Source organism: Pseudomonas sp. PDM25 (genome assembly GCF_019219045.1).
Classification (GTDB): Bacteria; Pseudomonadota; Gammaproteobacteria; order Pseudomonadales; family Pseudomonadaceae; genus Aquipseudomonas.
The window spans coordinates 1-56219 of sequence record NZ_JAHUWL010000019.1 but is presented as its reverse complement, the minus strand read 5'-3'; the positions used below and the strand labels follow the sequence as shown (position 1 = coordinate 56219).

At 60.4% G+C, this 56219-nt stretch carries 54 protein-coding genes and 1 pseudogene (1 of these 55 running past the window's edge); 23 read left to right on the top strand and 32 right to left on the bottom strand.

Annotation, left to right across the window (positions count from 1 at the left end; genetic code table 11):
* Together KW848_RS27210 and KW848_RS27205 are read right to left on the bottom strand one after the other, a co-directional pair.
* A protein-coding gene (locus KW848_RS27210; protein ID WP_218538633.1) for an MATE family efflux transporter crosses the window boundary here: on the bottom strand, nt 1-1033 show its 5' portion. Its footprint begins 317 nt before the window's first position; 1033 of the gene's 1350 nt are visible here — the first part of the coding sequence; its start codon is at nt 1031-1033; its stop codon lies beyond the left edge, outside the window.
* Between the two features lie 163 nt (nt 1034-1196).
* Nucleotides 1197-1490 (bottom strand): hypothetical protein, encoded by a 294-nt coding sequence (locus KW848_RS27205; RefSeq protein ID WP_008153736.1) that lies wholly within the window; start codon nt 1488-1490, stop codon nt 1197-1199.
* Nucleotides 1491-1685: 195 nt separating this feature from the next.
* On the opposite strand from KW848_RS27205, the gene KW848_RS27200 reads away from it, so the two are divergent.
* The 5 genes from KW848_RS27200 to KW848_RS27180 all read left to right on the top strand — a co-directional run bounded on the left by KW848_RS27200 (nt 1686) and on the right by KW848_RS27180 (nt 6195).
* Complete coding sequence (locus KW848_RS27200) at nt 1686-1988, top strand: MazG-like family protein (RefSeq protein ID WP_008011269.1); 303 nt, start codon at nt 1686-1688, stop codon at nt 1986-1988.
* The gene (locus tag KW848_RS27195; protein WP_218538632.1) at nt 1988-2737 is read left to right on the top strand and encodes a methyltransferase domain-containing protein; all 750 of its coding nucleotides are present in this window, start codon (nt 1988-1990) and stop codon (nt 2735-2737) included. The genes KW848_RS27200 and KW848_RS27195 overlap by 1 nt, the downstream gene beginning before the upstream one ends.
* Before the next feature lie 12 nt (nt 2738-2749).
* Complete coding sequence (locus KW848_RS27190) at nt 2750-3364, top strand: DUF4136 domain-containing protein (protein ID WP_111449173.1); 615 nt, start codon at nt 2750-2752, stop codon at nt 3362-3364.
* 54 nt (nt 3365-3418) lie between these two features.
* Complete coding sequence (locus KW848_RS27185) at nt 3419-3976, top strand: DUF4136 domain-containing protein (RefSeq protein ID WP_111449172.1); 558 nt, start codon at nt 3419-3421, stop codon at nt 3974-3976.
* A gap of 236 nt (nt 3977-4212) precedes the next feature.
* The gene (locus tag KW848_RS27180) at nt 4213-6195 is read left to right on the top strand and encodes a pilus assembly protein TadG-related protein (protein WP_218538631.1); all 1983 of its coding nucleotides are present in this window, start codon (nt 4213-4215) and stop codon (nt 6193-6195) included.
* Here the strand turns inward: KW848_RS27180 and KW848_RS27175 are convergent.
* Entirely contained in the window at nt 6165-8918 is a 2754-nt protein-coding gene (locus KW848_RS27175; RefSeq protein WP_218538630.1) for an ATP-binding protein, read from the bottom strand. The two genes, KW848_RS27180 and KW848_RS27175, sit on opposite strands and share 31 nt — an antisense overlap.
* Nucleotides 8915-9355, bottom strand: coding sequence for a TadE/TadG family type IV pilus assembly protein (locus KW848_RS27170; protein WP_218538629.1), 441 nt, complete (start codon nt 9353-9355; stop codon nt 8915-8917). The genes KW848_RS27175 and KW848_RS27170 overlap by 4 nt, the downstream gene beginning before the upstream one ends.
* Nucleotides 9356-9430: 75 nt before the next feature.
* Between KW848_RS27170 and KW848_RS27165 the strand changes: the two genes are divergently transcribed.
* Both KW848_RS27165 and KW848_RS27160 read left to right on the top strand, forming a co-directional pair.
* Nucleotides 9431-9901, top strand: coding sequence for a prepilin peptidase (locus tag KW848_RS27165; RefSeq protein ID WP_111449168.1), 471 nt, complete (start codon nt 9431-9433; stop codon nt 9899-9901).
* Between the two features lie 113 nt (nt 9902-10014).
* Nucleotides 10015-10794: a response regulator transcription factor gene (locus tag KW848_RS27160; protein ID WP_218538628.1), complete on the top strand. Its 780-nt coding sequence runs from the start codon at nt 10015-10017 to the stop codon at nt 10792-10794.
* 98 nt (nt 10795-10892) lie between these two features.
* Here KW848_RS27160 and KW848_RS27155 read toward each other — a convergent pair whose 3' ends face one another.
* The 5 genes from KW848_RS27155 to cpaB form a co-directional block, all read right to left on the bottom strand.
* Nucleotides 10893-11783, bottom strand: a complete 891-nt coding sequence (locus KW848_RS27155; protein ID WP_218538627.1) for a type II secretion system F family protein — start codon at nt 11781-11783, stop codon at nt 10893-10895.
* Nucleotides 11780-12664 carry a type II secretion system F family protein gene (locus KW848_RS27150; RefSeq protein WP_218538673.1) on the bottom strand — a complete coding sequence of 295 codons (885 nt, stop codon included), beginning with the start codon at nt 12662-12664 and terminating at the stop codon, nt 11780-11782. The genes KW848_RS27155 and KW848_RS27150 overlap by 4 nt, the downstream gene beginning before the upstream one ends.
* A 10-nt stretch (nt 12665-12674) precedes the next feature.
* Nucleotides 12675-13955: a CpaF family protein gene (locus KW848_RS27145; protein ID WP_218538626.1), complete on the bottom strand. Its 1281-nt coding sequence runs from the start codon at nt 13953-13955 to the stop codon at nt 12675-12677.
* Nucleotides 13952-15148 (bottom strand): pilus assembly protein, encoded by a 1197-nt coding sequence (locus KW848_RS27140; protein WP_111449163.1) that lies wholly within the window; start codon nt 15146-15148, stop codon nt 13952-13954. Before KW848_RS27140 ends, KW848_RS27145 begins: the two co-directional genes overlap by 4 nt.
* Nucleotides 15149-15277: 129 nt before the next feature.
* Entirely contained in the window at nt 15278-16225 is a 948-nt protein-coding gene (gene cpaB / locus KW848_RS27135; RefSeq protein WP_218538625.1) for a Flp pilus assembly protein CpaB, read from the bottom strand.
* Between the two features lie 324 nt (nt 16226-16549).
* On the opposite strand from cpaB, the gene KW848_RS27130 reads away from it, so the two are divergent.
* On the top strand, nt 16550-16747 hold the full coding sequence (locus KW848_RS27130; protein ID WP_123369227.1) for a Flp family type IVb pilin: 198 nt from the start codon (nt 16550-16552) through the stop codon (nt 16745-16747).
* Nucleotides 16748-16831: 84 nt separating this feature from the next.
* Entirely contained in the window at nt 16832-17245 is a 414-nt protein-coding gene (locus KW848_RS27125) for a response regulator (protein ID WP_192410049.1), read from the top strand.
* Between the two features lie 64 nt (nt 17246-17309).
* Here the strand turns inward: KW848_RS27125 and KW848_RS27120 are convergent, their stop codons facing one another.
* Nucleotides 17310-18164, bottom strand: a complete 855-nt coding sequence (locus KW848_RS27120) for a MaoC family dehydratase (RefSeq protein ID WP_218538624.1) — start codon at nt 18162-18164, stop codon at nt 17310-17312.
* 2 nt (nt 18165-18166) lie between these two features.
* Entirely contained in the window at nt 18167-19519 is a 1353-nt protein-coding gene (locus tag KW848_RS27115; protein ID WP_111449158.1) for a 3-oxoacyl-ACP reductase, read from the bottom strand.
* 220 nt (nt 19520-19739) lie between these two features.
* On the opposite strand from KW848_RS27115, the gene KW848_RS27110 reads away from it, so the two are divergent.
* Nucleotides 19740-21017, top strand: coding sequence for an acetyl-CoA C-acetyltransferase (locus KW848_RS27110; protein ID WP_218538623.1), 1278 nt, complete (start codon nt 19740-19742; stop codon nt 21015-21017).
* Here KW848_RS27110 and KW848_RS27105 read toward each other — a convergent pair.
* Complete coding sequence (locus KW848_RS27105) at nt 21004-22032, bottom strand: bile acid:sodium symporter family protein (RefSeq protein WP_256365297.1); 1029 nt, start codon at nt 22030-22032, stop codon at nt 21004-21006. The two genes, KW848_RS27110 and KW848_RS27105, sit on opposite strands and share 14 nt — an antisense overlap.
* Nucleotides 22033-22116: 84 nt before the next feature.
* Between KW848_RS27105 and KW848_RS27100 the strand changes: the two genes are divergently transcribed.
* On the top strand, nt 22117-22908 hold the full coding sequence (locus tag KW848_RS27100; protein WP_218538621.1) for a helix-turn-helix transcriptional regulator: 792 nt from the start codon (nt 22117-22119) through the stop codon (nt 22906-22908).
* 126 nt (nt 22909-23034) lie between these two features.
* Here the strand turns inward: KW848_RS27100 and KW848_RS32545 are convergent, their stop codons facing one another.
* A complete protein-coding gene (locus KW848_RS32545; RefSeq protein ID WP_371917828.1) occupies nt 23035-23763 on the bottom strand; it encodes a methyl-accepting chemotaxis protein in 729 nt (242 codons plus the stop codon).
* Between the two features lie 129 nt (nt 23764-23892).
* Nucleotides 23893-24825, bottom strand: a pseudogene (locus tag KW848_RS32540) (cache domain-containing protein); the annotation flags it as partial.
* Between the two features lie 615 nt (nt 24826-25440).
* On the opposite strand from KW848_RS32540, the gene KW848_RS27090 reads away from it, so the two are divergent.
* Complete coding sequence (locus KW848_RS27090) at nt 25441-26334, top strand: PA4780 family RIO1-like protein kinase (protein WP_008156543.1); 894 nt, start codon at nt 25441-25443, stop codon at nt 26332-26334.
* Nucleotides 26335-26564: 230 nt separating this feature from the next.
* Nucleotides 26565-27779 (top strand): MFS transporter, encoded by a 1215-nt coding sequence (locus tag KW848_RS27085; protein WP_218538619.1) that lies wholly within the window; start codon nt 26565-26567, stop codon nt 27777-27779.
* Here the strand turns inward: KW848_RS27085 and cueR are convergent.
* From cueR to KW848_RS27070, 3 genes are all read right to left on the bottom strand, one after another.
* Nucleotides 27733-28146, bottom strand: a complete 414-nt coding sequence (gene cueR / locus KW848_RS27080; RefSeq protein WP_218538618.1) for a Cu(I)-responsive transcriptional regulator — start codon at nt 28144-28146, stop codon at nt 27733-27735. The two genes, KW848_RS27085 and cueR, sit on opposite strands and share 47 nt — an antisense overlap.
* On the bottom strand, nt 28143-30536 hold the full coding sequence (locus tag KW848_RS27075; protein WP_218538617.1) for a heavy metal translocating P-type ATPase: 2394 nt from the start codon (nt 30534-30536) through the stop codon (nt 28143-28145). Before KW848_RS27075 ends, cueR begins: the two co-directional genes overlap by 4 nt.
* Before the next feature lie 235 nt (nt 30537-30771).
* The gene (locus tag KW848_RS27070) at nt 30772-31155 is read right to left on the bottom strand and encodes a hypothetical protein (protein WP_076028759.1); all 384 of its coding nucleotides are present in this window, start codon (nt 31153-31155) and stop codon (nt 30772-30774) included.
* Between the two features lie 147 nt (nt 31156-31302).
* On the opposite strand from KW848_RS27070, the gene KW848_RS27065 reads away from it, so the two are divergent.
* A complete protein-coding gene (locus tag KW848_RS27065) occupies nt 31303-31500 on the top strand; it encodes a heavy-metal-associated domain-containing protein (RefSeq protein WP_111449151.1) in 198 nt (65 codons plus the stop codon).
* 232 nt (nt 31501-31732) lie between these two features.
* Nucleotides 31733-32929, top strand: coding sequence for a multidrug effflux MFS transporter (locus KW848_RS27060; RefSeq protein WP_111449150.1), 1197 nt, complete (start codon nt 31733-31735; stop codon nt 32927-32929).
* 8 nt (nt 32930-32937) lie between these two features.
* Here the strand turns inward: KW848_RS27060 and KW848_RS27055 are convergent, their stop codons facing one another.
* From KW848_RS27055 to KW848_RS27045, 3 genes are all read right to left on the bottom strand, one after another.
* Nucleotides 32938-33108, bottom strand: coding sequence for a hypothetical protein (locus KW848_RS27055; protein ID WP_165353242.1), 171 nt, complete (start codon nt 33106-33108; stop codon nt 32938-32940).
* Nucleotides 33109-33257: 149 nt separating this feature from the next.
* The gene (locus tag KW848_RS27050; RefSeq protein ID WP_218538616.1) at nt 33258-34271 is read right to left on the bottom strand and encodes a zinc-binding alcohol dehydrogenase family protein; all 1014 of its coding nucleotides are present in this window, start codon (nt 34269-34271) and stop codon (nt 33258-33260) included.
* A 34-nt stretch (nt 34272-34305) separates the two neighbouring features.
* Nucleotides 34306-34599, bottom strand: coding sequence for a putative quinol monooxygenase (locus KW848_RS27045; RefSeq protein WP_008156523.1), 294 nt, complete (start codon nt 34597-34599; stop codon nt 34306-34308).
* Nucleotides 34600-34718: 119 nt separating this feature from the next.
* On the opposite strand from KW848_RS27045, the gene KW848_RS27040 reads away from it, so the two are divergent.
* The 3 genes from KW848_RS27040 (at nt 34719) to KW848_RS27030 (ending at nt 38202) form a co-directional block, all read left to right on the top strand.
* Nucleotides 34719-35648 (top strand): LysR family transcriptional regulator, encoded by a 930-nt coding sequence (locus tag KW848_RS27040; protein WP_008156521.1) that lies wholly within the window; start codon nt 34719-34721, stop codon nt 35646-35648.
* A 315-nt stretch (nt 35649-35963) separates the two neighbouring features.
* Nucleotides 35964-36698, top strand: coding sequence for a helix-turn-helix transcriptional regulator (locus KW848_RS27035; protein WP_111449147.1), 735 nt, complete (start codon nt 35964-35966; stop codon nt 36696-36698).
* A gap of 127 nt (nt 36699-36825) precedes the next feature.
* Complete coding sequence (locus KW848_RS27030; protein WP_218538615.1) at nt 36826-38202, top strand: MFS transporter; 1377 nt, start codon at nt 36826-36828, stop codon at nt 38200-38202.
* Nucleotides 38203-38315: 113 nt separating this feature from the next.
* Here the strand turns inward: KW848_RS27030 and KW848_RS27025 are convergent, their stop codons facing one another.
* The 3 genes from KW848_RS27025 to KW848_RS27015 all read right to left on the bottom strand — a co-directional run bounded on the left by KW848_RS27025 (nt 38316) and on the right by KW848_RS27015 (nt 41559).
* Nucleotides 38316-39269, bottom strand: a complete 954-nt coding sequence (locus KW848_RS27025; RefSeq protein WP_056746142.1) for an adenosine deaminase — start codon at nt 39267-39269, stop codon at nt 38316-38318.
* Between the two features lie 82 nt (nt 39270-39351).
* The gene (locus KW848_RS27020; RefSeq protein ID WP_218538614.1) at nt 39352-40317 is read right to left on the bottom strand and encodes a 2-oxoglutarate and iron-dependent oxygenase domain-containing protein; all 966 of its coding nucleotides are present in this window, start codon (nt 40315-40317) and stop codon (nt 39352-39354) included.
* Between the two features lie 159 nt (nt 40318-40476).
* A complete protein-coding gene (locus KW848_RS27015; protein ID WP_192410063.1) occupies nt 40477-41559 on the bottom strand; it encodes a BMP family ABC transporter substrate-binding protein in 1083 nt (360 codons plus the stop codon).
* Nucleotides 41560-41856: 297 nt separating this feature from the next.
* Here KW848_RS27015 and KW848_RS27010 point away from each other — a divergent pair, with 297 nt between their 5' ends.
* Nucleotides 41857-42945 carry a calcium:proton antiporter gene (locus KW848_RS27010; RefSeq protein WP_218538613.1) on the top strand — a complete coding sequence of 363 codons (1089 nt, stop codon included), beginning with the start codon at nt 41857-41859 and terminating at the stop codon, nt 42943-42945.
* Between the two features lie 126 nt (nt 42946-43071).
* Here the strand turns inward: KW848_RS27010 and KW848_RS27005 are convergent, their stop codons facing one another.
* The 3 genes from KW848_RS27005 to KW848_RS26995 all read right to left on the bottom strand — a co-directional run bounded on the left by KW848_RS27005 (nt 43072) and on the right by KW848_RS26995 (nt 45748).
* The gene (locus tag KW848_RS27005; RefSeq protein WP_218538612.1) at nt 43072-44430 is read right to left on the bottom strand and encodes an 8-oxoguanine deaminase; all 1359 of its coding nucleotides are present in this window, start codon (nt 44428-44430) and stop codon (nt 43072-43074) included.
* Between the two features lie 255 nt (nt 44431-44685).
* Complete coding sequence (locus KW848_RS27000) at nt 44686-45372, bottom strand: SDR family oxidoreductase (RefSeq protein ID WP_218538611.1); 687 nt, start codon at nt 45370-45372, stop codon at nt 44686-44688.
* 25 nt (nt 45373-45397) lie between these two features.
* The gene (locus KW848_RS26995; RefSeq protein ID WP_218538672.1) at nt 45398-45748 is read right to left on the bottom strand and encodes a MerR family transcriptional regulator; all 351 of its coding nucleotides are present in this window, start codon (nt 45746-45748) and stop codon (nt 45398-45400) included.
* A gap of 82 nt (nt 45749-45830) precedes the next feature.
* Between KW848_RS26995 and KW848_RS26990 the strand changes: the two genes are divergently transcribed.
* Nucleotides 45831-46253, top strand: coding sequence for a hypothetical protein (locus KW848_RS26990; RefSeq protein ID WP_218538610.1), 423 nt, complete (start codon nt 45831-45833; stop codon nt 46251-46253).
* A gap of 82 nt (nt 46254-46335) precedes the next feature.
* On the opposite strand, the gene KW848_RS26985 is transcribed toward KW848_RS26990, so the two are convergent.
* From KW848_RS26985 to KW848_RS26975, 3 genes are read right to left on the bottom strand one after another with little or no spacing between them, the layout of a single operon-like run.
* A complete protein-coding gene (locus KW848_RS26985; protein ID WP_218538609.1) occupies nt 46336-47262 on the bottom strand; it encodes an ABC transporter permease in 927 nt (308 codons plus the stop codon).
* The gene (locus tag KW848_RS26980) at nt 47262-48368 is read right to left on the bottom strand and encodes an ABC transporter permease (RefSeq protein WP_218538608.1); all 1107 of its coding nucleotides are present in this window, start codon (nt 48366-48368) and stop codon (nt 47262-47264) included. Before KW848_RS26980 ends, KW848_RS26985 begins: the two co-directional genes overlap by 1 nt.
* An 11-nt stretch (nt 48369-48379) precedes the next feature.
* Entirely contained in the window at nt 48380-49945 is a 1566-nt protein-coding gene (locus tag KW848_RS26975) for an ABC transporter ATP-binding protein (protein WP_218538607.1), read from the bottom strand.
* Nucleotides 49946-49975: 30 nt separating this feature from the next.
* Here KW848_RS26975 and KW848_RS26970 point away from each other — a divergent pair, with 30 nt between their 5' ends.
* Nucleotides 49976-50191 (top strand): hypothetical protein, encoded by a 216-nt coding sequence (locus tag KW848_RS26970; protein ID WP_218538606.1) that lies wholly within the window; start codon nt 49976-49978, stop codon nt 50189-50191.
* A gap of 285 nt (nt 50192-50476) precedes the next feature.
* Here KW848_RS26970 and KW848_RS26965 read toward each other — a convergent pair whose 3' ends face one another.
* The 3 genes from KW848_RS26965 to KW848_RS26955 all read right to left on the bottom strand — a co-directional run bounded on the left by KW848_RS26965 (nt 50477) and on the right by KW848_RS26955 (nt 52854).
* Complete coding sequence (locus tag KW848_RS26965) at nt 50477-51058, bottom strand: YigZ family protein (RefSeq protein ID WP_111449135.1); 582 nt, start codon at nt 51056-51058, stop codon at nt 50477-50479.
* Between the two features lie 7 nt (nt 51059-51065).
* The gene (locus KW848_RS26960; RefSeq protein ID WP_102615727.1) at nt 51066-51716 is read right to left on the bottom strand and encodes a TetR/AcrR family transcriptional regulator; all 651 of its coding nucleotides are present in this window, start codon (nt 51714-51716) and stop codon (nt 51066-51068) included.
* Nucleotides 51717-51933: 217 nt separating this feature from the next.
* Nucleotides 51934-52854, bottom strand: coding sequence for a LysR family transcriptional regulator (locus KW848_RS26955; RefSeq protein WP_192410073.1), 921 nt, complete (start codon nt 52852-52854; stop codon nt 51934-51936).
* A 139-nt stretch (nt 52855-52993) separates the two neighbouring features.
* Here KW848_RS26955 and KW848_RS26950 point away from each other — a divergent pair, with 139 nt between their 5' ends.
* Both KW848_RS26950 and KW848_RS26945 read left to right on the top strand, forming a co-directional pair.
* A complete protein-coding gene (locus tag KW848_RS26950) occupies nt 52994-54343 on the top strand; it encodes an aspartate aminotransferase family protein (protein WP_008156489.1) in 1350 nt (449 codons plus the stop codon).
* 65 nt (nt 54344-54408) lie between these two features.
* Nucleotides 54409-55902, top strand: coding sequence for a CoA-acylating methylmalonate-semialdehyde dehydrogenase (locus KW848_RS26945; RefSeq protein ID WP_218538605.1), 1494 nt, complete (start codon nt 54409-54411; stop codon nt 55900-55902).
* Nucleotides 55903-56219: the final 317 nt, after the last annotated feature.

Genomic DNA, 56219 nt, shown 5'->3' with positions numbered 1-56219 from the left:
TCTCGATAAACAGATGCCCGGCGAACAGGAACAGCACGGCAAAGCCCAGGCTCGCCAGCAACGACCAACCGCAGGCCACCACCAATGAGCGGCGCAGGGCCTCTCGATCACGGGCACCAATGGCGTGGCCACAAAGGGCTTCCACCGCGTGGGCCAGGCCGTCCAGCGCATGGGCGGTCAGCAGCAAACCGTTGAGCAGCAGCGCGTTGGCGGCGACGGTGGCATCACCCAGTCGCGCGCCTTGCACGGTGATCAGGAAAAATACCGATTGCAGCGCCAGGCTGCGGATGAAAATGTCGCGGTTGACCGCCAATAGCGGCCGCCAGCTCTGCCACAGCGCCAGCGCGGCCCAGGCGATGTGGCCGGGATAGGCGCGCAGGGCGTTGCGGGTCATCAGCAGGCCGATCAGCGCACCGGTCCATTCGGCGATCACCGATGCGCGAGCCGCACCAACCACCCCCCACTCCAGCCCGAGAACGAACCACAGGTTCAGCGCGATGTTCACCAGGTTGGTGCTCAGCAGAATGGCCAGCGGCGCCCGGGCGTTCTGAGTGCCGAGGAACCAGCCGACCAGCGCATAACTGGCCAGTGCTGCCGGCAGACCGAACAGGCGCGTGTGGAAAAACTCGCGGGTCAGCTGATCCAGCTCCGCCGATGGCTGCATGAAGTGCAGCGCAACCCCGCTCAACGGCACGCCCAGTGCTCCCAGGACAATGGCCAGGCCCATTGCCAACAACAAACCCTGCAGCAAGATCTGCCGCAAGGCCGCGCCGTCCCCCCGTCCGGCGGCCTGTGCGGCGAAACCGGTGGTGCCCATGCGCAGAAAACCCATGGCCCAGGCGAGAAAGGTATACAGGCTGGCCCCGACCGCCACGGCGCCCAATTGATGGGCGTGGGGCAAGTGGCCGATGACGGTACTGTCGACCAGCGCCACCAGCGGTACGGAAATGTTCGAGAGAATCATCGGTGCGGCGAGCGCCCAGACTCGACGATGGGTGGGGCGGTCGCGCCAGTCGGCGATCAGGTTGGACATGCAGGCTCCTTGGGGGAGCGGGCATTGTAGCGACACATTGGGAGTCTGCAGCGATCCATTGTGGGAGCGGGCTTGCTCGCGAAGGCGGCAGTACATTCAACATTGATGTTGGCTGACACACCGCTTTCGCGAGCAAGCCCGCTCCCACAATGGATTTGTGGTGTTAGTGGATTATCCAGCTCAACAACCACAACCCCAGCAGCAACCAGATAATCCCCATGATGATCGACGCATTCATGAACGCCCGAATCGCCGACCACAACAGCATCAACCCCAGAATCAGCGCAATGATGCTGATGATCGACGCGTCCATGCCCAGCGCACGGGACAGCCCTTCGACAAAGTTGCTGCCCGCATGGCTCAGCAGATTGAACAAGCCGCTGAGGCTGTCAACGATGAAACGGATAACCGAACCGAGTGCCTGGCCGAGCCATTCGAAAAAACTTTCTACCTGCATATCGTGAGCGTCCTTGATGAAAGTGGTGGCGTGGTTGCCGGACTTGAGCCTTGGGCTATCGAGCAGGGTGCCGAGTTCCCGTAGGAGATGCCGCAGGCTGCGATCTTTTGATTATGGTGCAAAGATCCGCGTCACACCGAGACGCTTGCCTTCCCCCGTCATCCCCCCGAAGCTATACGCCTTCAGGAGAGCCCGATGAACCTTGTTGAACTGACCGAACGCCTGCACGCCATCCGTGACCGCAATGACTGGCGGCAATTTCACAGCCCGAAGAACCTGGCCATGGCCGCGAGCGTGGAAATGTCCGAGTTGGTGGAGATTTTCCAGTGGCTGACCGAAGACCAGTCGCGCCAGTTGCCGGCGGACAAGCTCGCCCATGCCGGGCAGGAAATCGGCGACATCGTGCTCTATCTACTGCTGCTGTGCAGCGAGTTGGGGTTGGACATGAATGAAGTGGTGCGCAGCAAACTCGCCGACAGCGAACGGAGGTTCAGCTGATGAGCGACCGTCATTTCGATCAACTGGCGACCCGCTTTGCCGAAAAAATCTACGGGGGTGCCAAAGGCGCGATCCGTCTGGCGGTGCTTCAGGCCGACCTGGCCGAGACTCTGCCGGACCGACCTTTGCGTGTACTGGACATCGGCGCCGGCCTGGGCCACATGTCATTGTGGCTGGCCCAGCGTGGTCATGAGGTCACGCTGGCCGAGCCCGCCGAGCCGATGCTCGAAGGCGCCCGTCAGCGCTTTGCCGACGCCGGGCAAACAGCGACGTTCATTCAGGCGCCGTGGCAGGACCTGCTCGGCCAACTCACCGAACCCTACGATCTGGTGCTGTGTCACGCCGTGCTGGAATGGCTGGCCGAACCCCACGCGATTCTGCCTGTGCTGCATCAATTGACCAAACCAGCTGGCTGGTTGTCCCTGGCCTTCTACAACCGCGATGCGTTGATCTATCGCAACCTGCTCAAAGGCCACTTCCGCAAGATGCGCAAGAACGACATGGCCGGCGAAAAGCAAAGCCTGACCCCGCAGCAGCCCCTTGATCCACGGGAACTGGCGGCGCAACTTGAAGGAATGTGGCAGGTCGAAACCCAGAGCGGGGTGCGGGTTTTTCACGACTACATGCCTGTGGAATTCCAGGCCCGTGCCGAACTGGTGGACTTGCTGGAAATGGAACTGGCCCACCGTCGTCACCCAAGCTTTGCCGGGCTTGGGCGCTACTTGCACTGGATCTGTCGGCCGGTCTGATCGGAGCACGAAATGAACAGTCGTTCGGGGTTACTGGTGATCTGTCTCGGGTTGGCGGCCTGCCAGGGCAGCAACCCTTATGTGGCGTCATCCAACCCCTTGCCACCCGCGCCGCCTCAGGCGGCCAACACCTTCGACCATAGCGCCTACCCGGCACCGCCGCGGGACTACGGGCGTTACCGCAGTTGGGCCTGGCTCAACGGGCAGCTGCCGTCGGGCACCGCCTGGGCGGATTCGGCGCAGGTCGCCGAAGCCGTCAGCAATGCGCTCGATCAACGTGGCTTGCGCCCGCTGCACGATAACCGCCCGGCCGACCTGTTTGTCAGCGCCGAGCTGCACCTGGAAACCCGTCTGCGCCAGGTTCGGGATGACTATGGTTATTACGGCGGCGGCTATGGCGGTTACAACCGCTACGGCAGCGGTTACGGCATGTACAACACCGTGCCGATCGTGCGGACTTATCAGGAACAGGTCGTGGTGGTGCGGGTTGATTTGTTTGACGCTCAGAACGGTCAACCGGTATGGAGTGCCAGCGCCGAAACCAGCAATCGCGGCAGCGAGAGGGAGCGTGCCGATGCGATACGTGAAGCTGTAGAAAAGGCGATGTCGGCGTATCCTCCTAGTTAGCTTCTGTAGTCAAGAAGCAGTACGCAGGTTCGTGTCTTCAACCGGAGAACTATCATGTTCCGCCGTCTCGCTTTACTGGCTGTGGCCGGGCTGCTCAGTGCCTGCGCCGGCAACCAGGTCAATCATGACTTCGATGCCAGCCGCGACTTCGCCGCCTATCGCAGCTGGAGCTGGAAAGAGCCCGCCCTGCAATATCGGCCCGATGACCCACGCATCAAGAGCGACCTGACTGAACAACGCATCCGCCAATCGGTGAGCGATCAGCTCGATCAACGTGGCCTGCGTCCGGCTGCCGGTGGCCAAAAGGGCGATTTGAACGTGCAGACCTATCTGATCGTCGAACAGCGCCAGCAACAAGTAACCACCAACTACGGCGGCGCGTGGGGTAATCCATGGAACGGCTACTGGGGCGGGCCGATGTACACCGAAACCCGTAACGTCAGTTACAACGTGGCGATCATCCAGATCGACCTGCTCGACGGCAAGGACGGCAAACTGGTATGGCGCGGCAGTGACGAGCAGATACTTAGCCGCACACCGAACCCGTCGGATCGCAGCACTGCCATCCAGGAAACGGTCGGGCGAATTCTCGCCAACTACCCACCCAAATAAACTCAACAACCAAAAAACCTGTGGGAGCGGGCTTGCTCCGGGCGGCGTTCCGACGAATGCGGTGTATCAGTCAGCATCAATGTCGACTGACACTCCCTCTTCGCGAGCAAGCCCGCTCCCACAGTGGTTTTTGTTGTCTGCGCTGGCATGTTGCCAGCAGTTCAGCCAAGTCTTGTCTACACTGCTGTTCACCCATGGAGGTAGCCCTCGGTTGTGCACCGGCAAAGGAGTGTGCGATGTCTCCGCGTTTGCAGTTTCGCAGCCCGTCCCGGCAACGGGGGGCGATCGGTTTGATGGCGGCGCTGACATTGGGCATGGCCCTGATGTTCTTGCTGGTCGTGGTCGACAGCGGTCGTTTGTACCTGGAAAAGCGTGACCTGCAGCGCGTGGCGGACATGGCCGCACTTGAAGCTTCCACCCGAGGGGGGGATTGCGCCGCTGGCAACACAGCCACCGTCTATGCCACCGCCAGCGCAAACCGTAACGGCTTTACCCTTCCTGACCCCAATCGCAATCTGTTGGTCGCTTGCGGCGCCTTGACCCTGGATGCCAATAACCTGCGAGTGTTTGGCGCCGACCCGAGCAAGAGCGAAGCCATTCGGGTGATCGCCAGCCATTGGGTCCAGCAGAGTTTCGCCGGCGGTGTCGGCGCGCTGTTCGGTGGCGCTCCACGCGCAGCGACAATCAACCTGACGGCCAGCGCTGTCGCCGCATTACCGCCACCGCAGGCTTCGCTGACCCTGCGCAGCACGACGTTGAGCGTCGATACCAGCAAATCGGCCACGCTCAACGCGCTGTTCGGTGGTTTGCTCGGAGGCAATCTGAACATCAGCGCGGCGGGCTGGAACGGCCTGGTGAACACCGACATCAGCCTGCTCGGCTACCTCGATCGATTGAAGGTCGACCTTAACCTCAGCGCTGCCGGGTATGACCAGGTATTGGGCAATACGATTGCCGTCAGCCAGTTGATTCAGACCGCCGTCAATGTACTGGACCCCGGCGGCACACTCGGCGCGACCGCAACCATTGCCAGTCTTCAAGCGCTGAAGGTCGCGGCAGGCGCAACCACCGTCGTACTCGGCAATGTGTTGCACGTCGAGGCTGGCAGCACCGTGACGGCGCTGGGGACCAACCTGAAAGTGTTCGACCTGATCGAAGCCTTCGTGCAACTGGCCAACAAGAAAAACGGCCTGGTGGCAACCTTGCCGATCAACCTCGCGGGGCTCGCGCAAATCACTGCTCGGGTGCAGATACTGGAGCCGCCACAGCTCTCGGCCATCGGCAATCCGAAAAACGCCGCGCTCGCGCCGTTGGGACCTAACCGGATCTATGTGAAAACCGCTCAGGTGCGTACATTGCTGTCGATCGACTTGCCCATTCTGAGTGCGATTCAACCTTTGGTCGATGCGGCGGCTGATCTTGCCGGACCGTTGACCAATACCTTGAACGCCTTGCTCAATCTTGATTTGGTCGGTGTCATTAACTCACTGACCTGCGCGCTCGGCGCGGCGTGTGAAACACCCTCGATCGTGCCGCTTTCCAGTACCGTGAGCCTCGATGTCGCACTGGACGTTGCGAGCGCCTCCAGTTACGTCACCGCCTACAGCTGCGTCAGCACTACCAACAAATCCCTGACCACCAATACCAGCACTTCACTGGTGACGCTGAAAATCGGCAAGATCGACCCGAGCACGACTTTTGGCAACAACACCACGCCGCCCGCCGTGGTGGTGCAGCCGTTGAAGGTGATCGATATCGGGGTGAAAACCTGTCGCCGGTTCCTGTTCCTTCCTGTCAGTTGCGACCCGCGGATTCCAGGCGTCGGCGGCGGTATCGATATCATGGCCGACACCAGCGTGGCATCCAGCGCCAACATGCCGCACGTCTATTCCGCACCGCCGGCCACCAGCCTGCCGGAGATCAACCAGACACCGTTCTACTATTCCTATTCCACCAGCAATATCGTCAGCAGCCTTACCGACACGGCGACCAATATCAAAGTCGACATGTACGGCCCGACGGGCAGTCTGGTCGGTGGTCTGGGGGCGATCCTCAGCACTGTCACCACATTGCTGATCAACACGATCAACAGCGTGCTCAGCCCGTTACTCGACACCTTGATCAACACACTGCTGCTCAGCCTGGGAATCGATCTGAACAAGGTCGATGTCGGCGCCAACCTCAGTTGTCACTCAGGACGAGCGACGCTGGTGATCTGATCATCGGCAATAATCGGCAGTTCGATACAAAACCGTGCGCCCTCGACCGAGTTTCTAACGCTCAGTTTTCCGCCCATGTTCTCGACGATGCCGTAACTCACCGACAACCCGAGCCCGGTGCCGACACCCACGGGTTTGGTGGTGAAGAACGGCTCGAAGATCCGCTCCAGCAACCGCGGATCGATACCGCCGCCGTTGTCCTCGACCCACAGCCGCACCGAATACGCATCACGTTCGGCGTACACCGAGATCCACGGTTTGAACTCGCGGTTGGCCTCGCGTTTGCCGAGCAACGCATCCCGAGCGTTGACCATCAAATTGATCAACACCTGTTCGAGCTGATCGACATAACCGCGCACTTGCACTTCAAACCCGGTCTCGTTGACCCGCAGCTCGACCCCTTTGCCGCGCATCCCTTCAGCCAGCAGCGACATTGTGCCTTCGATGGCTTGCGCCGGATTGAACGGATGCTGCTCGATCTCCGAGCGGCGGCCAAACACCCGCATGTGATCCACCACCCGCGCGGCGCGTTGGACCTGTGCATCGATACGGTTGAGCTTGTCGGTCAGGTAATCGATTTGCGCATCGCCGTTGCTCAGACGCTTGAGTACGTTGACGATGGCCATGCGCATCACATTCAACGGCTGATTGATTTCATGGGCCAGCCCTGTGGCCATTTCACCGAGGGTGGCCATTTTTGCACTTTGGGTGAGCTGCTGCTGGGCGCGGCGGACCTCGGTGTTGTCGCGCCCCACGGCCTGAATCTCCAGCAAATGGCCGTGCTCATCGAACACCCCGCGATCCGACCACACCCACCAGGCATGTTCCCGTCCCGGCAGTTGCAGGTTGATTTCCGCGGTGCTGACCGGGAATTCCGGGCTGAGTCGGCTGAGCCGCAGGAGAAACGCTTCGCGCTGTTCCTGCGACATCCAGCTACCCAGATTCACCCCGGGCAGTTGCTCGGGCTGGCACTCCAGGTAAGTCGCCAGCGGGCGGTTGCCGAAGCTCAGGGTCAGGTCCGGGCGGTAGCGGCAGATCATCGCCGGAGAGTCTTCCACCAGGATCCGGTAACGTTCTTCACTCTGCTTCACCTGTTCGGCGGCCTGGGTCGCTTCGGTGACGTCCAGCCACAGGCCGACGGCTTCCACCGGCAAGCCAAGGTCGTCGCGCAGGAGCTTGGCTTCATCGAGTAGCCAGTGGTATTCGCCGCGACTGTCGCGCAGCCGATAGCGGGCGCGCACCGAACCTTCACGCAGCAAATGTCGGGTACGTTCGAAGTACCGATCGCGGTCATCCGGGTGGACCTTTTCAACCAAGGTCCCCGCCGCGCAATCAGCCAGTGTCCAGCCGAGTAGCGGCATCAGGCTGTCACTGAAAAACGTCGGTTGCAGCGCACCTTCGACATAGCGTTGCACGTAGATCACCGCCGGCGAGCTGGCGATCAGATTGTCCAGTCGGGCATGGGCCGCCGCGGCGTTTTGCTCCTGGTTTTTGATGTCGCTGATGTCGAGCATGAAGCCCACCAACCGCCGGTTTTTACCGATGCCCAGGACCTGGCCTTGCAGGCGATACCAGTTCGGCGTTTGTGCCAAACGCACGCACAGCAGCAGCGGGGTGCCGTCGTCTTGCAAGGCTTGCAGACGACTGCTCAACTCTTCACGGTCGGCGGGGTGCACCCGATCAAGCCAGTCGTGCAGGGGCAAACGATCGATCGTAAGGTTCAGGTTGCTGGCCAGCGACGGCGCCAATTGCACTTCGCGACTGTCGCTGAACACCTCCCACCATCCGGTGCCGAGCAGGGCTTGCAGCGACTCCAGCCGTTCCAGTTGCAGATGGTGCCGGTGCTCGCGCAAGCGCTCAAGCAACGGGCCTGCCAGCGCGGCGGTCAGTTGTAACCAGTCGCGATCATTCAGGTCGGGCGCCTGTTGCTGCACCGGATAAAGGCCACACAGCAACCAGGCGGCCACACCCTGAGCATCGTGATAGGGCACCGCGAACCCTTCGGCATTGCCGAAGATGCCTTGTAAACGGGGATGTTCAGCGGGCGTCAGGCATTGCGGCGCAGAGCCGTTCAGGCTGTCGAGCCCCGTGCCCAGGCGCTGCGCGTTTTGCCACAGGAGGGGCGCATCGACGGCCGTGTAATGCTGGTGAATCTGCCAGCCTTCTTCCTGTTCATCGAGTAACGCCACCGCAATGCAGGGCATGTGAAAACGCTGGGCCAGGCCTTGCAGTTGTTCCTCCAACACCTCGGGCAGGCGCGTCAGGTTGCACCGGCGCAACTGTTCGCCGATCTGCGCTGCGAGTAATTGGCATTGCTCGCGGCTGCGTGATTGCCGGCGTTCGAGCAACAAGTCGCCGATGTCCAGCAACTGCAACAACCAGGCATCGGCCAATGGCTGGACCCAGCCACGCAAGTGCAGGGGTTGTCCGTTGAGGCTGTAAAAGTCCAGGTCCAGATTCTGGCCCTGCCAGTCGACGGGCGAGCCTTCAACGGCGAGGCCGCTGTGGGGCATGAGGAAATCGAGCAGGTGCGGTGCTTGCGCTGCGGGCGTCTGCTGGGCCAGCACATGCCGCAGCGGGCCGGTCAGGTGAATCACTCGACCTTCGGCATCCAGGTGCATCTGCAAACCGACACTTTGCACGCTCAGGGTGTCTGGCATGTCCACTGGCGGAGGCGGATGGCGATTGAGCAGGCGCCCGAAGAGTTTGTCTGCGGAACTCAAAATTGCAGGCTCGAACTGGCGGAGAGGTTGGCCGGCAGATTGGGCACTTGGCCAATTCCCGGCACGTTCAGAAACGGGATGACCTGCTGCAGTTTGCTGGTGGGGTAGTTGATGCTGACCTTCAACACCCCGCCCACGTAGGTGGCGCTGGCGTCGGTGGCGATATTGAAATTCAGTGCGGCAGGAATCCAGGCCAACTGTCGGCTCAGTTCTGTCGTGGCAACGGTTTTTATCGCGGTGGTGTACCCGGGGGTGCTCGGGTCCAGCGCCACGCTTCGGCGCACCGCTTCGGCGGTCGACTGGGTGAACGATTGCATCAGCAACAGCGGCAAGCTGTACGTGACGATTCCATAGAACACGGCGAAAAAGATGAGAAACACCAACGCGAATTCAATCGCTACAGCGCCTTTTTGCTTACGGGGGAGGCCTGTTTTCATGACTGCGTCTACCCTGATATTCACGACGTGATATCAGCATAGAATCATTCAGCCAAAACGGACGTTTTTTACCGGATGCAGAGCTTTGTATTACTGATCTGGCTGACGCTATGCGCAGCACAGGATGCTCGAGAACGACACATCGCCAATGGCCTGACCCTTGGCGCAGCGGCGTTGGCGCTGGCGTATCTCCTGTGGACGGGCACGACCTGGCTGGGGGCCGAAGCGGTGCAGGGCGGTTGGGCTTTTTTGCTGGCGCTGGCTTTCACCTTGCCCGGTTATGCGCTGAGACGCTTGGGCGCAGGCGATGTGAAATTAATGACTGGCCTGGGTCTGGCGACGGACGGCATGCACCTGCTCGGCGTGTTCATCGGTGCCGGATTGGCCAGTGTGCTGTGGCTGCTGCTGGCGCCAAGAGTCTGGCTTCATATGGGCCAAGGGCTTAGAAATCATCTTCGATATCTGGGGCCTGGAATGTCAAAGAAACAGCCCTTTGCACCCTTCGTATTGGTGGGCCTGTTGCTCACACTCGCCTGGTTTCACTAGTCGCCCGTTCTATGTACAGAGTCGGAAAGTACGTCTACTTTCAACTCAGCATTTGTACTGTCTGTGGCTGTTTGTAGAGGAACGGTCAATTTTGACCTTGCAGGGAGTCGCACGTGAACAAGCTTTCATCGGCAGTAAAAATCCTTGTGGTCGATGCCCAGCCGTTGATTGCCGCAGAGCTCTGCGAGCTTCTTGACGGCCGCGGTTACCGTTGCGTTTCTTGCGAGACAGGCCATCAGGCCGTCGAACGTTTCAATGAAGACGAAGCGATCAGCCTGGTGCTTTGCGATTTGCACATGCCCGGTCTGGACGGGATTCAACTGGTTCAGGAGCTGCAACGGTTATCCGGCAAGCACCGAGTGTTTGAAGCCATCATGCTCACTGGACGTGCGGACAAGCAGGATGTGATCAAGGCGTTGCGGGCCGGGTTTGCCGATTACTACCAGAAGCCGATTAATCCGGGTGAGTTGCTCGAGGGGATTGCGCGTCAGGCAGTGGTTTTGCAGGAGCGGCAGAAGAGTCTGCAGCTGGGGCATCTGGATCAGAAGCTGCAGTACCTTGCCGAGTCGATCGATGATCTGTATCAGGATCTGGATAAGGTTCGGCGGGGGCCGCGGTTATCGGTTTCCACTGATGAGGCTGTCATCGCTGTGGATCGGGTTGAGATTCCGGCGATTTTCAATCACCTGTCGCCTAGGCAGTTGGAGGTGGCGCGGTTGGTGGGGAAGGGGCAGACGAATTATCAGATTGCCTGTGAGCTGGGGATTACCGAGAACACGGTGAAGCTTTATGTGTCGCAGGTTTTGCGGTTGACCCGTATGCATAACCGGACGCAGCTGGCGCTGGCGTTGTTACCCGGTCATGGATTACGTCAGGGGGTGACGGCGCATTAGGTTTTTGTCTTTTTTTACCAAGTGCCCGCACCATGCTCGCGCAACGGCCTGACAACAGCCGATTCAAACCGGCAATTATTGCTTTCATCACGATCCCTCTAATGACCAAAGGCACGGGACAGGGCGGTGAAGCCCGGGCCGGCCAGTACGATCAATAACGCCGGGAAGAGAAACAGCATCATCACGATGGACATTTTGGCGGACAGCTTGGAGATGTATTCCTGCAGGCGCGTCAGGCGCCGGTCATCGAGCAATTGCTTGAGGGTCAGCAGGGATTTCATTGCACCGCCCCCCTGATGGATCAACTGCTCAAGGATGACGCAGGTGTCGGTGAACTCGTCGACGGCCAGCAATAGGGTGGTTTTGTGCAGTTCTTCGCCCAGTTCCAGGCCGGAATCGACCCGGGCCAATACCAGGCGCAATTCATGGGTCAGGGCCGGCAATAATTGTTTGCCTTCATTGCTCAACACTCGCAGCGACTGCTCCACCGCCATGCCCGATTCGAACAGGATGCGCAGCAGCGGAATGAAGGTGGAAATCTCGAACGCCAGTTGTTTTTGCCGACGCTGCGCGGCAGCGGCCAGCAACCGTTTGGGCAATAGATAGCCGAGGCAGGTGGCGAACGCCGGGGCCATCCAGTGATTGTTTGTGTGAGGGAAGAACACGGCCTGGATCAGCAAGGTCAGGGCCAGCGCCAGCACCGGAGCGCCTACCTGGAACGCCGCGAACAGTGAACGTCGCCGGGCACTGCGCCAGCCGAGACGGTTAAGCAATGCCTGGGTTTCGTTATCCAGGTTGACCGAGCGCTGACCGATCCGGCTACTGCCCAGCAGCTCAAGCCACTGATTTACCCGGTTGTCGCTCGCCAGTTTGCCGTCGAGCCGTTGCGCCACCTGGCGAACCCGCCGACGGTGTTCCAGCAAACCGCTGAGCAGCAACAATGTTGCCCCCAGAAACAGCAATGCGCAGATCAGCAAAGGCACTTTCATACGCTGCGCAACATATGCCAGAGCGTCAGGCTGCCGACCACCTGCAAGCCGAACGCGGACGCGAGCATGATTTGCCCCGAGCCGTCGTGCCACATGGCGAGCAAGTAATGAGGGTTGGTCGCGAGGAAATAGCCGGCCAGGCCAATCGGCAAACAGCCCAGGACCCACGCGGTCACCCGGGTTTCACCGGTCATGGCCCTGAGCTGGCGCGCAGCCTGCTCGCGCTCGCGGATCATCTTGATCAGGTTTTCCAGCAGTTCGCTGGCGTTGCCGCCATAGCGGTGATTGACCTTCAACCCGAGCGCGAACAGGCGAAGTTCGTCTTTCTCATACAACTCGGCAAAGTCCGCCGCGGCATCCGGCAGGCTGACCCCCAACACCACGTTGCGCTGAATCCGCCCCATGGCGTTTTTCAGCGGGTCTTCAGCGGTGTCGATGGCGCCCAGCACCGCATCGGCCAGGGTGCGCCCGGACTTCAGACTGCGCACGGTGTGATCGAGCATTTGTGGCAGTTGTTCGATCATGCGCTGGAGTCGGCGCTGATAACGCCAATTGACATACAGACGCAGAATCAGCGGCGGCAGCAGTAACAGAACCAACAAGCCGAACCAGCCACCGGTAGCAAATCCGAGCGAGATGCCAAAGCCCCAGAGCAGCAGCCACCCCCTCAGACGCTTGGAGGGACGCCCAAGGCCGGCCCGCAGAAAGGCCCGATCCAGACCGACCCAGGAGGTTTTCGTTGGCACCGGCTGCAGTTGCCCCTCGGTCAGGCGTCCCAGTACCCGCTCGGCGCCGGTCTGGCGCAAACCGCGATAAAACAGGCGGATCGACAGTCCGAGCAAGACCAGGGAAACGAGGATGAGCAGCACCGGTTTGAGCATGCCGTGGCCTTCAGTACGCAGAGGGAGAGAGCGCCAACTCACGGCGCAGTTTGTCGCCAGCGGGGTTGGCCGCCTCACGCATGAATCCGAACCCGCTGCGCCGGTCGAACCGGAACAACGTGTTGGTGACATACACGTCCTCACGCAAGCCAACCACCTCCACCACTTCACTGACGCAGCGGCGGCCGTCGGGCAGGCGCGTGAGCTGGATCACGACGTCCAGTGCGGCGCAGATCATTTGCCGCAAGGTCCGTTCGGCGATGGTACGGCCCGTCAGGCCCACCAAGGTCTCCAGGCGCAACAGCGCATCCTGGGCGTTGTTGGCGTGCACGGTACTCATGGAACCGTCGTGGCCAGTGTTCATGGCGGTGAGTACGTCCAGCACTTCGACGCCACGAATCTCGCCGAGGATGATTCGGTCCGGGCGCATCCGCAGGGCGTTGCGAATCAGGTCACTGGCCTTCACTTCGCCGTGGCCTTCGGCATTCGGCGGTCGGGTTTCCAGGCGCACCACGTGAGGGTGGCCCAGTTGCAGTTCGGCGACGTCTTCGATGGTGACGAGTCGCTCGTGAGGGTTGATCAACTGGCTGAGAATGTTCAGCAGCGTGGTTTTGCCGGTGCCGGTGCCGCCGCTGATCAGGATGTTGCAGCGCTTGCCCACGGCCTCCTGAATAAAGTCGAAGATCGGCTGATCGATGGTTTGCATCGCCATCAAGTCCGAGCTTTTGAACATGTCCTTGCGAAATTTACGTATCGACAGGCAGGGGCCATCGAGCGCAATCGGTGGAATGATCGCGTTGACCCGGCTACCGTCGGGCAGTCGTGCGTCGACCATTGGCGACGACTCGTCGAGCCGTCGGCCGAGGGGCGCGAGGATCCGTTGCATAACCCGTTCGACGTGATGCGCATCGATGAAGCGCAGGTCGCTTAGATGCAGTATGCCGTCGCGTTCAATGAACACCCGGTGCGGGCCGTTGACCAGAATCTCCGTCACCGCCGGGTCCCGCAGCAGCACTTCCAAGGGGCCGAAACCGGTGAGTTCGTCGACGATTTCTTCGGCCAGACGCTCCATTTCATAGCGGGAAATTGCCAGGTGCAGCCGGGCGATGTACTCGGCAACCTTGTCGATGACGAACTGTGAGAGCACCTGCCGCGAACCCTCCAGCAGGTTTTTGCCGGACTCCTCGATGGCGTCGATGATGTAGCGGTGCAGCACCAGTTTCAGACCTTCGTGGTCAGTGTTGCCAGTGGTGGTGCGTACAGGGGCACCGAAGAGTTTTTCACCGCTCATTGCGCACCCCTCAACCGGTTGAACCAGCCAGACTTGGGCTTGGCCAGGCCCTCGGAACGCTTGGCCAACTGATCGCCGAGGGCGCGCAGGCTTTGAGTCAGGCCTTCGCGGGGGGCCAGTTCAAACAGCGTCACACCTTGGTTCTTGGCGTTGAGCCGCACTTCCGGACTGTAGACGAGGGTCGCGATGATCTCCATGCCGAAGCTTTTGCTCAGGGTTTCGGAGTCCGGAGCGACGTTGCGCAGGTAGCGATCCACCAGCAGTCTGGCGTGATCGAGCTTCATGCCTTTTTCACGCCACAGGTTGAGTACCGCCAGGTTACGGCGGCAGTCGAGTACGTTCTGATCGGTGTACCACAGCAACTTGTCGCAATGGGTGACAAAGGTGCGTAGCGCTTCGCTGTCCGGCTGGCCAGTCAGGTTCACCACGATGTGCTGGAAGTGTTGGCGCAGGGCGCTGAGCAGCATGTACAACTCGGCGGTGCTGGTGTGTTCCAGCGCCATATCGTGGCTGGCGTAGGCGAGGATCCGCAACCCGGCGGCGCAGGTGGTGAACGCGCTGTCGATCAGCGTCGCGTCGAGGCGCCGCAAGTGCCTGAGTGCATCGCCGAAGTGGAACGAACTCTCCAGCCCGAGCAAGGCCAGGCTGTCACCGCGTGGCAGGCCCAGGTCCAGCAACAACGTTTGCTGCCCGCTCTTTTGCACCACTTGCGCCAGGTGCGTGGCGAGCAGCGCACCGTCGGCGTTGATCTGCACACCGTAGAGCACCGTCAGGCTGCCCAGTTGGGTATTCGGGGCCACGGGCGGCAGGCGTTTGCCCAGCCGTCGTACCAACCCCGCGACTTCACTGGAACGCGAACCATAGGCCACGAAATCCCGTGCACCGGCGCGCATGGCATTGAGCACGAGTTGGTTGTCCATGCCATCGCCCAGCGCGACGATCGCCAGCATCGGTTTGGCTTCCAGGGCACCTTCGATCAGTGCGCTTTGGGCCACCACGTGTTCGCGGTCCAGGCCGATGAACACCAGGCTGGCGAAGGTCACGTCCACCAGCGCCAGCAATTCGTCGAGGCTGCCACTGCCGGCGCTGACCACTTGGCCCAACGGGGCGAGGGCACCTTGCAGCCACTCAAGGTCGGTGCTGTTGCGCGTGATCGCGAGGAAGGTCTGGCTCAGGTTCTGGCTCTGGCTCATTGCGATAATCCGCCGCGTTTATCGAAGTTGCAGTTTTCGAGGAAGTTCAGGTGATACCAGTTCGGGTCGTCGTTGCGCTTGAAATAAGGGCATGCAACGACTGGGCATTTAGATTCGTCCTTGCTCGATTCAGGGGGTTTGTTGGGTGATTTCGTTGCCGCGGATGACTTCCACGCTCGGCTTGCGCGGTGCTGTGTCGCCGTGGGTGATGACAGGTTTGGGTGGGGGCGTCATGGCCAGTTGGCTGAACTGGATCAAGTCGCGGTTGGTACTGGCAAGGTTGGCCGCTGAATAGCTTTCGCCGGCCCAGTAACGAGCCAGACGTTTTTCATCGGCGCTGCGTACGGCCAGGCGCAACACGCCGGCCTGGGCCGCGAGCATCAACCGACTCAGTAGTTGTTCGGGGACGGCAAGCAAGACGCTGTGGGCGCTGGTGCGCGTTTGTTCCTGCCTGAGTTTTTCTTCGTTACTGCGGGCCGGGCTTGCAGGTTGACCGTCGTTGGTCAACCCCATCTGTTCGCCCACCCCGAGCACCCGCAAGGCCGGCACCACCAGTTGCGCCGACGACTGAAGGTTGTTGTTGTCCATGCGCAGAAACAGCAGCACATCGACGTAGTCCCCCGGTGTCAGTTGCCCGCCGGCATTGATCACTTCATCCACCGCGACGGCGAGGGCGCGTTCATCGGGACGAATCATCCGCGCCAGTCTGCCGCCGGCTTCGAAACTTTCATCATTGAGCCAGGTGCCGGCACTGAGGGCGCGCCAGGGTGTTCGGCCAATGGCTTGATCGAGGCGACTCAGGCTGCCGGCCGGGGCGGTACGGAGTTTTTCCAGGGTCACGTCGGCGGCGCTGATCGGTACGAACGGTGGCACATCATGCAGCAGCACCACTACCGGTTGGCGGGTGGGGTCGTCCACGGGGGCAGGTGTCTGGGCGATGGGGGCCGGCGTAACATTCCCGGCTTGCACGGCCGCCTCGGGAACGGGTTGGCGGCTCAGCGTGAGGCCCCAGTAACCGGCAATAATGGCGCCCACCAGAAACAAGCCAGCCAAGCCTAGAGTGACACGACTGTTCATGACGGCTCTCCCTTTCCTGCTGCTTGAGACCTCGTCGCACCCAACGAGAAAACTTCGCAATCAGGCAGCTATGAACATGGAACTATTTCGCTATTTGACGGTAGCTCAGCTAGAGCAAAAAGCCATTACGGGACTGAAAATAACTAACAAAAGTAAGTAGCTAGGGCGAAAACGTGACTTTTTTGGCGTCAACGACGCGATTAATACTTTAGTGATAATTCGTTCTTACAGTTGTGGGTACGGGGAATGCCGACAATGCTGATGCTGGCATAGGGGAATCATGTTGCGACCGTGCAACACCCGTCGTCTTTCAGGAGAGCTGCCATGTCCTTTTCCAAGATTGCTCAGAAGATCAAATCCGAAATCGCTTTTTACAAGGGCCTGGCTAAAGATACCGAGGGGGCTTCGGGTATTGAGTACGCCATTATTGCGGGCATGGTGGCAGTCGCTCTAGCGGCGTTTGTGACGCCGATCTCCACCGCTGTCACCACCATGTTTACCACTATCCAAAACGCGCTTTGACCTGCCTGCTGTCAAGGGTCAGCGACTTGCCAATCCCGCAAAGGGCTTCTAACGTCAGCGCTTAGTCCATTGCAGGTGTTGCCCATGAACGCTTCCTCACTTCCGCGCCAACAGCTTCTTCTGGTCGATGATGAGGAGGATGCCTTACTGGAATTGGCGGAGTTGCTGGAGGGCGAGGGCTTCAATTGCTTTACCGCCACGTCGGTCAAGCTCGCGCTGAATCATCTGACGCGCCACCCTGATATTGCGTTGGTGATTACTGATCTGCGGATGCCGGAGGAAAGCGGCATGTCGTTGATCAAGCGATTGCGCGAGCATACGTCCCGCCAGCATTTGCCGGTGATTGTGACGTCGGGGCATGCGGACATGGAGGATGTCAGCGACATGTTGCGGTTGCAGGTGCTCGACCTGTTTCGCAAGCCGATTTATCACGTGCGGTTGTTGGAGACTTTGAATAATTTGTTCCCGCAGCCTCGCCTGGATTTAGTGAGTCAGTGATTGATCGTTCCCACGCTCTGAACTGCCCCCCAAGAGTCGAACACAGAGCGTAGGAGCGTCCGGGTCAGGCAACCGGCCGCCAATGCCCCGCCATATGCTCAAGATCCCCCGCACCGACCAACAGCAAATCCCCGCTCGACCCTGCCGCACTGGCCAGCAATGTCACCTCACTGGGCAATCGCACCGGTTTGCGAAATTGCACCGCAATCTCGACATTCGCCGCCGGCAGATGATCGGCAAGCGCCGCCAGGGTTCGCGCCTTGATCCACAAGCCATGGGCGATGGCCCTCGGGAAACCGAAGAGTTTGGCGCTGATGGCACTCAGGTGAATCGGGTTGTAGTCGCCGGACACCTTGGCGTACTGCCGCCCAATGTCCGACGGCGCTTTCCAGCGGGCCACTTGCGACATTTCCAGTGTCGATGCCAACACGTCTTCGACGGGCTCGCCTGCGAGTTTGACCCCGCGACACAACATCTGGCTTTCAGCTTCCCACAACGCCCCCAGCTGATCGTTGAGTGTCGTCACCAGGTCGAACGTCGCGCCTTTTTCATGGGGCTGGAGGTTTTGCACCTGAACGCTGACCCGCACACGATTCACGCCGCCCATTGGGCGAAAGATGCGAATGCGGTTGCTCAGGTGAATCAACCCCAGCAGCGGGAACGGAAACTCCTTGGCCGTCAGCAATTGCATCTGCAAGGCGAACGCGAGGATGTGTGGGTAGGTGGGCGGCAACAAACCGTTCTCGGCAAAACCGCAGACTTTGCGATAGTCCGCCAGGTGCTCCGGGTCGACATTGATCCAGCAGCGCAAACCCGAATCGGGCAGGGTGATGCCGGTGATTTTGCGCCGCGTCGCAGCTCGCACGTACAGTCCCGACAGGCTTGGTTCGCGGTTGAGTGTGTGCCAATCGATGATCATGCCTAAGCCCCCAAAACACTTTGTCCGCACACTCGCAGCGCTTGCCCGGTGAACGCGCCGGTGCCCGGTTGAGCCAGCCACGCCACCGCTTCGGCGACGTCTTGCGGCAGGCCGCCCTGGCCCAGCGAACTCATGCGCCGCCCGGCCTCACGCACGCCGAACGGAAGATGCGCGGTCATCTGGGTTTCGATGAAACCGGGTGCTACCGCATTGATGCTGATGCCGCGTTCATTGAGCGTCGGCGCCCAGGCCTGGGCCAGACCGATCAGCCCGGCCTTGCTCGCGGCGTAATTGGTTTGCCCGCGATTGCCGGCGATGCCGCTGATGGACGCCAGCAGGATCACCCGGCCGTTGTCGTGCAGGGTGCCGCTGTCGAGCAATGCCTTGGTCAGCACTTGCGGCGCATTGAGGTTGACCGCCAGCACCGCGTCCCAGAATTCCGGGGTCATGTTGGCCAGGGTTTTATCCCGGGTGATGCCGGCGTTGTGGACCACGATGTCGATGCCGTCGGGCAGATGCTCGACCAACTGCGCGGCGGCATCGTCGGCGCAAATGTCCAGGGTGATGCTGCGCCCGCCGAGGCGTGCGGCGAGGGCTTCGAGGTCAGTCTTGGCCGGTGCTACGTCGAGCAGGATCACGTCCGCCCCGTCGCGGGCCAGGGTTTCGGCGATGGAGGCGCCGATGCCGCGTGCCGCGCCAGTGACCAACGCCTTGCGGCCGGCCAATGGGCGAGTCCAGTCCGTCACCTGCGCGTCGCAGGCATTCAAGCGAATCACTTGCCCGGAAACGAACGCACTTTTGGGCGAGAGAAAAAACCTCAGTGGGCCTTCCAGTTGATCCTCTGCACCTGCGCCGACATAAATCAGCTGCAAGGTGCCGCCGCTGCGCAGCTCCTTGGCCAGCGAACGGCTGAAGCCTTCCAGCGCGCGCTGGGCACTGGCGGCGAACGGATCGCTCAAAGTCTCCGGCGCGCGCCCCAGAATCACCAGGTGCGCGCTGTGATCGAGGTTTTTTATCAGTGGCTGGAAAAATTCGCGCAACTGTTTGAGTTGATCGGTCTGCACCAGGTCGCTGGCGTCGAACACCACGGCTTTGAGTTTGGGGCCGTGGCCGGGAATCCACGCGGTGGCCAGCGAAGGCTCGGTGCCGTAGCTGTAAATCGCGTCGGTGAGGCGGTTGGCAAAGGTGCTGATTTTCTCCGTCAACGGGCCACCGCCTATCAACAGCGCCCCCTCGACAGGCCGCAGCCGGCCGGCTTGCCAGCGCTCCAGCCGAACCGGCGACGGCAGACCCAGGGCACCGACCACACGATGGCCGATGGACGAATTGGCGAAGTCGATATAACGGTCAGACATGGACGCGCTCCAGCAGCTGGGGTTCAAAGTGTGGACCATGAATGGCAATCAGTCGTTCGATCCACGAGATAAGGCCTACGCTTGGCTATTGTAGGAGCTGAGCTTGCTAGCGATGGCAGTGTGTCAGTTGACATCAATGTAGCTGACCCACCGCCATCGCGAGCGAGCTCAGCGCCTACAGGGGGGTTGGTTCTCAATTTGGATATATCAGGAGCTTTTCATGACTCAACTGCGCCGCGTTGCAATTATTGGTGGTAACCGTATCCCCTTTGCCCGGTCCAACGGGCCGTACGCCACTGCCAGTAACCAGGCGATGTTCACCGCAGCGCTGGAAGGCCTGATCGAGCGCTATAACCTTCACGGTGTGCGCATGGGCGAAGTGGCAGCGGGTGCGCTGGTCAAGTATTTGCGCGATTCCGGCCTGATCCGCGAATGCGTGTTGGGCTCGCGGTTGTCGCCGATGACGCCGGCCTTCGACATCCAGCAAGCCTGCGGCACGGGGCTGGAGGCAACATTGTTGGTGGCGAACAAAATCGCCTTGGGTCAGATCGAATGTGGCATCGCCGGTGGCGTCGACACCGCCTCGGACGTGCCGATCGGTGTTAACGAAGGCCTGCGCAAGATCCTCCTGCAGGCCAACCGGGCCCGAAGCACCGCCGACAAACTGAAAACCTTCCTGCAACTGCGTCCCCGCCATTTGGTGCCCTACTTTCCAAGTATCGGCGAGCCGCGCACCGGCCGGTCGATGGGCGAACACTGTGAACTGATGGCCCAGACCTGGAACATCCCGCGTGACGAACAGGATCGGCTGACCCAGGAAAGTCATCAGAAACTGGCTGCGTCCTACGCCGAAGGCTGGCACAACGATTTGATGACCCCGTTCCTCGGCCTGACAAGGGACAACAACCTGCGCCCGGACCTGACCCTGGAAAAACTGGCCTCACTGAAACCGGCCTTCGAGAAAAGCGCCAAAGGTACCCTGACCGCGGGCAATTCCACGCCACTCACCGATGGTGCGTCGGTGGTGCTGCTGGGCAGTGAAGAATGGGCCAAGGAGCGCGGCTTGCCGATCCTCGCCTATTGGCGTGACGGCGAGACGGCGGCGGTGGATTTCGTCAACGGTGCGGAAGGATTGTTGATGGCGCCGGTGTACGCGGTGCCGCGTTTGCTGGCGCGCAACGGCCTGACCTTGCAGGACTTCGATTACTACGAAATCCACGAAGCCTTCGCCGCGCAGGTGCTCTGCACGCTGAAGGCCTGGGAGGATCCGGAGTATTGCAAAACCCGCCTCGGTCTCGATGCGCCACTGGGCTCGATCGACCGCAGCCGCCTCAACGTCAAAGGCAGTTCATTGGCGGTGGGGCATCCGTTTGCCGCGACTGGCGCACGCATCGTCGCGAGCCTGGCGAAATTGCTGGATGCGGCGGGCAAGGGCCGAGGGTTGATCTCGATCTGCGCCGCCGGTGGCCAGGGTGTGACAGCGATTATCGAGCGCTGAGGGCTGGGGCGCTTTGCTGTTGGGCCAACTGCCGATTGCGGTTGGCGTAACCCTCGGCCATCACTGAGCAGACGATCAGCTGCAACGGGTGGTAGATCATGATCGGCAGCAGGATCAGCCCAAGCCCCGGGTTGGCGCCGAAGATCAGCGCTGCCATCGGCGCACCGGCGGCCAGGGATTTCTTGCTGGCGCAAAAGACCGCGGCGATTTCATCGGCCGGGCTGAATTTCAATGCGCGAGCGGTGCGGGTGGTCATCCACAGGATAATCGCCAGCAGGATCGCACTGCCGATCAGCGCCGTGAGGATTACGCTGTTGCCCTGCTTTTGCCACATCCCCGAGACCATCGAATTGCAGAACGCCGCGTAGACCAGCAACAGAATCACCAGTTTGTCGGCGATATTGGTGTAGCGCTTGTGGCGGGCGAAGAACGTGCCCAGCAATGGCCGAACCAATTGGCCAAGCACCAGTGGCAACAGCAACATGGCGCAAAGGTCGAGCAGGGTTGAGCCCAGATCGATGCCGCCCGCGCCGCTGCCGACCACAAAACTCACCAGCAACGGCGTCAGGAAAATCCCCAGCACGCTGGACAGGCTCGCGTTGAGAATCGCCGCCGGTACGTTGCCGCCCGCGCTGCCGGTCAGGGCCACGGACGAGGAGATGGTCGAGGGCAGGGCACAGAGGTACAGGAAACCCAGCATCAGCAGCGACGGAATGTGCGAACCCAACAGCGTGTCGCTGAGCAGCCAGATCAGCGGAAACACCGCGAAGGTGAAACCCTGAACCATCACGTGCAGCTTCCAGTTTTTCAGACCGTGAGTGATCTGCTCGCTGGACAGGTTGACTCCGTGCAGGAAGAACACCAGGAACACGCCGATGTTGATCACGTATTCAGCGTGCATTCCGCCGCCGGTGGCACCAAAGGTCGGGAAGAAATACGCCAGCAGTGTGGCGATCAACATGCCGCACAAGAACCAGTCGGTGACCACGCGTTTGAGGTGTTTGAAGGCATGCATAACAGGCACCGAATACATTTGTAAGAATTGGTGACTTAGCCTAACGTCGGCTCTATCAGCCGTCTTGCGACATAAGGCCAATCAATGCCGACTAACGGACAACTTTCCCTCGAGCGGACGATTCCGACGCTGACGGCGCTGCCGCGTCCGCTGTATGCCCGTGCGGAAAGTCTCAACGCCGGTTCATGGACGCCGCCGCATCGGCACGATTGGGTGCAGTTTTCCTACGCGATCAGCGGCGTTCTCGGCGTGCACACCGCCGAAGGCAGTTTCTTTGCGCCGCCGCAGTGGGGCATCTGGATTCCGGCGGATCTCGAACACCAGGTGGTGACGTCGATGCGCGCGGAGATGCGCAGCCTCTATGTGCGCCGCGAGGAGTGTGAATGGGCGGACGGGCGTTGCCGGGTGCTGGAAGTGACGCCGTTGGCCCGAGAGCTGATCAAGAGTTTTTGTTTGCTGCCAGTGGAGTATCCACAGGGCGACAGCCAGGAATCGCGGCTGGTGAGTGTGCTGCTGGATCAGTTGGCGCATCTGCCGGAGGTCGGCTTCTCGCTACCCTTACCGCGCCATGAGCGGTTGCTGGGGCTGTGCAACGAGCTGATCGAAAGCCCTGAGCGCAATGTGACGTTGCAGGCGTGGGCCGAGCGGTTGGGGACGTCGGAGAAGACCTTGATGCGGTTGTTCCAGCGGGAAACCGGGTTGAGCTTTCGAGGGTGGCGCCAGCGGATGCGGTTGCTGTCGTCATTGAGTTTGCTGGAGGAGGGGGGCAGCGTGACGAATGCCGCGCTGTCTTGCGGGTATGACTCGACGTCGGCGTTTATTGCGGCGTTCAAAGGCCTGTTCGGGTTTACCCCCGGTGAACTGTTCAAGCAGTAACGGCCCCATCGCGGGCAAGCCTTGCTCCTACAGGTGTTATGTCGTGCCCAATTTCGGTACTGACGCGAACTTGTAGGAGCAAGGCTTGCCCGCGATTGGCCGCGCAGCGGCCACCGGAGTTCTGAATCAGGTTCTGAAGCGCCGAACCAACCCATCCAGCTCATTCGACAACCCGGCCAGACTCTGCGAATCCAGCCGCGCCGAGTTCGCCAGTTCCGCCACCAACTGCGCATCACCATGAATCTGGCTGATGTGCCGATTGATGTCTTCAGCCACCTGATGCTGTTCTTCCGCCGCAGTAGCGATCTGGGTGTTCATGTCGCGGATCACGTCGACCGACTCACGAATCAGCCCGAAACTGCTGCGTGCTTCACCGATCCGCGTCACCGATTGCTGGGACACTTCCAGGCTCGCATGCATTTGCTGAGTCACCTGACTGGTACGTTTGGCAAGGTTGCCCAGCAAACCGTCGATTTCCGCCGTGGAATCCGCCGTGCGTTTGGCCAGCGCCCGAACTTCATCGGCCACCACCGCAAACCCACGACCCTGTTCACCGGCCCGCGCCGCTTCAATGGCCGCGTTCAGCGCCAGCAGGTTGGTCTGTTCGGCAATCGAGCGAATGGTCCCCAGGATTGACTGAATGTCGTTGCTGTCGCGCTCAAGCTGTTGCATCGACTGGGCCGACTGTTCGATTTCCTGGCTCAAGCGATCAACGCTGGTCACGGCCGCATCAATTTGCTGCTGACCTTCACGCGCCTGACGCTGGCCGCTGTCGGCCGATTCCGCCGCCTGGCTGCAAGAACGCGCGACTTCGTTGGCGGTGGCGACCATTTCGTGGAACGCCGTAGACACCATGTCCACCGCTTCACGCTGACGCCCGGCCGCTTCGGCCATGTCGCTGGAGACCTGGGTCGAACTCTTGGAGGTGGCGAGGATCTTGGTCGCAGCGCCGCCAATGCTCTGGATCAGGTTGCGAATCGCCGCCAAAAACTGGTTGAACCAGTTGGCCAGTTGCGCGGTTTCGTCGCTGCCACGGATTTGCAGGTTCTTGGTCAGGTCGCCTTCACCTTGGGCGATGCCTTCCAGACCGCTGGCCACGCTGCGGATCGGCCGCACGATGAGGCTGGCGAAACTGGCGCCGACGATGGCGAAGAACACGGCCAGCACGGCGGCGATGATCGCGATCAACCAGGTCAGTTGGGTGGCCGAACTCATCACGTCGGTCTGCTTGATCAGGCCGATAAAGGTCCAGCCCAGCTGCTCCGACGGCCAGACGTTGGCCATGTAGCGTTCGCCGTTCAGCTCGACTTCCACCAGCCCTTTGCCGGCCTTGGCCAGTTGCGCGTAGCCCTCGCCGAGGCTGCTCAGCGCTTTAAAGTTGTGTTCCGGTTGCTTCGGATCGACCAGCACGGTGCCGGTGTTTTCCAGCAGCATCAGGTAGCCGGTTTCACCGAGCTTGATCTGCTTGACGATTTCGGTGAGCTGCTTGAGCGTCACGTCGATGCTGACCACGCCGCCATTGGTACCCAACTTGTTGTCGATGGTGCGCACGGTACTGACGTACGTCGCATCGTCCTGGGCCCAGTAATAGGCCTCAGTGCGCAACGGTTTGCCCGGTTTGGCCTGGGCCGCCTTGTACCAGGGGCGTTGGCGCGGGTCGTAATTGCTCAGCTTCGCATCGTCCGGCCAGGACACATAACCGCCCGCCGCAGTGCCGAGAATGGCGTAGGCGTACGACGGGTGACTGTTTCCCAGGTCCTGAAGGAGGCCGAAGACCTTTTTGTCCATCTCACCTTGAGGAATGCTCTCGGCGTTGGCGCTCATGTACGTCTTGAGGCTGTCGTCGGAGTTCTTGATCAGCGGTTGGGTCGCCAGGTAATCCACGTTCTGGCTGATGCCGTCAAAGAACAGTTGCATGGCGTTGCTGACCTGACGAATCTCGCGGCCACTGCCGTCAACGAAACTGTTCTTGGCATCACTGCGCAAGTTCAGCACAACCAGGGTAGCGACCAGCACCACCGGCAAGCAGGCGATGATTGCAAACGCCCAGGTCAACTTCTGTTTGATGTTCATCCGCGCTCCAGATTTTTCTTGTAGGCCCACGCAGTGCAGATGACTCGCGGATTATTGGCAGCCGTAAACGTTCTTGATCGACCCGGTTCCGTGAGTGCGCCATCGTTGTTGTCGTCGAAACGATTGTCGGACAAATCACTTTGTCTCTGATGACTTCGGCTGGCCGAGGCAGAAATTGAGGCCTGTGAAGAAAAATCCTACGAAGGGTATGAATCGAGATGTCAGCTTCTGTCGCAAATACCCGCTTAGCCCTTCAGCAACAAGTGACGCAGGGTCAGCTATGATCTGTGGCGGCCGATGACGACCGGCGGTTGTTGACCGATTAATCCGGCACATTGTGTGCTTGTTGACGGTTACTGGAAGGTTCATAGGTCGGCAACCCCTCCCCCGAATGAGTGGATTGCCGTATAACGAATGACTTTCGCGTGTTTGGTAATAAAGGACCCCCAATAAAAGCTGATGAAGACTCCAAAACGCATTGAACCCCTGATCGAGGACGGTCTGGTCGACGAGGTGCTGCGCCCACTCATGAGTGGTAAAGAAGCAGCTGTTTATGTGGTGCGCTGCGGCAACGAGTTACGTTGCGCGAAGGTCTACAAGGAGGCGAATAAACGCAGTTTCCGTCAGGCGGCCGAGTATCAGGAAGGCCGCAAGGTACGCAACAGCCGTCAGGCTCGAGCGATGGCCAAGGGCTCCAAGTTCGGCAAGAAAGAAACCGAAGATGCCTGGCAGAATGCCGAAGTGGCGGCGTTGTTCCGTCTGGCCGGTGCTGGCGTCCGGGTTCCTCAGCCGTACGACTTCCTTGAAGGCGTGCTGCTGATGGAACTGGTGGCCGACGAGTACGGTGATGCCGCGCCGCGTCTGAACGACGTGGTGCTGGAACCGGATCAGGCACGCGAGTATCACGCGTTCCTGATTTCGCAGATCGTGCTGATGTTGTGTACCGGTCTGGTGCACGGAGACCTGTCGGAGTTCAACGTACTGTTGACCCCGACCGGCCCGGTGATCATCGACCTGCCGCAAGCGGTCGACGCGGCTGGCAACAACCACGCGTTCAGCATGCTGGAGCGGGATGTGGGCAACATGGCGTCCTACTTCGGGCGGTTTGCGCCGGAGTTGAAAAAGACCAAGTACGCCAAGGAAATGTGGGCCCTGTTCGAAGCCGGCACCTTGCACCCGGCCAGCATCTTGACCGGCGAGTTCGATGAGCCGGAAGAGTTGGCCGATGTGGGCGGGATCATGCGCGAGATCGAGGCGGCACGCCTTGATGAAGAGCGCAAGCAAGCGATCCGCGCTGCTGACGATGCACCACCGAGCAAAGCCGAAGAACCGCCTCCGCCCTGGATGCAGTGATCGGCTAACGAAAAACCCGGCTTCGGCCGGGTTTTTTGTAGATGCCTGCCACTCATCCCCAAACGCTGAAGAACCAATGTGGGAGCGGGCTTGCTCGCGAATGCGGTAGATCAGTCGACATTGATGTTGGAGACACACCGCATTCGCGAGCAAGCCCGCTCCCACATTGGATTCTTGGTGTAACAGAGTTTTGTGTTCTCCCTGCTGCTCCCCACACTCAAGGACTGAATGTGAACTCCACCCGTAACGCCCAACTGATCATCACCGCCCGTCTGGTCTCTGACTTCGGCGCTTTCCTCAACATGGTCGCGCTGGCCACCTACGTCTACCTGCTCAGCAGCAGCGCCATGAGCGTCGGCATCTTCCTCGCCAGCCGTGTGACCGGTGGGATCTTCGCCAGTCTCATCGGTACAACGTTTTATCGCCGCTGGGCCGGGCGCCTGCCGCTGATTGCCTTCGACCTTTTGCGTGCCGGGCTGCTGGGCCTGCTGCTGGTGCTGCCGGTCGCCCAGCAGATGCTGCTGTTACCGGTGATCGCTTTCGGTCTGGGATTCGGCAACTCGATGTTCGCGATCGGCCTCAACAGTCAGTTGCCGCACTTGGTCGAGGCTGAGCATTTGCTCAAGACCAACGCCTGGATCACCTCGGCGTCGTCGGCCGCCATGGTCGGCGGAAGTCTGGTGTCAGGGCTGTTGGTGGCAGCATTCGGCTTTGAAACAGTGTTTGCATTGAACGTGGTCACTTATCTGTTGGCCGCGCTGTTCATCTTGCCGCTGCGTTTTTCACACCCTGCGCCCGGTGACGAACCGATTCACGAACGGGGTGAGTGGGCGGCCCTGCTCCAGGGGCTGCGCAGCACACCGGTGGTGGCGGCGATGCTCGCCGTGGCGATGGCTGACACCCTTGGCAGTGCCGCGCACAACGTGGGTTTTCCGATTATTTCCAAACTGCTGACGCCCGAGTCGGCCAGCACCACGCTGGGCCTGATGCTGGCGGTCTGGGCCAGTGGAAAACTCATCGGTGCACGCATCGCCAGCCGGCTGAAAGGCTCGGATAACGTGAACCTGGAGCGGCGATTCTTCTTTGGTGTGTTGCTGATGTCCTGCGGCTTCATCCTGATGTTTCAGCAGCAGACCCTTTACGGACTGCTGTTGTTTTCGCTGCCGGCGGGGTTGGGCGACGGTTTCTCGGAAGTCGGCCTGATGTCGCGCCTGCAACGTGAACCGGACAGCCTGCGCCTGCCGATTTTCAGTTTCCTGACGCTGTTGCAAATGACCGGGTTCGGCGTCGGCATGCTGATCGCCGCGCCGTTTTATTCGTGGTGGACGCCGGGTGCCGTGGTGCTGTTGTTCCACGGCATTCCCCTCACCACCTTGTTAGTGGTGAAGGGGCTGGCGATCAGGGGTGAGCGGGTGGTGCGCAACAGCCCGACTCCAGGTTCTTGAGGATCGGGCAGTCAGGACGGTGATCGCCGTGGCAGTGTTCGACCAGGTCCTGCAGGGTGTCGCGCAATTGGCCGAGTTCGCGGATTTTCTGGTTCAGCTCGTCGATGTGCTGACGGGCCAGGGCCTTCACGTCGGCGCTGGCTCTTTGGCGGTCCTGCCAGAGGGTCAGCAGTTTGCCGACCTCTTCCAGTGAGAACCCCAGGTCCCGGGAGCGCTTGATGAACGCCAGGGTATGCAGGTCGTCGTCGCCGTACACCCGATAGCCGCTGTCGGTACGATGGGCGGCCTTGAGCAAGCCGATGGATTCGTAATAACGGATCATCTTCGCGCTCAGGCCGCTTTGGCGGGCCGCTTGGCCGATGTTCATCGGTTGTCCTCCAGATCCTTGGGTTTCCAGGTTTTCAACAGTAGCGCATTGCTCACCACACTGACGCTCGACAACGCCATGGCCGCACCGGCCAGCACCGGGTTGAGGAAGCCGAACGCTGCCAGCGGAATGCCGATCAGGTTGTAGACGAAGGCCCAGAACAGGTTCTGACGAATCTTCGCGTAAGTCTTGCGGCTGATCTCCAGCGCCGCCGGCACCAGCCTTGGGTCGCCGCGCATCAGGGTGATCCCGGCCGCGTGCATCGCAACGTCGGTGCCGCCGCCCATGGCGATGCCGATGTCGGCGGCGGCCAGGGCGGGAGCGTCGTTGATGCCGTCGCCGACCATCGCTACCACACCGGTTTTTTTCAGGTCGGCGACGGTGGCGGCTTTGTCCGCCGGCAGTACTTCAGCGTGAACATCCGTGATGCCCAGCGCCTGGGCAACCACTTTGGCACTGCCGCGATTGTCGCCGGTCAGCAGGTGGCTGCTGATGTTGCGTGCGTTGAGTTGTTGCACGGCTTGCAGCGCGCCGGGTTTGAGGGTGTCGCCGAAAGCGAAGAGGCCCAGCACCCGAAGTTCGGGACTTTGCTCGATCAGCCAGGACAGGGTCCGGCCTTCGGTTTCCCACGCGGCAGCAGAGTCCGCCCATTCACCGGCGCTCAAGCCGCTCTCTTCCAGGAGACGACGATTGCCCAGCGCCAATCGACGACCGTCCAGAGTGCCCGCGATGCCACGGCCGGTCAGGGATTGGCTGTCGGTGACATCGGCCACGGTCAAGCCGCGTTCGGCGCAAGCGTCCAGAACTGCCTTGGCCAGTGGGTGTTCGCTGCCGCGTTGCAGGGCGCCAGCCATTTGCAGCAGGGCCGCTTCGTCATGGTTGATTGCGCTCAAATGAGCGATTCGCGGAGTACCCGACGTCAGCGTGCCAGTTTTGTCGAAGACCACCGCACTGACTTCATGGGCACGTTCCAATGCTTCGGCGTCCTTGATCAGAATCCCGTGGCGCGCCGCCACCCCGGTCCCGGCCATGATTGCCGTTGGTGTGGCCAACCCCAGGGCGCATGGGCAAGCGATCACCAATACCGCCACGGCATTGATCAGCGCCGTTTCCATCGGCGCGCCGTACAACCACCAACCGATCAAGGTTGCCAATGCAATCAGCAGGACCGTTGGCACGAACACCTGGCTGACTTTATCCACCAGTTTCTGAATCGGAGCCTTCGCCGCTTGAGCGTCTTCCACCAGACGGATGATGCGGGCGAGCACGGTTTCCGCGCCCAAGGCCAGGGTGCGAACGAGCAACCGGCCTTCACCATTGATCGCGCCGCCGGTGACCTTGTCGCCGGGTTGTTTGGGCACCGGCAGGCTTTCGCCGCTGATCAGCGCTTCGTCGGCGTGGCTCTGGCCTTCGACCACTTCACCGTCCACCGGGAAGCGTTCGCCGGGCTTGACCATCACCAGATCATTGAGGCGCAAGGCGCTGATCGCGACATCCTGCTCGCGGCCATCGATCACCTGAATCGCTCGCTCCGGGCGCAAGGCTTCGAGTGCGCGAATGGCACTGGCGGTCTGGCGCTTGGCGCGGCTTTCCAGGTATTTGCCCAGCAGCACCAAGGCAATCACCACCGCCGAGGCTTCGAAATACAGGTGCGGCATGCGCCCGGCGGCGCTGGCCCATTCATAAAGGCTCAAGCCATAACCGGCGCTGGTGCCCAACGCGACCAGCAAATCCATGTTGCCGGCACCGGCGCGTACGGCTTTCCAGGCTGCGACGTAAAAGCGTGCACCGAAGATGAATTGCACTGGTGTGGCCAGCGCGAATTGCACCCAGGCCGGTAGCATCCAGTGCACGCCGAATGGTTGCAGCAACATCGGTAGCACCAACGGCGTGGCGAGGACGATCGCCATGATCAAGGCCCAACGCTCGCGATGCAGGCGTTGTTGTTGATCATCGGTTTGCGGGTGTTCGACTTCCCAGACACTGGCGCTGTAGCCAGCCTTGGTTACGGCAGCGATCAAGGTTTGCGGATCGATCTGGCCGAGCAGCTCAAGGTGGGCGCGTTCATTGGCCAGGTTGACGCTGACGCTTTTGACCCCCGGCACCTTGGCCAGCGCTCGTTCGACCCGGCCGACGCAGGAAGCGCAGGTCATGCCGTCGATGCTCAATTCCAGACTGTGCTGCGGCACGCTGTAACCCGCCTGCTGCACCGCGTCCATCAAGGCCGGCAGGCTGTCGCTGGGCGCTTGAACACGGGCCTGTTCGGTGGCCAGGTTGACGCTGACGGCAGAGGCGCCGATGACTTTGCTCAAGGCACGCTCGACACGCCCGGCGCAACTGGCGCAGGTCATGCCGGCAATCGGCAGATTGAAAGTGGTGGATTCGGACATCGGTCACGCTCCCTGTAGAAGATACCTACAGGATCAACCTTGCCATGCGGGTAAGGTCAAGCGCCAATCTACAAATTGCCACAGGCTGGGTTCAGGTCGGGCAGGGGGAGCGAGTCGCGCCCTTCGCGAGCAAGCCCGCTCCCACATTTAACCGCGTTCTCCTAAAAGAATACGGTCGTATGTGGGAGCGGGCTTGCTCGCGAAGAGGCCATAACAGCCAACACAAATGTGAACGTCAATAGTCCAGGGCAGTGGGTTTCAAGTACATCCCTTCCTGCGTCATCGCAATCCGGAACTTCAACACGTCACCGGCCTTGAGCGTGATGTTCTGCGAACCCGGGGCGAGCATGCCCGGGTTGCAACCCGACGCCTGGCCCGGCAGCAGCTTCAGGCGCAAGGACACATTGCCCGGCGGCAGGTTGAACGAGGTGCTTTGTTCCTGGAACAAACGCGCCGACAACTGATCCTGGATGTACACGCCGATCTCGCAGGAGGTCGCGACTTCCAGGCGCTCGCGGGAAATGATCAGTACGCCATAGTCCTCCCCGGCGGCTTGAACCGAAGGTGTCGCGGCAAATAGGCTGAGAAAGCCAAACAGGCTGAGAGCTGACCAGCGCATGGCTGAATCTCCTGATGTCGAGTCATTGATGGACGCAGCTTGGCCGAGCGCGGCGCTGATTGCCAGCCCGGCAGCGCACTTCAGAACTTGACCTTGCCATGATGGCAAGCTCGAGACTGCATGCAACCTCACTCAAGGAGTCATCCCATGCAAGTGTTCAACGTTCAAGGCATGTCCTGCGGTCACTGCGTCAAAGCCATCACTCAGGCGCTGCAAGCCAAGGATCCTGCGGCCAGCGTGCGGATCGATCTGGCCGCGAAAGAAGTCGGCGTCGAGAGCGCTTTGTCGGCGGATCAGGTGATCGCAGTGATCACTGAAGAGGGCTACCAGGCAAAGGTTGCCTGAGCCCCATCCTTGTAAGAGCCGAGCTTGCTCGCGATAGCGGTGGAGCATTCAACATCTCTGTGACTGTTCTATCGCTATCGCGAGCAAGCTCGGCTCCTACAGGTTCGGTGTTTTAACTGACAGGCATCAATTGTCTGAGGGGTTTTAATAGTTAGCGACCTAACGGAATGTTCAAGGCGTCCCTGCGCGGCTAGACTGTCGGCCTGCCGACTCACGCCCAACTGGATGCCTGATGAACCTCCGTACCATTCTGATTCTTGGCGCCTTGAGCGCCTTCGGTCCGCTGGCGATCGATTTCTATCTGCCGGCGTTCCCGGCGATGGCGCTCGCCTTCGGCACCGATGAAAAACACGTTCAGCTGACTCTGGCGGCGTATTTCCTTGGCTTGTCCATCGGTCAACTGGCTTACGGTCCGGTGGCGGATCGCTTCGGGCGTCGCATTCCCTTGCTGACCGGCGTCGGCTTATTCACCGCCGCCTCCCTGGCCTGCGCCTATGCGCCGAACCTCGAATGGTTGATGGGCGCACGTTTCGTTCAGGCATTGGGCGGTTGTGCGGGGATGGTGATCTCCCGCGCGATTGTCAGCGATAAATGCGATGCAGTGGGGTCGGCGAAGGTCTTTTCGCAGCTGATGCTGGTGATGGGCCTGGCGCCGATTCTTGCGCCGATGCTGGGCGGGCTGTTGGTCAACACCACGGGCTGGCAGTCGATCTTTCTCGTGCTGACCGGTTTCAGTGCGCTGGCAGGGTTGGCGGTGGCGCTGGGGCTGCCGGAAAGTCTGCCGGCCCATGTGCCGCGTCAACCGTTGTCCGGGGCGTTGCGTCAGTACGGTCGACTGTTGTCGGACCGGGTGTTCCTCGGCCACGCCCTGACCGGCGGCATCGCCATCGCCGGGATGTTTGCCTACATCGCCGGTTCACCGTTCGTCTTCATCAAACTGTATGGCGTGCCGGCCGAGCATTTCGGTTGGCTGTTCGGTACCAACGCGGCGGGTTTCATTCTGGTCGCGCAACTCAACGCGCGATTGCTGGCCAAGCGTGGCCCGGCGTTTCTGCTGGCACGCACCGTGTGGATCTACGTTGGCGCCGGTCTGGCGCTGCTGGCCGTCAGTTCGCTGCACACTGCGCAGCTATGGCCGTTGCTGATTCCGCTGTTTGTCTGCATCGCCAGCCTCGGTTGCATCCTCCCCAACGCCTCGGCCTGCGCCATGAACGGGCAGGGCGCGCGGGCCGGCAGTGCATCGGCGATGCTCGGTTGCCTGCAATTCAGCGTCGCCGCCGGGGCAGCCGCACTGGTGGGGGTTTTACACGACGGCAGCGCCATGCCGATGGCCATGGTCATCAGCCTGTGCGGAATTCTCGTGGTGAGCGTGGCGATGCTCACCCGGCGCTTGCAAAATGCCCGGGCGCTGGCGCAAGCCCAGGTCTGAGGATGGACTCAGCCAGCGGCACGCTGCTGGCGGTCAATAATTTGATGAGGTGCTTGTAGTCGCGCTTCAAGGGTGCGGGTGAAGGCGCGGGCTTCGGCTTCGCTGCGGAATGTCACGGCGTGTTGGTCCAGACGGACTTGCCACTGGGATTTTGCCAATTCTTTTATCAGGATCTTCATTGCTGATCTCTCCTCTCGTAAAAGATGTTACGTAAAAGACTGTGCCGCAGAGTCTCGATTGTAGACCTCAATACGATCGCAATTGTGACAAGGGTCAACTCTCGGACTGACGGTGTCGCCCATCGGGGCGACAACTGTGTCAGTTTGTTTCAGAACCCTTCGAGCACAATCTTGCCCTTGGACTTGCCGCTTTCCAGCAGCTCATGGGCGCGACGCAGGTTCGCCGCGTTAATGGTCCCGAAGTGCTCGCCGACTGTGGTCTTCAGCGTCCCGGCGTCGATCAGCTCAGCCACGCGGTTGAGCAGTTTGTGCTGCTCGATCATGTCCGCGGTTTCGAACAGCGAGCGGGTGTACATGAACTCCCAGTGCAGCGACAGGCTCTTGCGTTTGAGTTTGGTCACGTCCAGCGCCTTCGGATCATCGATCAGGGCCAGTTTGCCTTGCGGCGCCAGTGCTTCGACCAATTGATCCAGGTGATGATCGGTCTGGGTCAGGCTGGCGACGTGGGTCACCTGATCGACGCCCGCACGTTTGAGTTCTTCGCTCAACGGCTGGCTGTGATCGATCACCAGGTCGGCACCCAGCTCACGAACCCAGCTCTGGGTTTGCGGGCGGGAAGCGGTGCCGATGACGTTCAGCCCGGTGAGCTGGCTGGCCAGTTGCGTGAGGATCGACCCCACACCGCCAGCGGCACCGACGATCAAAAGGCTCTGGCCTTCATCAGTTTTGCCTTCACGCACTTGCAGGCGTTCGAAGAGCAATTCCCACGCGGTGATAGCGGTCAGCGGCAGCGCGGCGGCTTCGGCGAAACCAAGGGTTTTCGGCATATGGCCGACGATCCGCTCATCGACCACGTGCAGTTCGCTGTTGCCGCCCGCGCGGGCGATGGAGCCGGCGTAGAACACTTTGTCGCCGGCCTTGAACAGCGTGACTTCACTGCCGACGGCCTTGACCACACCGGCCACGTCCCAGCCCAGCACTTTCGGCGTACCCGCTTCAGGCTGGACGTTTTGGCGGACCTTGGTGTCCACCGGGTTGACCGAGATGGCTTTGACTTCCACCAACAGGTCGCGCGGGCCGGCAACCGGTTCTGGCAGTTCGATGTCTTGCAGAGCGTTTGAGTCGCTGATTGGCAACGAGGCGTAATAGGCAATGGCTTTCATAGGGGCTCCTGAACAGTAATAAGGAAGGAAGCAATCAGACGATGGAGCGCAGGCGCTTGAGGTCGAAGTGTTCGAGAAAGTCGCCAGCCTTGGCGCGGAAGTTCTGGATATGCGCGCTGTCGTCATGGGCTTGCAGGGCTTCGTCACTGCTCCATTTTTCGATCATGTAGAAGGCATGAGGATTGGCGAGGTCCTGGTGCAAGTCGTATTGACCGCAACCGGCCTCGGCGCGGGTCGGTTCCAGCAGCGCTCGCAGGTGCTGTTCGAGGGCGTCTTGCTGGCCGGCTTTGGCGATTAAAGTGGCGATGGCGGTAAAAGGCTGGGACATGTTCGGCTCCGGGAACGGGATGAATTCGATGGGACGGATGATTGGCTATTTCTCTGCAAGATAAAACCCGCTAAAAGAGCAGTCTCTTTCAATATTTTTTTGATAATCGAGGCTGAACGATGCTGCGTTTCGATGACTTGCAGTTGTTTGTCCGGGCGGCGGACCTGGGCAGTCTGTCAGCGGCGGCGCGCGGGATGGACATGTCGGCCGCGGTGGCCAGTGCGGCGTTGAAACGCATCGAACAGCAACTCGGCGCCCGGTTGCTCGCCCGTTCTACCCGTAGCTTGCGCCTGACCGCTGAAGGCGAGGGGTTTCTCGAATACGCTCGGGCCGCCTTGAGCAATCTCGATGAGGGCCGTCGTTTGTTGGCCAGCGGTCAGGACCAGGTCAGCGGGATTTTGCAGCTGTCGGCGCCTTCGGACTTTGGCCGCAATCTGCTGCTGCCCTGGCTGGACGAGTTTCAGCGAGAGCATCCGAAGCTTACGGTGCGTTTGCTGTTGGGCGACCGCATCGCCGACCTGTTCCGCCAACCGGTGGACATCGCCCTGCGGTACGGCGAGCCGGAAGACTCAAGCCTGGTGGCGCTGCCCATCGCCCCGCAGAACCGCCGCGTCCTTTGTGCCGCCCCGAGTTACCTGGCCCGGCATGGCGAGCCGCGGCAACTGGAGCAACTGGCTCAGCACAACTGCCTGCTGTTCATGCTCGGCAGCCGGGTTCACGATCATTGGAGTTTCCACGACGGCAAACGCGAGGTCAGCCTGACCGTCAGCGGCGATCGTTTCAGCGATGATGCCGATGTCGTGCGGCTGTGGGCCGTGGCAGGTGCCGGGATCGCCTACAAATCCTGGCTCGATGTCGCGGCCGATGTGCTGGCCGGTCGGTTGAAAGTGCTCATGCCGGAACTGCTCTGTGAGCGCGCACCGCTGAATTTGCTGTGCGCCCATCGCGCACAATTGAGTAAGCCGGTGAACCTTTTGCGGGAAATGCTTGCCAGCCGATGCGCCCGCTTGAGTAGCCAATTTCCGACGTTATCGGGCGCCGATCATTAGTCGCAGGCAAATAGCGAAATTTCACTCAGGAACTATCACCACCAACGGTTTCCCAAGGGCAGGAACCGGCGGTTAACCCGCATATACTAGCGCTCGCCTCATGTACGCACCGTCGATCTCGCAATGGCGAGTCCACATCCGAGTCAGCCAGGCCCCAAGGTCAATCGCCGTGGCTTTGCGAAACCTGCAAGCATGGCCTGTGCGATTGGCCGGCTTTGCCCGGTTTATGGCGGTTTCAACGCCTTGGCCGACGACACATTACTGGTCAAGATGTCTCTGAGCAGTAGACGAAACGATTCAACAGGGAGTGAATACATGGAACATGCACCTTGCATCAGCCAGATCGCCACGTTGCTGGCTGACCCAAAGCGCAGCGCAATGATGTGGGCCTTGATGGACGGCTCGGCGCGGCAAACCGAGGAGCTGGCCTTGTTGGCCGGCTTGTCACCGTCTTCGGCCAGTGCGCATCTGGGGCGATTGTCCGGCGGAGGTCTGTTGAAAGTCGAAATCCGCGGCCGCAAGCGGTTCTTCCGCCTTGCCGCACCCGAAGTGGGGGCCGCGATAGAGGCACTGGCCAGCGCCACCCTGGCCAGCACGCCTCGGGAAATCCCGGACGTTTTCAAGCGCACGACACCTATCGCCAAACCTCAGGCGGCGCCTTCGTCACTCTTGCGCGCCAGGCTTTGCGACGACCATTTGGGCGGCACCCTTGCCGCCGATCTTTACCAGCGTCTGCTGGATTCAGGCTGGATCGAACAGTTCGATCAGCGGGTCATGATCACCCACAAGGGCGCCACGCAGCTGGCGACACGGGGTGTGTTCATCCAGGCGCTGGCTCATCGCAATAGCCGAGTTGCCTGCGCTTGTCCGGACTGGAGCGAAAGACGCCCGCACATGGGCGGATCACTGGGTGCGGCGTTGCTGCAATTGTTCATGCAGTCAGGTTGGCTGAGCCTGCCCAACGAATCTCGAGCCTTGCAGATCACCGCCGCGGGGCAGCGTGAAATCCATCGGTTCGCCAAAGAGACCGAGCTGGAAATGGCGTTGTAGACGCATCGAGGTCGACGTCCGAAGCGTCGGGCGTCGCTCAGAGCTGCGAACAGGTCGTATCCAGCAGTAACCCCCAGCAGCTATCGCGCACACTCGTCCGGGGACTTTCGGATTGGGGGAATGTGGCATGGAAACACGAGGCTTCAGCGCGGCAGAACGACTGGAACGGCTGCCCATCAGCGGTTATCACCGGATCATTTTCATCATCATTGCCCTGGCGTTTTTCTTCGACTCCATGGACCTGGCGATGATGACCTTCCTGCTCGGCTCGATCAAAACCGAGTTTGGCCTGAGCACGGCGCAGGCCGGGTTGCTGGCCAGTTCGAGCTTTTTCGGCATGGTCGTGGGGGCGTCACTGTCCGGGATGCTGGCCGACCGTTTCGGGCGCAAACCGGTGTTTCAGTGGAGCATCGTGCTGTGGGGGATCGCCAGTTATCTGTGCTCCACGGCGCAGAACGTCGAAACGCTGACGTTGTTTCGAATCCTGTTGGGGATCGGCATGGGCATGGAGTTTCCCATCGCTCAGTCGATGCTCTCGGAGCTGATCCCGGCCAAACGGCGGGGGCGCTACATTGCGTTGATGGACGGTTTCTGGCCGCTGGGTTTCGTCGCCGCCGGCGTACTGTCGTACTTCTTGCTGCCGGTGATTGGCTGGCGGGACATCTTCCTGGTGTTGGCGGTGCCGGCGGTGTTTGTCCTGGCGATTCGCTTTTTCATTCCCGAATCACCGCGCTGGCTGGAACAGGCCGGGCATCATGACGCGGCGGATAAGGTCTTGCTGCGCATCGAAGCTCGGGTCCGGACATCTCTGGGGCGTTCGGAGCTGCCTGAGCCGATCCGCCTGCCGAGAGTGGCCAGTACGCCTGGCAATTTCTTTTCCGCATTGCAGCAAATCTGGTCGCCGCTGTACCGCCAGCGCACGATGATGATCTGGAGCGTCTGGTTCTTCGCCTTGCTGGGGTTCTATGGCCTGACGTCCTGGCTCAGTGCCTTGCTGCAGCAGTCGGGTTTTGCCGTGACTCAGTCGGTGTATTACACGGTGCTGATTTCCCTCGGCGGGATTCCCGGTTTCCTGATGGCCGCCTGGCTGGTGGAGCGTTGGGGGCGTAAACCGGTGTGCGTGGTGACGTTGCTCGGCGGCGGGGTGATGGCGTTTCTGTATGGTCAGAGCGCGGTGTTTGGCGGCAACGTCAGCCTGTTGATTGCGTCGGGGCTGCTGATGCAGTTTTTCCTGTTCGGCATGTGGGCGGTGCTTTACACCTACACGCCAGAGTTGTACCCGACATCGGCGCGGGCCACGGGCTCGGGGTTTGCGTCGGCGATTGGTCGCGTGGGTTCGTTGCTCGGGCCAATGGTGACCGGGCTGGTGTTCCCGATGACCGGGCAGGGCGGGGTGTTTGCGCTGGGGGCGATGTGTTTTGCGATTGCGGCAGGGGTGGTATGGGTGTTCGGGATGGAGACCCGGGGCAAGACGCTGGAAGAGTTAAGCGAGGCGGTTGCTTAATGATCGTTCCCACGCTCCGCGTGGGAATGCAGCCCGGGACGCTCCGCGTCCCAAGAGCTGACGCAGAGCGTCCGGTGAGGCATTCCCACGCGGAGCGTGGGAACGATCAGTTACTAGGGTTTCACCAACCGTGCATCCAGGCTGTTCTGCGCCAGACGCTTGGCCTGATCCTGGGTCATGCCCAAATGGGTATACAGCGCATGGAAGTTCTCGGTGACATAACCGCCGAAGTACGCCGGGTCATCCGAGTTCACGGTCACTTTCACGCCACGTTCCAGCATGTCGAGAATGTTGTGCTGAGACATGTGATCGAACACGCAGAGCTTGGTGTTCGACAACGGGCACACGGTCAACGGGATTTGCTCGTCGATGATTCGCTGCATCAAACGCTCGTCTTCGATGGCGCGCACGCCATGGTCGATGCGCTGGACTTTCAGCAAATCGAGGGCTTCCCAGATGTACTCGGGCGGGCCTTCTTCACCGGCGTGGGCGACGGTCAGGAAACCTTCGTGACGGGCACGATCAAACACGCGCTGGAACTTGCTTGGCGGGTGACCCATTTCCGAACTGTCCAGACCAACCGCCACAAACGCATCACGGAACGGCAGCGCCTGGTCTAGGGTTTTCTCGGCTTCTTCTTCGCTCAAGTGGCGCAGGAAGCTCAGGATCAAACCGCTGGTGATGCCCAGTTGCTGCTCGCCATCCTTCAATGCGGCGGCGATGCCATTGAGCACCACTTCGAACGGCACGCCACGGTCGGTGTGGGTCTGCGGATCGAAGAACGGTTCGGTGTGAATCACGTTCTGCGCCTTGCAGCGCAACAGGTAAGCCCAGGTCAGGTCGTAGAAATCCTGAGAGGTGCGCAACACGTCGGCGCCCTGGTAATACAGGTCGAGAAACTCTTGCAGGTTGTTGAAGGCGTAGGCCTTGCGCAGGGTTTCGACGTCGCTCCACGGCAGGGCGATCTTGTTGCGTTCGGCCAGGGCGAACAGCAACTCAGGCTCCAGCGAACCCTCAAGGTGCAGGTGCAGTTCTGCCTTGGGCAGGGCGTTCAGCCAGTCGTACATAGTCTTTTCTCATCAGGTGCAGATGGCGAGCATTCTACAGATGCCCGAGGAAACAATTAGCAAAACCTGACCAGCCGGTTCATCACAGCGCTTCCTGTTCCCGTCGATAGGCGTAGGTATCGGCGAAGCGCGAGAGCAAGAATTCGGCGCAGGTGGTGGCCGGATACTTTGCCGAATGCCGTTCATCCTGACAGCCGGGCAGGCATTCGATGACCGTGTCGGGGTGCGGCTCGGCGAAGAACGGCATCGAATAACGGTCCACGCCCAGCGGGCTGATCACCCGGTGCGGCGTTGACAGGTAACGGTCGTTGCTCCAGCGCGCCATCATGTCGCCGAGGTTGACCACGAACGTGCCGTCGATCGGCGGTGCATCGATCCACTCGCCTTTAACGTTTCGCACTTGCAGGCCGCCGGCGGCATCCTGATACAGCAGGGTGATACAGCCGTAATCGGTGTGGGCGCCGGCGCCTTGTTGCTCTTCGGAACTGGCGGTGTGGCGCGGTGGGTAATGAATCATCCGCAGCACGCTGACCGGCTCAACGAAGCGGCTGTCGAAAAAGTCGCGCTCGATGCCCAGCGCCACGGTTATGGCCCGTAACAGGGTTAGGGCCAAGGCCTGCATGTCGACGTAGTGCTGCTCCATCAGCAATTCCCAGCCGGGCATCGACGGATGACGGTTGGGGCCGCGCAGCGGTTTTTCCGCCAGCACGTCAGGGTGATCGGCCGGCAGGTGCAGGCCCATGTCGAAGGTTTCTTTCAGGTCGCTGGGTTTGCTCGGGTCGAGTTGTTCAGTGGCGATGGCGCCATAACCGCGGTGGTGACGGGTTTGGGTGATGTCGATCTTGAGTTTTTCGGCGGCGGGCAGGGCGAAGAAACGTTGGGCACTGTCGAGTACGGCGTTAATGCGCGACCGACTGATCGGGTGGCCCTTGATGTAGAAAAAGCCCCACTCGCGGCAGGCGTGGTCGATTTGCGTGGCGATTGATTGCCAGTCACTTGCGTCTTCGCTGTAGAGCGGGCTGATGTCGATGATCGGGAGCTGGTTCATGCGCAGTCCTATAGAACGCTGGAAATCCAATGTGGGAGCGGGCTTGCTCGCGAAGACGGCAGAACATTCAACATGGATGTTGGCTGACACACCGCCTTCGCGAGCAAGTCGAATCGTCGCACCGCCGCTCCCACAAGGGTTTTGTGTTTGGCTCTGGGACTACTTCGGAATGTCAGCCTTCATGCCTTCAACGTAGTAGTTCATCGATGCCAGCTCCGCATTGCTCGCCGTCGCGCCCGCCGCAATCTTCTCGACGCCTGCCTGATCCTTGATCGGTCCGGTGAACGGGTGGAAAGCACCGCTTTTGATGTCGGCAATGATCTGCTCTGCCTCGGCTTTCACCGGTGCGGGCACCAGATCGCTGATCGGCAACTCAACCGTACCTTCCTGCAAACCACCCCAGTAATCCTGCGATTTCCACAGGTGGTCGAGTACGCTTTGGGTCGCCTGAATGTAGTGCGGGCCCCAGTCGTTGACGATGGACGTCAGCACCGCTTTCGGCCCGAAGTGCGCCATGTCCGAAGCGTAGCCCACGGCATACACGCCGCGACGTTCAGCCGCCTGGATCGGCGCCGGGCTGTCGGTGTGCTGGAACACCACGTCCACGCCCTGATCGATCAACGCATTGGCGGCATCCGCCTCTTTGCCCGGATCGAACCAGGAGTTGACCCACACCACTTTGATCTCGGTGCCCGGGTTGTATTTGTTCAGGGCCAGTTGAATGGCGTTGATGTCGCGGATCACTTCCGGGATCGGGAAGGACGCGACGTAACCGATCTTCTTGGTCTTGGTCATCTTCGCCGCAAGGAAACCGCCGACGTAGCGACCTTCATACGTGCGCGCCAGATAGGTGCCGAGGTTCTTGTCCTGCTTGTAGCCGGTGGCGTGTTCGAAGGTCACCATGGGAAATTGTTTGGCGACTTTCAGGGTCGGGTTCATGTAGCCGAAGGACGTGGTGAAGATCAGGTCGTACTTGTCCTTGGCCATGTTGCGGATCACCCGCTCGGCGTCGGCGCCTTCAGCGACGTTTTCCACATAGTTGGTGGTGATCTGGTTGCCGAATTTTTCGGCCAGCGCCTTGCGCCCTTGTTCATGCTGATACGTCCAGCCGTGATCGCCAATCGGACCGATGTAGACGAAGCCGACTTTCAGCGGGTCGGCGGCACTGGCAGTCAGGCTTGCGCTCAGACCGATGGCCGCGGCGACGGCGCAAAGCAGCTTCTTCAACGGACGTTTGTGCATGAATCCACTCCCTATTGTTTTGAGGTTGGAGGGGGTAATGCAAATTGCTGACCAACAGGACAACAAAATCGTCGAAACCGTGGTGAAGCCTTCGCGAGCAAGCCCGCTCCCACAGGAGAACGCATTCCAATGTGGGAGCGGGCTTGCTCGCGAAGAGGCCCGCAAGACCAATAAAAGTGCATCCCCCCGAACCTGTTGCCATCCACTGGTGCGCTAAGGTGTAACGAAACGTTAGCGCCGCCCCGCAGTCAGTAGCTCATCATCCTGGTTTCGCTTCACACGGCAAAAAGGCCCGCAATGCTCACACTCCTCAAGCAAGAAAAGTTTCTGCTGCTGGCCGTGATCGCCGCCGCCGTCGCCTACCCGCTGGAGCACTGGATGCTGCACAGCGGCCAACCCATCGCGTTGACCGCCGGCCTCGTACTGATCGCCTTCATCGTCGTTGCCTCCATGCGCGTCGCCCATCACGCCGAACTGCTCGCAGAAAAAGTCGGCGACCCTTACGGCACGATGATCCTGACCCTGGCCGCCGTGCTGGTGGAAGTGGTGATCCTGGCGATCATGATGAGCAACGAAGCCTCGCCGACTCTGGTACGCGACACGATTTATTCGGCGGTGATGCTCGACATCAACGGCATCCTCGGCCTCGCTGCGTTGATGGGTGGGCTCAAGCACGGCGAACAGTCCTACAACGACGATTCGGCCCGCAGTTACAGCGTGATGATTCTCACCGCCATGGGCGTTTCCATGGTGGTGCCGGAGTTCATCCCCGAGGGCAGCTGGAAACTCTATTCGGCGTTCACCATTGGTGCGATGGTCGTGCTCTACACCCTGTTCCTGCGCATGCAGGTCGGGCCGCACAGTTATTTCTTCAGCTACAGCTACCCGGAAAAACGTCGCAAGAAAGCCCCGGAGGAAGACCCTGAACCGGTCAATCTGGTGCTGAGTATTGGCACGTTGGTGTTTGGCGTGGTGGTGATCGGCGCCTTGGCCGAGGTGATGTCCAAGACCCTCGATCTGGGCCTCGAAGGGACGGGCGCACCGCCGGTGATCACGGCGATCCTGGTGGCGGCAATCTCGGCGGCGCCGGAAATTCTGACCGCGTTGCGGGCGGCACTGGCCAACCGCATGCAGTCTGTGGTCAACATCGCCATGGGCGCGTCACTGTCGACGGTCATCCTGACTGTGCCGGTGATGGAAGCGATGGCGCTCTACACCGGCCAGCCGTTCCAGATGGCGATGACCCCGGTGCAGACCGTGATGGTCTTCCTCACCCTGATCGTTAGCGCGATCAACCTCAACGATGGCGAAACCAACGCCATCGAAGGCATGACTCACTTTGTGCTGTTTGCGACCTTCATCATGTTGTCGCTGTTGGGCCTTTGAGCCCTAAACAAAACCAATGTGGGAGCGGGCTTGCTCGCGAAAGCGGTGTGTCAGCCAACAAATATGTTGAATGTCAGTCCGCATTCGCGAGCAAGCCCGCTCCCACAGTTTTTGATGTGTGTTGTATCAGGTACCTGCAATCAACTGCCGAGCCGCCTGGCTGTGATCGGCAATCAACCCTTTCAGGTCCAGCCCTTCAACCTGCCCATCAATCACCCGCCATTTGCCACCAACCATCACCCGATCCGCCCGATCAGCGCCGCATAGCAGCAATGCTGACACCGGATCATGACTACCGGAAAACCGCAGCTCATCGAGCTTGAACAGCGCCAGGTCCGCCTGCTTGCCCACCGCCAGTTCGCCGATATCAGTACGCCCGAGCACACTCGCCGAACCCTTGGTCGCCCAACCCAAAACCAATTCCGGCGTGATCTTCTCGGCGCCATAACGCAGCCGCTGAATGTACAGCGCCTGACGGGTTTCCAGCATCATGTTCGACGCATCGTTGGACGCCGAACCATCCACGCCCAAGCCCAGCAATGCACCCGCAGCGGTCAGGTCCAGCGTCGGGCAGATGCCGGAAGCCAGACGCATGTTCGAACTCGGGCAATGGCAAATGCCGGTGCCGGCGGCGCCGAGACGAGCGATTTCGTCCGGGTTGAAGTGGATGCCGTGAGCCAGCCAGGTGCGCGGGCCGAGCCAGCCGACGCTGTCGAGGTAATCCACAGTGCGCAGGCCGAAGCGTTGCAGGCAGAAGTCTTCTTCGTCGAGGGTTTCGGCCAGATGGGTGTGCAGGCGCACGTCGAGTTTGTTCGCCAGTTCGGCGCTGGCGGACATGATTTGCGGGGTCACCGAGAACGGTGAGCAGGGGGCGAGGGCGATCTGGATTTGCGCGCCTTCGCCACGCTCGTGGTACTCGCCGATCAAGCGTTGGCTGTCGGCGAGGATCACTTCGCCTTCCTGCACGGTTTGCTGCGGCGGCAGGCCGCCGTCCTTTTCGCCAAGGCTCATGGAACCGCGCGTCAGCATGGCGCGCATGCCCAGTTCGCGGACGCTCTCGACCTGCACGTCGATCGCATTTTCCAGGCCTTGCGGAAACAGGTAATGGTGATCGGCGGCGGTGGTGCAGCCGGACAGCAGCAATTCGGCCAACGCGACTTTGCTGGCGAGGGCGAGTTTTTCAGGGGTGAGGCGGGCCCAGACCGGGTAGAGGGTTTTCAGCCACGGGAACAACGGCTGATTGACCACCGGCGCCCAGGCGCGGGTCAGGGTTTGATAGAAGTGGTGATGGGTGTTGATCAGTCCCGGGAGGATCACATGCTCGCGGGCATCGAAGACTTGTCCACAGGGCGCGGAAGGTTGCTGGCCGGCGGCGAGCACTTCGACGATCAAACCGTCTTGCAGCACCAGGCCGCCACGGGCATCGAGGCCATTGGCAGTGAAGATCGCAAGGGGATTTTTTAACCAGGTACGGGTCGCAGGCATGTTGGCCGGCTCCTCTGAAAGTGGGGTTCAGGTTAGCCAGCTCAGTGATTACCCTGTCTGCTGATCCAGGGTCGCCGCGGGGACGAGGTGCGGAGTTTCAAACAAATCCAGCCGGCGGGCAAGCCTTGCCCGACCATATGATGCAAAACCCCATGTGGGAGCGGGCTTGCTCGCGAATGCGGTGCGTCATGCAACATTGATGTTGACTGACACTCCCTCTTCGCGAGCAAGCCCGCTCCCACAGTAGACGATGGGTTACCAAGGAATGGTTTCACCCCGGTAATTCACAAAATGATGCCCGCCCTTGCCGGTATACGCATTCACCTGATCGACCAACCCACGCGTGCTGGTGTCCACATCAATGTCGGCACCTTCACCGCCCATGTCGGTCTTCACCCAACCCGGATGCAGCGACAGCACGGTGAGTTTCTGTTCGCCCAACTGAGTGACGAAGCTATTGGTCATCGAGTTCAACGCCGCTTTGCTCGCCTTGTACAACGCCAGCTCCGGCGCATCCGGCATGGTCACGCTGCCCAGCACCGAACTCATGAACGCCAGCACGCCGCTGTCCGCACGAATCTGCCCGACAAAACGCTGGGCCAGATTGATTGGCGCCACCGCATTGGTGAAGAACAGTTGCCCGACTTCGGCCAGCGTCGCGCCGCCCGGTGTTTGAACGTCCGGGCCTTTAACCCCGGCATTCACGAACAACAGATCGAACACTTCGCCCTTGAGCTGCTGGCTCAGAGCGATGACCGCTTGCTGATCGTCCATGTCGAGTTTTTCGATCCGCACCTTGCCCAAGGCCTGCAAGGCTTCGGCGTTCTGCGGGTTGCGCACGGTGGCGGTGACCTGCCAACCGTCGGCCAGCAGGGTTTTCACCAGACCGAGGCCCAGGCCTCGGGAGGCGCCGATGATGAGTGCGGTTTTTGCCGTAGACATAAGTGGCTTCCTTGATAAATGAGGATCACGGATTCAATGGACAACGCTGACCGAGCCGTTGCTGCAACTCCTGACGCAGCGCGCCGAGTTCGTCGATTCGGGTTTCGATCAGTTTGAGTTTGTCTTGCAGCAATTGCGTGACGGCGCTGTCGGGATCGGGCGACTGCGATATCGCGGCGACGCTGTTGCCGATCTCGCCGAGGGTAAAGCCCAATCGCTGAGCGGTCTTGATGTACAGCACCAGTTGCACCATGTCCGCCGGATAGTCGCGATAACCGTTGGCGCTGCGTTGCGCCGCAATCAATCCGCGCTGCTCGTAGAAACGCAGCGTGTCGCGGCTGACGGCGCTGGCCTGGGCTAATTCACCGATGCGCATCATGACTTCTCGAGAGGGCTTGACCCTGGAGCATACTCCAGGCTTTAGCCTTGTTGCTCCCTGAATTTATGGAGCAAAACGGATGTGGACTTCAACGCAATATCGCCGGTTGGTGAAGGGTAGTGCCTGGTATGACTTGATCGTGACGGCGGCGTTTGTCACGCCGTGGAGCTTTGCGGCGTTGCATGCCGTTTTGTCGAGTGTGAGTCAGGCGTTCAATTTGTCCGGCGAGTTGCCGCCGTTTGAGCCGATGCACTTGCTGATGGCCAATCTGTTTGGGTCGATTGTCTGCGTGTGGGCGGTGCTGCGGATTCGTGATCCGCAGCAGGTGTATGGGCGGTATGACGCCGTCGGTAGATTTCTGTTTTCGGCTTGGCAGCTCTATGCCTTGCTCCATGGCGCCAGTTCGCTGTTGGCAATTTTCCTGTTCTTTGAATTGGCGTGGGGCGTGGCTCAGGTGTTGCCTGTTCGGGAGCATTCGCGGGCAAGCCCGCTCCCACAGTGACCGAGTTGCCCGCAGGATTATTGGTCGCTGCAGAACCCTGTGGGAGCGAGCCTGCTCGCGATGGGGCCGGTGCAGACAACCACTAATGCCCGGCCTGCCACGGTTTCCCCAACGACACCGGCGCATACAACCGCGTACGCAGCGCATCCCGCGACAGCAGCACCAACACCACAATGGTCGCCACATACGGCAGCATCGCCAGCAGACTCGACGGAATCGCCAGCCCCAATCCCTGCGCCACCAAATGCAGGATGCTGGCGAGTCCGAACAGATACGCCCCCAGCAGCAATCGCCACACCCGCCAACTGGCAAACACCACCAGTGCCAAGGCAATCCAGCCACGCCCGGCGCTCATGTTCTCCGCCCACATCGGGGTATAAGCCAGCGACAAATAAGCCCCGGCCAATCCAGCCATCGCCCCGCCAAACAGCACCGCCAGCGTGCGCACGCCCAACACCGGTAAACCCATCGCACTGGCCGCGTCCGGATTTTCGCCGACCGCCTGAATGATCAGCCCGACGCGACTTTTCACCATCACCCAGGCCACCAGCGCAAACAGCGCGAACGACACATACACCAGCAGATCCTGTGCAAACAGCATCCGTCCGATCAGCGGGATTTCACTCAAATAAGGAATCGCCACCGGCTCAAAACCTGCCAGCGGTTTACCGACCCACGCCGCGCCAACAAACGTCGACAGGCCTACGCCGAAGATCGTCAGCGCCAACCCGGTGGCCACCTGATTGGCGTTGAACACCAGCGCCACCAGCGCAAACAACGACGACAACAGCATCCCGGCAAGCATCGCCAGCAACACGCCGAGCCACAGGTTGCCGCTGCTCAACGCGACGATAAAACCGATCACCGCCCCAAACAGCATCATCCCTTCCTGGCCGAGGTTCAGAACGCCGCTCTTCTCGCAGATCAGTTCACCTAGAGCCACCAACAGCAGCGGCGTACCGCAACGGACCATGGCGTAGAAAATATTGCTCAACAGATCGATATCCATCACAGCACTCCTGCGTGTACGGCGGTGGCTGGTGCACGACGGGACCAACGCAGGTTCAAACGCGGCCGATAGAGAATCAGCACGTCACTGGCCAGCAGGAAAAACAGCATCATGCCCTGGAACAACTGGGTGATGGCTTGCGGCAGATTCATGCTCATTTGCGCGCTCTCGCCGCCGATGTACAGCAGCGCCATCAACAGGCTGGAAAACAGAATGCCGATGGGATTGAGTCGCCCGAGAAACGCCACAGTGATCGCGGCATAGCCATAACCGGGCGAGACTTGCGGCACCAATTGGCCGATCGGCCCGGTGACTTCGCACACACCGGCCAGCCCCGCCAATCCTCCGCTGATCAACAGCGCCAGCCAGATCAGCCGCTTCTCGCGAAAGCCGACGAACCTCGCTGCGCGCTTGTCCAGCCCGAGCACTTTGATCTGGAACCCGATAAAACTTTTCTGCAACAACACCCACACCGCGACCAACGCGAGCAAGGCGAAATACACGCCCACGTGGACCCGGCCGTCCTCCATCAGCAACGGCAAACGGCTGGCATCACCGAACATCGCCGACTCCGGAAAGTTGAATCCCGCCGGATCCTTCAGCGGCCCATGCACACAGAACAGCAACAGGTTCAGGGCGATGTAATTGAGCATGATGCTGGTGAGAATTTCATTGGCATTGAAACGCGTGCGCAACCACGCCGTCAGCCCGGCCCACGCGGCACCGGCCAGGGTACCGACGAGCAGGATCAGCACCAGCGCCCAGCGACTTTGCAGGTCGATGATGTTCACCGCCAATGCACTGCCGGCCAGCGCACCAAGCAGCAACTGACCTTCGGCGCCGATGTTCCAGATTCGTGCTTGGTACGCCACCGCCAGCCCCAACGCGCAGAGCAAAATCGGCAGCGCTTTGACCAGCAACTCGGAGACGCCGTACAGGTCGCTGATCGGTGCGATGAGCAACGTGTGCAAGGTCAGTAACGGGTCATGCCCCAGTGCGACAAACAGCAGTGAGCCACAGCCCAACGTCAGGACAGCCGCCAGCAACGGCGAGCACCACAGCATCAGGCGCGATTGCTGGCCACGGGGTTCGAGAGAAAGCAGCATGTGAAACTCCGTTAAACCGTTGCGGGTGCGAGTGATTGAGGGGCGTCGAACTGGCCGGCCATCCAGCCGCCGACATCGATCAGGCGCGTGTCGACCGTGGCCTTGAGCGGCGACAATCGACCGCTGCACAACGCGCCGAGGCGGTCGCTGATCTGGAACAGTTCGTCGAGGTCTTCGGAGATCACCAGGATCGCCGCGCCAGCGGCGCGCAAGGCAATCAGCGCCCGGTGAATGGTCGCGGCGGCGCCGACGTCCACGCCCCAGGTCGGGTGCGCGGCCACCAGCAGTTTCGGTTGTTGGAGGATCTCGCGGCCGAGGATGAATTTCTGCAAGTTGCCGCCAGACAGGCTGCGGGCCGGTGTCTGGCTATCGGGTGTCTTGACCCCGAAGCGGCGGATGATTTCTTCGGCCAGCGCTTCGACCTTGCCGCGCTGGATCAGACCATTACTGACCAGCCCTTGTTGAAAGGCAGTGAGCAGGGCGTTGTCCGCCAGGCTCAGGTCCGGCACCGCGCCATGGCCCAGACGTTCAGCGGGGACGAAGGCCAGGCCCAGTTTGCGCCGTGCGTCCGGCCGCAAGTGCGCCACCGGTTGCCCGGCGAAACTGATCGTTGCGCCGTCGTTGCGGCTGAGCGGTTCTTCGCCGCTGAGCAGGGCCAACAACTCATCCTGACCATTGCCGGCGACCCCGGCGATGCCGACGATTTCGCCGCTGCGTACTTCAAGCTCGATGTCCTTCAGCGAACAGCCGAACGGATCGGGGTTGTGCCAGGACAATCCCGTCACATTCAGGAACGCATTAGCGCCAATGACTTTCGGATAGTCCGTAATCAGCGCAGCGGCGTCACCGACCATCAACTGCGCCAGTTGCCGATCCGAACACTCGGCCGGCACGCAATGCCCGGCCACCCGACCGCCGCGCAACACCGTGGCGCTGTGGCACAACGCGCGAACTTCACCGAGTTTGTGGCTGATAAACAGAATGCTGCAGCCCTCGGCGGAGAGTCGGCGCAAGGTGACGAACAAATCGTCGGCCTCCTGCGGAGTCAGCACCGAGGTTGGCTCGTCGAGAATCAGCAGGCGGATGTCCTGCATCAGGCAACGAATGATTTCCACCCGCTGGCGTTCACCGATCGACAGGCTGTGGACAAGTCGCTCCGGCTCCAACGCCATGCCATAGCGCCGGGACACTTCACGAATCTTGGGCTCAAGCTGTTTCGGTGTACCCGCCGCCGCGCCCAACGCCAAGGCAATGTTCTGCGCCACGCTCAACGTCTCGAACAACGAGAAATGCTGAAACACCATGCCGATTCCCAGCTCCCGAGCCTGGGCCGGGTTGCGCAGGGTCACGCGTTGCCCTTGCCAGATCATCTCGCCCGAGTCCGCGTGGGTGACGCCGTAGATGATCTTCATCAGCGTACTTTTGCCCGCGCCGTTTTCGCCGAGCAGGGCGTGGATTTCGCCGGGTGCAATGCTCAGGTCGATGGCATCGTTGGCCAGGCAACCGGGGTAGCGCTTGCTGATGTTGCGCAGTTGCAGGCGAGGTGTTGGATCGAGGATCGGCACGGGGTTGGGCATGACAGGCTCGGGTCGATTGAAGTGATGCCTGTGGACAAAGCAATTTCCTGGCCATTGAGTCAGGAAAAATCAAATACGTTGCAGATAAAGGCTTTGAGGGCGGCGCCTCGCCCTATGTCGATCCCGAACCAGGCACCACTTGAGGGCAAAGCCGTTGATCAGGCTCCGGTTTTGCTCAAGGGGTTTGGTCAAAAAACAAGCAACCGACTGCAAGCCATGCCGGACATGGGGCGGCGACAGCCATGAACGGGTTATCCACAGATTGCTCCACAGTATTTGTGCGCAAGCCCGAAGGTCGGGCATAAGCACTGTGTGGCTTTCTTCTAATGGTGATAAACCGCGTTAACTGATTGTTTTTACGTGGATTTATCTTTTTTGATGACGGATTGGACGAAAAGTGAGCAAAGCCCGCAAAGCCGCGTGACAGAAGGGTTACAGCCGGGTGTGCTCAGGTTATCCACAGCCGGGTGCACAGTAGATGTGGGCAAATGCACCGGTTCGACGAAAGGGCGGTGAACGTTGTTGGTGCGATTAGTGCTGCAACAAAATGCGTCCGCGGCTCAAGCCTGCCAGCTGCGTTTGCAGGGTGTCGATCTGGCTTTCGCCGATAGCCAATCGCAGGTCTACGCCGTTGGCCGTGAACGTTTCTTCCACAACCAGTCCACCCAGTTCCGCCACCCGAAGCTTCACCAACGGCAACTCTGCAAAAGCACAGGCACAACTCACCGGCACCCGACTGATCAGTTCAACCTTTGCCGCTGCTTGCAGGCACTTGTTGGCGCCGCCGCCATACGCCCGGGCGAGGCCCCCGGTGCCGAGTTGAATGCCGCCATACCAACGAATCACCAGCACCGCGACCTGATCGCAATCCTGAGCTTCGATTGCCGCCAGAATCGGCCGGCCAGCGGTGCCGCCGGGCTCGCCATCGTCAGTGCTGCGGTAGTGGTCGCCAAGCTTCCAGGCCCAGCAATTGTGCGAGGCATTCAAATCGCTGTGCTGTTCGATGAACGCCTGGGCTTCAGCAGGGCTGCTGATCGGTGCGGCGAAAGTGATGAAGCGGCTTTTGCGAATCTCTTCGCGGTACTCGCAAAAACCGCTGAGGGTAAAAGGCATAAGTGTCTTAGATCGTTGGCGTCAGGCCGCAGCCCTTGAGAATGATGCGGATCAGGTTGTTGCCGGCGTCTTCCATGTCTTGCTTGGTCAACTTGGTGCGACCGGTGACACGGCAGATCTGCGTCGCGAAATCGGCGTAATGCTGAGTGCTGCCCCACAACAGGAAGATCAGGTTCACCGGGTCGACCGGGTCCATTTTTCCGGCGTCGATCCAGGCCTGGAACACGCCCGCCCGACCCTGGAACCAGGCGCGATAATCCTGGTTGAAGTACTCGGTCAGGCATTCGCCGCCGCTGATCACTTCCATCGCGAAGATCCGCGAGGCTTGCGGCTGACGACGGGAGAATTCCATCTTGGCGCGGATGTAACGCGTCAGCGCTTCGGCCGGGTCATCTTCGGCAGTCAGGGTGTTGAAGGTGCTGTCCCACAGCTGGAGGATGTTGCTCAACACCGCCACGTACAAACCGAGTTTGTTGGTGAAGTAGTAATGCAGATTCGCCTTGGGCAACCCGGCATTCAGGGCGATGGTGTTCATGCTGGTGCCTTTGAACCCGTGACGGGCGAACTCGTCTTCGGCGGCTTTGATGATGGTCTCTTCGTTCTTCTGACGAATGCGGCTAGCAGGTTTGCCGCCGTGAGCGGGGACTTCAAAGGTCATAGGCACTTCCGAACAAGTGAGTGGGTGCAACCAGTGCGTTGATAGCGCACCCACCGGCATCAGACAAGTCCTGATGCGATAAAACCTACCCCCATCTCTGTAGGAGCAAAGCTTGCTCGCGATGACGGCAGGCCAGTCATCACTAATGTTGAATGTTACGCCGCCATCGTCGGAACGCCGCCCGGAGCAAGCTTTGCTCCTACAGGGATTGGGGTGGTTAGCGTGTGGCGGCCAGGCTTTCGAGGAAGCTTTCCAGCACCAAATGCGGACGACGGCCCTTGCGCGTGACCGATGCGAGGCTCAGGTCATAAAACCGCACCTTTGGTTTCAGCGCACGCAACCGGCCTTGCTGCACCCAGAGACTGGCGTAGTGGTCCGGCAGGTAGCCGATGAAGCGTCCGGTCAGGATCAGGAACGCCATGCCTTCACGGTCCGAGGCACTGGCGGTGCAATTGAGCGCCTGGTAATGGGCCTGGATTTCCGCGGGCAAACGGAAGGTCGGCGCGATGGCATCCTGGCTATTGAGGCGCTCGTCATCCAGTTGTTTATCGTCGACATAAAACAACGGATGACCGACCGCGCAATACAGTAGCGAGCGTTCGCTATAGAGCGGCTGATATTCCAGCCCCGACAGCGCGCTGGCCTGCGGCACCACGCCGACATGCAATCGACCGTCGAGCACGCCTTGTTCGACTTCATTGGGCGCGATCATGCGGATCTGAATCTGCACGTCGGGGCCGCGCTCCTTCAATTGCGCCAAGGCATGGGTGATACGCATGTGGGGCAGGGTGACCAGGTTGTCGGTCAGGCCGATGGTCAATTCGCCGCGCAGATGTTGGTGCAGGCCGTTGACCTCGGTGCGGAAACTTTCCAGCGCACTTAATAGCTGCAAGGCCGAGTGATAGACCTCGCGACCTTCTTCGGTCAGGGAAAACCCGGCGCGACCGCGTTGGCACAAGCGCAAACCCAGGCGCTGCTCCAGGTCGCTCATTTGCTGGCTGATGGCCGAGCGGCCGATCCCCAGCACCGATTCCGCTGCCGAGAAGCCGCCGCACTCCACGACGCTGCGGAAGATCCTCAATAAGCGGATATCAAAGTCACTGACTTGCGCCAGCGGATCGGGGCGACGGATGCTCATGCTCAAAACACTCAAAGTTTAGTGGTGGGCTGACTGAACGTTAGAAGAGTTGGATTTCACCGACTTTATCCCCGTGGCAATTTAGCTGCAAGAACGCTTTTGATCTCTATGCCGCTTATTGCCCTGCGAGGTTTTGCCCATGAACTTGCCTGAAAACAACCCGACGTCCCTGGCCAGCCAGCTCAAGCTCGATGCTCACTGGATGCCCTACACCGCCAACCGTAATTTCCAGCGCGATCCGCGACTGATCGTGGCGGCTGAAGGCAGTTGGCTGATCGATGACAAGGGCCGCAAGGTTTACGACTCGCTCTCCGGTTTGTGGACTTGCGGCGCCGGGCATACCCGCAAGGAAATTCAGGAAGCGGTCGCCAAACAATTAGGCACCCTCGATTACTCGCCAGGCTTCCAGTACGGCCATCCTCTGTCGTTCCAGCTGGCTGAGAAAATCACCGACCTGACCCCGGGCAATCTGAATCACGTGTTCTTCACTGACTCGGGTTCCGAGTGCGCTGACACCGCAGTGAAGATGGTTCGTGCTTACTGGCGTCTGAAAGGCCAGGCGACCAAGACCAAAATGATCGGCCGTGCCCGTGGTTATCACGGCGTAAACATCGCCGGCACCAGCCTCGGTGGCGTGAACGGCAACCGCAAAATGTTCGGTCAGGCGATGATGGACGTCGATCACCTGCCGCACACCTTGCTGGCGAGCAATGCCTATTCCCGTGGCATGCCGGAGCAGGGCGGTATCGCCCTGGCCGATGAACTGTTGAAGTTGATCGAGCTGCATGACGCCTCCAACATCGCCGCCGTGTTCGTCGAGCCATTGGCCGGTTCCGCTGGCGTACTGGTTCCGCCACAGGGTTACCTCAAGCGTCTGCGTGAGATCTGCGATCAGCACAACATCCTGCTGGTGTTCGACGAAGTGATCACTGGTTTCGGCCGTACCGGCAAAATGTTCGGTGCCGATACCTTTGGCGTAACCCCGGACCTGATGTGCATCGCCAAGCAAGTCACCAACGGCGCGATCCCGATGGGCGCGGTGATTGCCAGCTCCGAGATCTACCAGACCTTCATGAACCAGGCGACGCCGGAGTACGCGGTGGAATTCCCGCATGGCTACACCTATTCCGCGCACCCGGTGGCTTGTGCTGCTGGCCTGGCAGCACTCGATCTGCTGCAAAAGGAAAACCTGGTGCAGAGCGTGGCCGAAGTCGCACCGCATTTCGAAAATGCGCTGCACGGTCTGAAGGGCTCGAAAAACATCATCGATATTCGTAACTACGGCCTGGCCGGTGCGATCCAGATCGCACCGCGTGACGGCGACGCCATTGTGCGTCCGTTCGAAGCCGGCATGGCGCTGTGGAAAGCCGGGTTCTACGTGCGCTTCGGCGGCGACACCCTGCAGTTCGGCCCAACCTTCAACAGCAAGCCGCAAGACCTTGATCGTCTGTTCGACGCGGTCGGCGAAGTGCTGAACAAGATCGACTGATTTTTCCCTTCTATATAGAGGCGCCCGGTGACGGGTGCCTGTGGACAACTTTTCTGGAGCCCCGCATGAGCCTTATTCCGCATTTGATCAATGGCGAACTGGTGACCGAAGACGGTCGCACGGCCGACGTGTTCAACCCGTCCACCGGCCAGGCGATTCACAAGCTGCCATTGGCCAGCCGCGAAACCATTCAAAAAGCCATCGACTCGGCCAAGGCAGCGTTCCCGGCCTGGCGTAACACTCCGCCGGCCAAGCGCGCGCAGGTGATGTTCCGCTTCAAGCAATTGCTGGAGCAGAACGAAGCGCGGATCGCTCAGCTGATCAGCGAAGAGCACGGCAAAACCCTGGAAGACGCTGCCGGTGAACTGAAACGCGGAATCGAGAACGTCGAGTTCGCTTGCGCAGCGCCGGAAATCCTCAAGGGCGAATACAGCCGTAACGTTGGCCCGAACATTGATGCCTGGTCGGACTTCCAGCCGTTGGGTGTGGTGGCCGGTATTACGCCGTTCAACTTCCCTGCCATGGTGCCGCTGTGGATGTACCCGCTGGCGATCGTCTGCGGTAACTGCTTCATCCTCAAGCCTTCCGAGCGTGACCCAAGTTCGACGCTGTTGATTGCTCAACTGTTGATCGAGGCCGGTCTGCCTAAAGGTGTGCTGAGTGTGGTGCACGGCGACAAGGCTGCGGTGGACGCGCTGATCGAAGCGCCGGAAGTCAAAGCGTTGAGCTTCGTTGGTTCGACGCCGATTGCCGAATACATCTACGCCGAAGGCACCAAGCGCGGCAAACGCGTTCAGGCACTGGGTGGCGCGAAGAACCATGCGGTGTTGATGCCGGATGCGGATCTGGATAACGCGGTCAGCGCATTGATGGGCGCGGCGTATGGTTCTTGCGGTGAACGTTGCATGGCAATCTCGGTGGCTGTGTGCGTCGGTGACCAGGTGGCGGATGCGCTGGTGGCCAAGTTGGTACCGCAAATCAAGGCGCTGAAAATCGGTGCCGGTACTTCATGCGGTCTGGACATGGGGCCGCTGGTTTCCGGTCAGGCTCGGGACAAAGTCAGTGGCTATATAGCAGACGGTGTTTCGGCGGGTGCTTCTTTGGTGGTCGATGGTCGTGGTCTGAGCGTGGCGGGTCATGAGGAAGGTTTCTTCCTGGGTGGCTGCCTGTTTGATAACGTCACGCCAGAAATGCGCATCTATAAAGAAGAGATCTTCGGGCCTGTGCTTTGTGTTGTCCGGGTTAACAGCCTGGAAGAGGCAATGCAGCTGATCAACGATCACGAGTATGGCAACGGCACCTGCATCTTTACCCGTGATGGGGAAGCGGCGCGGTTGTTCTGCGACGAGATCGAAGTCGGTATGGTCGGCGTCAACGTACCGTTGCCGGTACCGGTGGCTTATCACAGCTTTGGCGGCTGGAAGCGCTCGCTGTTCGGCGACTTGCATGCGTATGGTCCGGATGGCGTGCGTTTCTACACCCGCCGCAAGGCCATTACCCAGCGCTGGCCACAACGAGCGAGCCATGAAGCTTCGCAGTTCGCATTCCCTAGCTTGTAAGTAGAAGGGAAGAAGGCCGGCCCCTTGGGGCCGGCCTTTGCGTTTAAGGGGCTTTTTTACCTATATGACAGAATTGTGAAGATAGGTGTTGACGGCAGATTCTGGAAGTCTATAATTCGCCCCACTTCCGGCGCAGTCGAAACGGAAAACTCCTTGGTAAACAATGGGTTACGCAGTTTTCGGCAACGAATTGCTTCAGGTCATCGAAGCCCAGAAGGAGTTGATCGGGCAGTCTGTTTTTGCCTAATTGACGATTCGATCTTCTCGGTCGAAAGCGGTGTAAAAGAGGTGTTGACAGCAGCGAGTAACGCTGTAGA

Excerpts from the sequence above, each read along its gene's own strand:
- KW848_RS27125 (WP_192410049.1), top strand. The coding sequence starts at position 16,832 with ATGAACGCTTCCTCACTTCCGCGCCAACAGCTTCTTCTGGTCGATGAT.
- KW848_RS27140 (WP_111449163.1), bottom strand. The coding sequence starts at position 15,148 with ATGAGCCAGAGCCAGAACCTGAGCCAGACCTTCCTCGCGATCACGCGC.
- KW848_RS26980 (WP_218538608.1), bottom strand. The coding sequence starts at position 48,368 with ATGCTGCTTTCTCTCGAACCCCGTGGCCAGCAATCGCGCCTGATGCTG.
- KW848_RS27100 (WP_218538621.1), top strand. The coding sequence starts at position 22,117 with ATGCCGACTAACGGACAACTTTCCCTCGAGCGGACGATTCCGACGCTG.
- KW848_RS26995 (WP_218538672.1), bottom strand. The coding sequence starts at position 45,748 with ATGCGCATCGGTGAATTAGCCCAGGCCAGCGCCGTCAGCCGCGACACG.
- KW848_RS27015 (WP_192410063.1), bottom strand. The coding sequence starts at position 41,559 with ATGCACAAACGTCCGTTGAAGAAGCTGCTTTGCGCCGTCGCCGCGGCC.
- KW848_RS27050 (WP_218538616.1), bottom strand. The coding sequence starts at position 34,271 with ATGAAAGCCATTGCCTATTACGCCTCGTTGCCAATCAGCGACTCAAAC.
- KW848_RS27110 (WP_218538623.1), top strand. The coding sequence starts at position 19,740 with ATGACTCAACTGCGCCGCGTTGCAATTATTGGTGGTAACCGTATCCCC.
- KW848_RS27060 (WP_111449150.1), top strand. The coding sequence starts at position 31,733 with ATGAACCTCCGTACCATTCTGATTCTTGGCGCCTTGAGCGCCTTCGGT.
- KW848_RS27145 (WP_218538626.1), bottom strand. The coding sequence starts at position 13,955 with ATGAGCGGTGAAAAACTCTTCGGTGCCCCTGTACGCACCACCACTGGC.
- KW848_RS26950 (WP_008156489.1), top strand. The coding sequence starts at position 52,994 with ATGAACTTGCCTGAAAACAACCCGACGTCCCTGGCCAGCCAGCTCAAG.
- KW848_RS27055 (WP_165353242.1), bottom strand. The coding sequence starts at position 33,108 with ATGAAGATCCTGATAAAAGAATTGGCAAAATCCCAGTGGCAAGTCCGT.
- KW848_RS27000 (WP_218538611.1), bottom strand. The coding sequence starts at position 45,372 with ATGTCTACGGCAAAAACCGCACTCATCATCGGCGCCTCCCGAGGCCTG.
- KW848_RS27165 (WP_111449168.1), top strand. The coding sequence starts at position 9,431 with ATGCAGAGCTTTGTATTACTGATCTGGCTGACGCTATGCGCAGCACAG.
- KW848_RS27105 (WP_256365297.1), bottom strand. The coding sequence starts at position 22,032 with ATGCATGCCTTCAAACACCTCAAACGCGTGGTCACCGACTGGTTCTTG.
- KW848_RS26960 (WP_102615727.1), bottom strand. The coding sequence starts at position 51,716 with ATGACCTTTGAAGTCCCCGCTCACGGCGGCAAACCTGCTAGCCGCATT.
- KW848_RS27065 (WP_111449151.1), top strand. The coding sequence starts at position 31,303 with ATGCAAGTGTTCAACGTTCAAGGCATGTCCTGCGGTCACTGCGTCAAA.
- KW848_RS27200 (WP_008011269.1), top strand. The coding sequence starts at position 1,686 with ATGAACCTTGTTGAACTGACCGAACGCCTGCACGCCATCCGTGACCGC.
- KW848_RS27090 (WP_008156543.1), top strand. The coding sequence starts at position 25,441 with ATGAAGACTCCAAAACGCATTGAACCCCTGATCGAGGACGGTCTGGTC.
- KW848_RS27010 (WP_218538613.1), top strand. The coding sequence starts at position 41,857 with ATGCTCACACTCCTCAAGCAAGAAAAGTTTCTGCTGCTGGCCGTGATC.
- KW848_RS26985 (WP_218538609.1), bottom strand. The coding sequence starts at position 47,262 with ATGGATATCGATCTGTTGAGCAATATTTTCTACGCCATGGTCCGTTGC.
- KW848_RS27035 (WP_111449147.1), top strand. The coding sequence starts at position 35,964 with ATGGAACATGCACCTTGCATCAGCCAGATCGCCACGTTGCTGGCTGAC.
- KW848_RS27190 (WP_111449173.1), top strand. The coding sequence starts at position 2,750 with ATGAACAGTCGTTCGGGGTTACTGGTGATCTGTCTCGGGTTGGCGGCC.
- KW848_RS27120 (WP_218538624.1), bottom strand. The coding sequence starts at position 18,164 with ATGATCATCGATTGGCACACACTCAACCGCGAACCAAGCCTGTCGGGA.
- KW848_RS27045 (WP_008156523.1), bottom strand. The coding sequence starts at position 34,599 with ATGTCCCAGCCTTTTACCGCCATCGCCACTTTAATCGCCAAAGCCGGC.
- KW848_RS27180 (WP_218538631.1), top strand. The coding sequence starts at position 4,213 with ATGTCTCCGCGTTTGCAGTTTCGCAGCCCGTCCCGGCAACGGGGGGCG.
- KW848_RS27195 (WP_218538632.1), top strand. The coding sequence starts at position 1,988 with ATGAGCGACCGTCATTTCGATCAACTGGCGACCCGCTTTGCCGAAAAA.
- KW848_RS27185 (WP_111449172.1), top strand. The coding sequence starts at position 3,419 with ATGTTCCGCCGTCTCGCTTTACTGGCTGTGGCCGGGCTGCTCAGTGCC.
- KW848_RS27115 (WP_111449158.1), bottom strand. The coding sequence starts at position 19,519 with ATGTCTGACCGTTATATCGACTTCGCCAATTCGTCCATCGGCCATCGT.
- KW848_RS27070 (WP_076028759.1), bottom strand. The coding sequence starts at position 31,155 with ATGCGCTGGTCAGCTCTCAGCCTGTTTGGCTTTCTCAGCCTATTTGCC.
- KW848_RS27130 (WP_123369227.1), top strand. The coding sequence starts at position 16,550 with ATGTCCTTTTCCAAGATTGCTCAGAAGATCAAATCCGAAATCGCTTTT.
- KW848_RS27040 (WP_008156521.1), top strand. The coding sequence starts at position 34,719 with ATGCTGCGTTTCGATGACTTGCAGTTGTTTGTCCGGGCGGCGGACCTG.
- KW848_RS27075 (WP_218538617.1), bottom strand. The coding sequence starts at position 30,536 with ATGTCCGAATCCACCACTTTCAATCTGCCGATTGCCGGCATGACCTGC.
- KW848_RS32545 (WP_371917828.1), bottom strand. The coding sequence starts at position 23,763 with ATGGTGTCTACGGCGTTCCACGAAATGGTCGCCACCGCCAACGAAGTC.
- cueR (WP_218538618.1), bottom strand. The coding sequence starts at position 28,146 with ATGAACATCGGCCAAGCGGCCCGCCAAAGCGGCCTGAGCGCGAAGATG.
- KW848_RS26990 (WP_218538610.1), top strand. The coding sequence starts at position 45,831 with ATGTGGACTTCAACGCAATATCGCCGGTTGGTGAAGGGTAGTGCCTGG.
- KW848_RS27020 (WP_218538614.1), bottom strand. The coding sequence starts at position 40,317 with ATGAACCAGCTCCCGATCATCGACATCAGCCCGCTCTACAGCGAAGAC.
- KW848_RS27030 (WP_218538615.1), top strand. The coding sequence starts at position 36,826 with ATGGAAACACGAGGCTTCAGCGCGGCAGAACGACTGGAACGGCTGCCC.
- KW848_RS26955 (WP_192410073.1), bottom strand. The coding sequence starts at position 52,854 with ATGAGCATCCGTCGCCCCGATCCGCTGGCGCAAGTCAGTGACTTTGAT.
- KW848_RS26945 (WP_218538605.1), top strand. The coding sequence starts at position 54,409 with ATGAGCCTTATTCCGCATTTGATCAATGGCGAACTGGTGACCGAAGAC.
- KW848_RS26965 (WP_111449135.1), bottom strand. The coding sequence starts at position 51,058 with ATGCCTTTTACCCTCAGCGGTTTTTGCGAGTACCGCGAAGAGATTCGC.
- KW848_RS27155 (WP_218538627.1), bottom strand. The coding sequence starts at position 11,783 with ATGAAAGTGCCTTTGCTGATCTGCGCATTGCTGTTTCTGGGGGCAACA.
- KW848_RS27025 (WP_056746142.1), bottom strand. The coding sequence starts at position 39,269 with ATGTACGACTGGCTGAACGCCCTGCCCAAGGCAGAACTGCACCTGCAC.
- KW848_RS27170 (WP_218538629.1), bottom strand. The coding sequence starts at position 9,355 with ATGAAAACAGGCCTCCCCCGTAAGCAAAAAGGCGCTGTAGCGATTGAA.
- cpaB (WP_218538625.1), bottom strand. The coding sequence starts at position 16,225 with ATGAACAGTCGTGTCACTCTAGGCTTGGCTGGCTTGTTTCTGGTGGGC.
- KW848_RS26975 (WP_218538607.1), bottom strand. The coding sequence starts at position 49,945 with ATGCCCAACCCCGTGCCGATCCTCGATCCAACACCTCGCCTGCAACTG.
- KW848_RS27150 (WP_218538673.1), bottom strand. The coding sequence starts at position 12,664 with ATGCTCAAACCGGTGCTGCTCATCCTCGTTTCCCTGGTCTTGCTCGGA.
- KW848_RS27205 (WP_008153736.1), bottom strand. The coding sequence starts at position 1,490 with ATGCAGGTAGAAAGTTTTTTCGAATGGCTCGGCCAGGCACTCGGTTCG.
- KW848_RS27005 (WP_218538612.1), bottom strand. The coding sequence starts at position 44,430 with ATGCCTGCGACCCGTACCTGGTTAAAAAATCCCCTTGCGATCTTCACT.